Origin of the sequence: Ensifer sp. YR511 (assembly GCF_900103045.1) — a bacterium.
GTDB classification, from domain to species: Bacteria; Pseudomonadota; Alphaproteobacteria; order Rhizobiales; family Rhizobiaceae; genus Ensifer; species Ensifer adhaerens.
In genome coordinates this window covers 111,524-166,525 of the sequence record NZ_FNGR01000015.1, presented here as the reverse complement: position 1 = coordinate 166,525, position 55,002 = coordinate 111,524, and the positions used below count along the sequence as shown (strand labels likewise).

Annotated in this window: 57 protein-coding genes; 33 read left to right on the top strand and 24 right to left on the bottom strand. The window is 63.2% G+C overall.

Annotated features, from left to right (window positions below; all coding sequences use genetic code 11):
* The 3 genes from BLU15_RS23815 to recQ all read right to left on the bottom strand — a co-directional run.
* Window positions 1–542 (bottom strand): alcohol dehydrogenase catalytic domain-containing protein (locus tag BLU15_RS23815; protein ID WP_176960332.1); only part of this gene is annotated, 542 nt, incomplete at its 3' end.
* Between the two features lie 11 nt (window positions 543–553).
* Entirely contained in the window at window positions 554–1,741 is a 1,188-nt protein-coding gene (locus BLU15_RS23810; protein WP_090298525.1) for a glycine C-acetyltransferase, read from the bottom strand.
* Between the two features lie 201 nt (window positions 1,742–1,942).
* Window positions 1,943–3,820: a DNA helicase RecQ gene (gene recQ, locus BLU15_RS23805; RefSeq protein ID WP_090298522.1), complete on the bottom strand. Its 1,878-nt coding sequence runs from the start codon at window positions 3,818–3,820 to the stop codon at window positions 1,943–1,945.
* A gap of 194 nt (window positions 3,821–4,014) precedes the next feature.
* Here recQ and BLU15_RS23800 point away from each other — a divergent pair, with 194 nt between their 5' ends.
* Window positions 4,015–4,854, top strand: coding sequence for a glycosyl transferase (locus BLU15_RS23800; RefSeq protein ID WP_210336605.1), 840 nt, complete (start codon window positions 4,015–4,017; stop codon window positions 4,852–4,854).
* A 52-nt stretch (window positions 4,855–4,906) separates the two neighbouring features.
* On the opposite strand, the gene dnaG is transcribed toward BLU15_RS23800, so the two are convergent.
* Window positions 4,907–6,919 (bottom strand): DNA primase, encoded by a 2,013-nt coding sequence (dnaG, locus tag BLU15_RS23795; protein WP_090298520.1) that lies wholly within the window; start codon window positions 6,917–6,919, stop codon window positions 4,907–4,909.
* A 215-nt stretch (window positions 6,920–7,134) separates the two neighbouring features.
* On the opposite strand from dnaG, the gene BLU15_RS23790 reads away from it, so the two are divergent.
* Entirely contained in the window at window positions 7,135–8,040 is a 906-nt protein-coding gene (locus BLU15_RS23790; RefSeq protein ID WP_244546801.1) for a hypothetical protein, read from the top strand.
* A gap of 6 nt (window positions 8,041–8,046) precedes the next feature.
* Here the strand turns inward: BLU15_RS23790 and BLU15_RS23785 are convergent, their stop codons facing one another.
* Window positions 8,047–8,496, bottom strand: a complete 450-nt coding sequence (locus BLU15_RS23785) for a GatB/YqeY domain-containing protein (RefSeq protein ID WP_090298517.1) — start codon at window positions 8,494–8,496, stop codon at window positions 8,047–8,049.
* Between the two features lie 326 nt (window positions 8,497–8,822).
* Here BLU15_RS23785 and carA point away from each other — a divergent pair, with 326 nt between their 5' ends.
* Entirely contained in the window at window positions 8,823–10,028 is a 1,206-nt protein-coding gene (gene carA, locus BLU15_RS23780) for a glutamine-hydrolyzing carbamoyl-phosphate synthase small subunit (RefSeq protein WP_034788670.1), read from the top strand.
* An 82-nt stretch (window positions 10,029–10,110) separates the two neighbouring features.
* Here carA and BLU15_RS23775 read toward each other — a convergent pair whose 3' ends face one another.
* Window positions 10,111–11,001, bottom strand: a complete 891-nt coding sequence (locus BLU15_RS23775) for a LysR substrate-binding domain-containing protein (RefSeq protein ID WP_060606786.1) — start codon at window positions 10,999–11,001, stop codon at window positions 10,111–10,113.
* Window positions 11,002–11,117: 116 nt separating this feature from the next.
* Here BLU15_RS23775 and BLU15_RS23770 point away from each other — a divergent pair, with 116 nt between their 5' ends.
* The 3 genes from BLU15_RS23770 to BLU15_RS23760 all read left to right on the top strand — a co-directional run bounded on the left by BLU15_RS23770 (window position 11,118) and on the right by BLU15_RS23760 (window position 13,255).
* Window positions 11,118–11,879, top strand: a complete 762-nt coding sequence (locus tag BLU15_RS23770; protein ID WP_089044985.1) for an SDR family oxidoreductase — start codon at window positions 11,118–11,120, stop codon at window positions 11,877–11,879.
* 38 nt (window positions 11,880–11,917) lie between these two features.
* Window positions 11,918–12,784: an NAD(P)-dependent oxidoreductase gene (locus BLU15_RS23765; protein WP_090298514.1), complete on the top strand. Its 867-nt coding sequence runs from the start codon at window positions 11,918–11,920 to the stop codon at window positions 12,782–12,784.
* Window positions 12,785–12,949: 165 nt separating this feature from the next.
* A complete protein-coding gene (locus tag BLU15_RS23760) occupies window positions 12,950–13,255 on the top strand; it encodes a hypothetical protein (RefSeq protein ID WP_060518687.1) in 306 nt (101 codons plus the stop codon).
* Window positions 13,256–13,384: 129 nt separating this feature from the next.
* Here BLU15_RS23760 and BLU15_RS23755 read toward each other — a convergent pair whose 3' ends face one another.
* A complete protein-coding gene (locus BLU15_RS23755) occupies window positions 13,385–14,587 on the bottom strand; it encodes a pyridoxal phosphate-dependent aminotransferase (protein WP_034788681.1) in 1,203 nt (400 codons plus the stop codon).
* A 458-nt stretch (window positions 14,588–15,045) separates the two neighbouring features.
* On the opposite strand from BLU15_RS23755, the gene BLU15_RS23750 reads away from it, so the two are divergent.
* From BLU15_RS23750 to BLU15_RS23740, 3 genes are all read left to right on the top strand, one after another.
* Window positions 15,046–17,400, top strand: a complete 2,355-nt coding sequence (locus BLU15_RS23750; RefSeq protein ID WP_090298511.1) for a marine proteobacterial sortase target protein — start codon at window positions 15,046–15,048, stop codon at window positions 17,398–17,400.
* Window positions 17,390–18,058, top strand: a complete 669-nt coding sequence (locus BLU15_RS23745) for a class GN sortase (RefSeq protein WP_371590007.1) — start codon at window positions 17,390–17,392, stop codon at window positions 18,056–18,058. Before BLU15_RS23750 ends, BLU15_RS23745 begins: the two co-directional genes overlap by 11 nt.
* 84 nt (window positions 18,059–18,142) lie before the next feature.
* Window positions 18,143–19,330, top strand: coding sequence for a PQQ-dependent sugar dehydrogenase (locus BLU15_RS23740; protein ID WP_090298505.1), 1,188 nt, complete (start codon window positions 18,143–18,145; stop codon window positions 19,328–19,330).
* A gap of 18 nt (window positions 19,331–19,348) precedes the next feature.
* Here the strand turns inward: BLU15_RS23740 and BLU15_RS23735 are convergent, their stop codons facing one another.
* Window positions 19,349–19,780 carry a hypothetical protein gene (locus BLU15_RS23735; protein WP_090298502.1) on the bottom strand — a complete coding sequence of 144 codons (432 nt, stop codon included), beginning with the start codon at window positions 19,778–19,780 and terminating at the stop codon, window positions 19,349–19,351.
* A 172-nt stretch (window positions 19,781–19,952) separates the two neighbouring features.
* Between BLU15_RS23735 and BLU15_RS23730 the strand changes: the two genes are divergently transcribed.
* Window positions 19,953–20,849, top strand: coding sequence for a DMT family transporter (locus BLU15_RS23730; RefSeq protein ID WP_090298499.1), 897 nt, complete (start codon window positions 19,953–19,955; stop codon window positions 20,847–20,849).
* A gap of 198 nt (window positions 20,850–21,047) precedes the next feature.
* Here BLU15_RS23730 and BLU15_RS39050 read toward each other — a convergent pair whose 3' ends face one another.
* Window positions 21,048–21,320, bottom strand: coding sequence for a hypothetical protein (locus tag BLU15_RS39050; RefSeq protein ID WP_143034246.1), 273 nt, complete (start codon window positions 21,318–21,320; stop codon window positions 21,048–21,050).
* A 207-nt stretch (window positions 21,321–21,527) separates the two neighbouring features.
* Between BLU15_RS39050 and BLU15_RS23725 the strand changes: the two genes are divergently transcribed.
* Window positions 21,528–21,743 carry a cold-shock protein gene (locus BLU15_RS23725; RefSeq protein ID WP_034788690.1) on the top strand — a complete coding sequence of 72 codons (216 nt, stop codon included), beginning with the start codon at window positions 21,528–21,530 and terminating at the stop codon, window positions 21,741–21,743.
* A gap of 144 nt (window positions 21,744–21,887) precedes the next feature.
* Window positions 21,888–22,334, top strand: a complete 447-nt coding sequence (locus tag BLU15_RS23720) for a BA14K family protein (RefSeq protein ID WP_034788692.1) — start codon at window positions 21,888–21,890, stop codon at window positions 22,332–22,334.
* Between the two features lie 76 nt (window positions 22,335–22,410).
* Here the strand turns inward: BLU15_RS23720 and BLU15_RS23715 are convergent, their stop codons facing one another.
* On the bottom strand, window positions 22,411–23,052 hold the full coding sequence (locus tag BLU15_RS23715) for an MBL fold metallo-hydrolase (protein ID WP_060581775.1): 642 nt from the start codon (window positions 23,050–23,052) through the stop codon (window positions 22,411–22,413).
* A 172-nt stretch (window positions 23,053–23,224) separates the two neighbouring features.
* Window positions 23,225–23,392 (bottom strand): hypothetical protein, encoded by a 168-nt coding sequence (locus BLU15_RS39575; protein ID WP_176960331.1) that lies wholly within the window; start codon window positions 23,390–23,392, stop codon window positions 23,225–23,227.
* A 149-nt stretch (window positions 23,393–23,541) separates the two neighbouring features.
* On the opposite strand from BLU15_RS39575, the gene BLU15_RS23710 reads away from it, so the two are divergent.
* Together BLU15_RS23710 and BLU15_RS23705 are read left to right on the top strand one after the other, a co-directional pair.
* Entirely contained in the window at window positions 23,542–24,165 is a 624-nt protein-coding gene (locus BLU15_RS23710; protein WP_090298497.1) for a DUF1236 domain-containing protein, read from the top strand.
* Between the two features lie 321 nt (window positions 24,166–24,486).
* The gene (locus BLU15_RS23705) at window positions 24,487–24,753 is read left to right on the top strand and encodes a hypothetical protein (RefSeq protein ID WP_034788698.1); all 267 of its coding nucleotides are present in this window, start codon (window positions 24,487–24,489) and stop codon (window positions 24,751–24,753) included.
* Between the two features lie 79 nt (window positions 24,754–24,832).
* Here the strand turns inward: BLU15_RS23705 and BLU15_RS23700 are convergent, their stop codons facing one another.
* Entirely contained in the window at window positions 24,833–25,723 is an 891-nt protein-coding gene (locus tag BLU15_RS23700; RefSeq protein WP_034788707.1) for a branched-chain amino acid aminotransferase, read from the bottom strand.
* A 268-nt stretch (window positions 25,724–25,991) separates the two neighbouring features.
* On the opposite strand from BLU15_RS23700, the gene BLU15_RS23695 reads away from it, so the two are divergent.
* The 4 genes from BLU15_RS23695 to BLU15_RS23680 are packed head-to-tail and all read left to right on the top strand — an operon-like array spanning window position 25,992 to window position 29,192.
* Window positions 25,992–26,471, top strand: coding sequence for a MarR family winged helix-turn-helix transcriptional regulator (locus BLU15_RS23695; RefSeq protein WP_034788710.1), 480 nt, complete (start codon window positions 25,992–25,994; stop codon window positions 26,469–26,471).
* Window positions 26,472–26,516: 45 nt separating this feature from the next.
* Complete coding sequence (locus BLU15_RS23690) at window positions 26,517–27,218, top strand: response regulator (RefSeq protein WP_043618070.1); 702 nt, start codon at window positions 26,517–26,519, stop codon at window positions 27,216–27,218.
* Window positions 27,219–27,250: 32 nt separating this feature from the next.
* The gene (locus BLU15_RS23685) at window positions 27,251–28,633 is read left to right on the top strand and encodes an ATP-binding protein (protein ID WP_034788716.1); all 1,383 of its coding nucleotides are present in this window, start codon (window positions 27,251–27,253) and stop codon (window positions 28,631–28,633) included.
* A 55-nt stretch (window positions 28,634–28,688) separates the two neighbouring features.
* Complete coding sequence (locus BLU15_RS23680; protein ID WP_090298494.1) at window positions 28,689–29,192, top strand: tetratricopeptide repeat protein; 504 nt, start codon at window positions 28,689–28,691, stop codon at window positions 29,190–29,192.
* A 5-nt stretch (window positions 29,193–29,197) separates the two neighbouring features.
* Here BLU15_RS23680 and BLU15_RS23675 read toward each other — a convergent pair whose 3' ends face one another.
* The 6 genes from BLU15_RS23675 to BLU15_RS23645 all read right to left on the bottom strand — a co-directional run bounded on the left by BLU15_RS23675 (window position 29,198) and on the right by BLU15_RS23645 (window position 33,487).
* Entirely contained in the window at window positions 29,198–29,761 is a 564-nt protein-coding gene (locus BLU15_RS23675) for a protein-tyrosine phosphatase family protein (RefSeq protein ID WP_090298491.1), read from the bottom strand.
* Window positions 29,762–29,766: 5 nt separating this feature from the next.
* Window positions 29,767–30,108 (bottom strand): tRNA-binding protein, encoded by a 342-nt coding sequence (locus BLU15_RS23670; RefSeq protein ID WP_034789031.1) that lies wholly within the window; start codon window positions 30,106–30,108, stop codon window positions 29,767–29,769.
* A 38-nt stretch (window positions 30,109–30,146) separates the two neighbouring features.
* Window positions 30,147–31,106, bottom strand: coding sequence for a LysR family transcriptional regulator (locus tag BLU15_RS23665; protein ID WP_090298488.1), 960 nt, complete (start codon window positions 31,104–31,106; stop codon window positions 30,147–30,149).
* Between the two features lie 351 nt (window positions 31,107–31,457).
* A complete protein-coding gene (gene proC / locus BLU15_RS23655) occupies window positions 31,458–32,276 on the bottom strand; it encodes a pyrroline-5-carboxylate reductase (protein ID WP_090298482.1) in 819 nt (272 codons plus the stop codon).
* A 2-nt stretch (window positions 32,277–32,278) separates the two neighbouring features.
* Window positions 32,279–32,779 (bottom strand): type III secretion system chaperone family protein, encoded by a 501-nt coding sequence (locus BLU15_RS23650; protein WP_034788736.1) that lies wholly within the window; start codon window positions 32,777–32,779, stop codon window positions 32,279–32,281.
* 447 nt (window positions 32,780–33,226) lie between these two features.
* Window positions 33,227–33,487, bottom strand: coding sequence for an accessory factor UbiK family protein (locus tag BLU15_RS23645; protein ID WP_034789034.1), 261 nt, complete (start codon window positions 33,485–33,487; stop codon window positions 33,227–33,229).
* A gap of 216 nt (window positions 33,488–33,703) precedes the next feature.
* Here BLU15_RS23645 and lgt point away from each other — a divergent pair, with 216 nt between their 5' ends.
* From lgt to BLU15_RS23615, 6 genes are all read left to right on the top strand, one after another.
* Window positions 33,704–34,540, top strand: a complete 837-nt coding sequence (lgt, locus tag BLU15_RS23640) for a prolipoprotein diacylglyceryl transferase (RefSeq protein WP_034788738.1) — start codon at window positions 33,704–33,706, stop codon at window positions 34,538–34,540.
* A 61-nt stretch (window positions 34,541–34,601) separates the two neighbouring features.
* The gene (locus tag BLU15_RS23635; RefSeq protein WP_090298479.1) at window positions 34,602–35,705 is read left to right on the top strand and encodes a class I SAM-dependent methyltransferase; all 1,104 of its coding nucleotides are present in this window, start codon (window positions 34,602–34,604) and stop codon (window positions 35,703–35,705) included.
* Between the two features lie 151 nt (window positions 35,706–35,856).
* Window positions 35,857–36,651 carry a peptidoglycan editing factor PgeF gene (gene pgeF, locus BLU15_RS23630; protein ID WP_034788741.1) on the top strand — a complete coding sequence of 265 codons (795 nt, stop codon included), beginning with the start codon at window positions 35,857–35,859 and terminating at the stop codon, window positions 36,649–36,651.
* Window position 36,652: 1 nt separating this feature from the next.
* The gene (locus BLU15_RS23625) at window positions 36,653–37,804 is read left to right on the top strand and encodes a M24 family metallopeptidase (protein WP_034788744.1); all 1,152 of its coding nucleotides are present in this window, start codon (window positions 36,653–36,655) and stop codon (window positions 37,802–37,804) included.
* An 89-nt stretch (window positions 37,805–37,893) separates the two neighbouring features.
* Window positions 37,894–38,733 carry a hypothetical protein gene (locus BLU15_RS23620; protein WP_060518713.1) on the top strand — a complete coding sequence of 280 codons (840 nt, stop codon included), beginning with the start codon at window positions 37,894–37,896 and terminating at the stop codon, window positions 38,731–38,733.
* Window positions 38,734–38,940: 207 nt separating this feature from the next.
* Window positions 38,941–39,873: a ribose-phosphate pyrophosphokinase gene (locus tag BLU15_RS23615; RefSeq protein WP_034788749.1), complete on the top strand. Its 933-nt coding sequence runs from the start codon at window positions 38,941–38,943 to the stop codon at window positions 39,871–39,873.
* Window positions 39,874–39,945: 72 nt separating this feature from the next.
* Here the strand turns inward: BLU15_RS23615 and BLU15_RS23610 are convergent, their stop codons facing one another.
* Window positions 39,946–40,974, bottom strand: coding sequence for an aldo/keto reductase (locus BLU15_RS23610; protein ID WP_090298554.1), 1,029 nt, complete (start codon window positions 40,972–40,974; stop codon window positions 39,946–39,948).
* 117 nt (window positions 40,975–41,091) lie between these two features.
* On the opposite strand from BLU15_RS23610, the gene BLU15_RS23605 reads away from it, so the two are divergent.
* A complete protein-coding gene (locus BLU15_RS23605) occupies window positions 41,092–41,997 on the top strand; it encodes a LysR family transcriptional regulator (protein ID WP_090298476.1) in 906 nt (301 codons plus the stop codon).
* A 9-nt stretch (window positions 41,998–42,006) separates the two neighbouring features.
* Here the strand turns inward: BLU15_RS23605 and BLU15_RS23600 are convergent, their stop codons facing one another.
* The 3 genes from BLU15_RS23600 to BLU15_RS23590 form a co-directional block, all read right to left on the bottom strand.
* Entirely contained in the window at window positions 42,007–42,405 is a 399-nt protein-coding gene (locus tag BLU15_RS23600) for a DUF779 domain-containing protein (protein ID WP_060581759.1), read from the bottom strand.
* Between the two features lie 157 nt (window positions 42,406–42,562).
* A complete protein-coding gene (adh, locus tag BLU15_RS23595; protein WP_090298472.1) occupies window positions 42,563–44,071 on the bottom strand; it encodes an aldehyde dehydrogenase in 1,509 nt (502 codons plus the stop codon).
* A 353-nt stretch (window positions 44,072–44,424) separates the two neighbouring features.
* Entirely contained in the window at window positions 44,425–45,381 is a 957-nt protein-coding gene (locus tag BLU15_RS23590) for a helix-turn-helix domain-containing protein (RefSeq protein ID WP_060606738.1), read from the bottom strand.
* 249 nt (window positions 45,382–45,630) lie between these two features.
* Between BLU15_RS23590 and BLU15_RS23585 the strand changes: the two genes are divergently transcribed.
* The 6 genes from BLU15_RS23585 to BLU15_RS23560 all read left to right on the top strand — a co-directional run bounded on the left by BLU15_RS23585 (window position 45,631) and on the right by BLU15_RS23560 (window position 52,908).
* A complete protein-coding gene (locus BLU15_RS23585) occupies window positions 45,631–46,812 on the top strand; it encodes a benzoate/H(+) symporter BenE family transporter (protein ID WP_060606735.1) in 1,182 nt (393 codons plus the stop codon).
* A 154-nt stretch (window positions 46,813–46,966) separates the two neighbouring features.
* On the top strand, window positions 46,967–47,575 hold the full coding sequence (locus BLU15_RS23580) for a 50S ribosomal protein L25/general stress protein Ctc (RefSeq protein ID WP_034788765.1): 609 nt from the start codon (window positions 46,967–46,969) through the stop codon (window positions 47,573–47,575).
* A 259-nt stretch (window positions 47,576–47,834) separates the two neighbouring features.
* Window positions 47,835–50,219: a putative bifunctional diguanylate cyclase/phosphodiesterase gene (locus tag BLU15_RS23575; RefSeq protein WP_090298469.1), complete on the top strand. Its 2,385-nt coding sequence runs from the start codon at window positions 47,835–47,837 to the stop codon at window positions 50,217–50,219.
* Window positions 50,220–50,335: 116 nt separating this feature from the next.
* A complete protein-coding gene (locus tag BLU15_RS23570) occupies window positions 50,336–51,070 on the top strand; it encodes a substrate-binding periplasmic protein (RefSeq protein ID WP_090298466.1) in 735 nt (244 codons plus the stop codon).
* A gap of 67 nt (window positions 51,071–51,137) precedes the next feature.
* On the top strand, window positions 51,138–51,857 hold the full coding sequence (gene pth, locus BLU15_RS23565) for an aminoacyl-tRNA hydrolase (RefSeq protein WP_034789041.1): 720 nt from the start codon (window positions 51,138–51,140) through the stop codon (window positions 51,855–51,857).
* 58 nt (window positions 51,858–51,915) lie between these two features.
* Window positions 51,916–52,908: a squalene cyclase gene (locus tag BLU15_RS23560; protein ID WP_090298463.1), complete on the top strand. Its 993-nt coding sequence runs from the start codon at window positions 51,916–51,918 to the stop codon at window positions 52,906–52,908.
* Window positions 52,909–52,943: 35 nt separating this feature from the next.
* Here BLU15_RS23560 and BLU15_RS23555 read toward each other — a convergent pair whose 3' ends face one another.
* On the bottom strand, window positions 52,944–53,573 hold the full coding sequence (locus tag BLU15_RS23555) for a TetR/AcrR family transcriptional regulator (RefSeq protein ID WP_244546799.1): 630 nt from the start codon (window positions 53,571–53,573) through the stop codon (window positions 52,944–52,946).
* Window positions 53,574–53,692: 119 nt separating this feature from the next.
* On the opposite strand from BLU15_RS23555, the gene BLU15_RS23550 reads away from it, so the two are divergent.
* Together BLU15_RS23550 and BLU15_RS23545 are read left to right on the top strand one after the other, a co-directional pair.
* Complete coding sequence (locus tag BLU15_RS23550; RefSeq protein ID WP_244546798.1) at window positions 53,693–54,253, top strand: GFA family protein; 561 nt, start codon at window positions 53,693–53,695, stop codon at window positions 54,251–54,253.
* Complete coding sequence (locus BLU15_RS23545) at window positions 54,237–54,539, top strand: DUF6958 family protein (protein ID WP_034788781.1); 303 nt, start codon at window positions 54,237–54,239, stop codon at window positions 54,537–54,539. The genes BLU15_RS23550 and BLU15_RS23545 overlap by 17 nt, the downstream gene beginning before the upstream one ends.
* 58 nt (window positions 54,540–54,597) lie before the next feature.
* Here the strand turns inward: BLU15_RS23545 and clpS are convergent, their stop codons facing one another.
* On the bottom strand, window positions 54,598–54,909 hold the full coding sequence (clpS, locus tag BLU15_RS23540; RefSeq protein WP_034788786.1) for an ATP-dependent Clp protease adapter ClpS: 312 nt from the start codon (window positions 54,907–54,909) through the stop codon (window positions 54,598–54,600).
* Window positions 54,910–55,002 lie beyond the last annotated feature (93 nt).

The window sequence follows — 55,002 nt, the reverse complement described above, 5'->3', positions numbered from 1 at the left end:
ATGCCGATCGGACCGGCGCCGGTGACGAGAACGTCCTCGCCGACGAGATCGAAGGAGAGTGCTGTGTGCACGGCATTGCCGAACGGATCGAAGATCGCCGCGATCTCGTCGGGCACATCCTCCGGGATCGGCACGACGTTATACTCCGGCAGGCAGACGAACTCGCCGAACGAGCCCGGCCGGTTGACGCCGACGCCGAGCGTGTTGCGGCACAGATGCCCGCGGCCGGCCCGGCAGTTGCGGCACTTGCCGCAGACGATATGGCCCTCGCCCGAGACGCGCTCGCCGACATGGTACTTGGTGACGGCCGATCCGACCTCGGCGATCTCGCCCATGAACTCGTGACCGACGACCATCGGCACCGGAATGGTCTTTTGCGCCCACTGGTCCCAGTTCCAGATGTGCACGTCGGTGCCGCAGATCGCCGATTTCTTCACCTTGATCAGCACGTCGTTCGGGCCGATCTCCGGCACCGGCACGCGCTCCATCCAGAGGCCCTCTTCCGGCTTCGACTTCACCAGCGCCTTCATCATGTTCGTCATCAGTCCCTCCCTCAGATCACGCCGAGGTCGCGGCCGACCTCTTCGAAGGCGGCGATTGCCCGCCGGACGTCCTGTTCGCTGTGTGCTGCCGACATCTGCGTGCGGATGCGCGCCTGGCCCTTCGGCACCACCGGGAAGGAGAAGCCGATGACATAGACGCCCTTCTTCAGCATGCGCGCCGCCATCTCCTGGGCGAGTGCGGCATCACCGAGCATCACCGGGATGATCGGGTGGCCCTCACCGGCCAGCGTGAAGCCGAGCTTGGTCATCTCGGTGCGGAACAGCGCCGCATTGGCATAGAGCCGTTCGCGCAAGGGATCGCCGTTGTCGATCAGGTCGAACACCTTCAGCGAGGCGGCGGCAATGACCGGCGCCAGGGTGTTGGAAAACAGATAAGGGCGCGAGCGCTGCCTGAGCCAGTCGACGACTTCGGCCTTGGCCGAGGTGTAGCCGCCCGAAGCGCCGCCGAGCGCCTTGCCGAGCGTGCCGGTGATGATGTCGATCCGGCCCTCGACGCCACAATGTTCGGCCGAGCCGCGGCCGTTCTTCCCGACGAAGCCGACCGCATGGCTGTCGTCGACCATGACCATGGCGCCATATTTGTCGGCGAGATCGCAGACGCCCTTAAGATTGGCGATGATGCCATCCATCGAGAAGACGCCATCGGTGGCGATCAGCTTGAAGCGGCTGCCCTCGGCCTTCTTCAGCTCCTCCTCCAGCGCCGCCATGTCGTTGTTGGCGTAGCGGAAGCGCCTGGCCTTCGACAGCCGCACGCCGTCGATGATCGAGGCGTGGTTGAGCGCATCGGAGATGATCGCATCCTCTTCGCCGAGCAGCGTTTCGAACAGGCCGCCATTGGCATCGAAACAGGAGGAATAGAGGATCGTGTCTTCCAGCCCGAGGAAGGACGAAATGCGTGCCTCCAGCTGTTTATGCTCCTCCTGCGTGCCGCAGATGAAACGCACCGAGGCCATGCCGTAACCGTAACGGTCGAGCGCCTGTTTGCCGGCCTCGGCCAGTTCCGCGTTGTCGGCAAGGCCGAGATAGTTGTTGGCGCAGAAGTTGAGCACCCGCTCGCCCGAGGCGACTTCGATCTCACCCGCCTGCTTCGAGGTGATCACACGCTCCGACTTGTACAACCCGGCCGTCTTCAGGCCTTCGAGTTCTGAACGGAGATGGGTGAGAAAGGCTGAAGTCATGGCGCTCTCGCTTCAAGAAAACATCGCGTGCCTGACGAGTATCATGACGGCTTTTGACTTGCAGCAAAATCCGGCGCTCGGCCGCATCCAGCGTAAAAACGACAGGCCATTTCAAGGCGCGATGGCGGGCCGGACATATTATGTCGCGAAGCGCTTCGCCACAGACATTTTCCGACGACGGAGACGCGGGGCCTACCGCCATCACCCGTCGAGATACCCGTCGATGACCGCCAGAAATGCCTCGCCGTAGCGTTCGCGTTTGCTTTCGCCGATACCGGGAATGTCGAGCAGTTCATCGAGGTCGCGCGGGCGTTCCTTGGCAAGCGCAATCAAGGTCGCATCGGGGAAGACGACATAGGGCGGGACGTTCAGATCCTTGGCGATCGAGAAGCGCTCGGCGCGCAGCAGTTCGAAAAGTTCGAGATCGGACCCGGCCAGATCGGCCCGTTCGCGCTGCGATCCCGACTTGGCGCCGCGCGCCGCCTTGCCCGAGGTCGGGCGGTCCTTGCGGAAAAACACCTGGCGCTCGCGCTTGAACACCGCACGCGCCTCCGCCTCGAGCTTCATCGCGCCGAAGGCCGCGTGGTCGACGCTGATCAGGCCCGCCGCCAGCAATTGCCGGAAGACCGATTGCCAGGTGCGAGCCGGCAGGTCCTTGCCGGCGCCGAAGACGGGCATGTCGACATGGCCGAAGCGCTCGGTCTTCTCGTTGACCGTGCCCATGAGCACATCGACGACATGGCCGGTGCCGAAGCGCTCGCCGGTGCGATAGACCGCGGCCAGCGCCTTGATCGCCGCTTCCGTCCCGTCCCAGGTCTCGACCGGCTTCAGGCAGGTGTCGCAATGGCCGCAACGACCGGGATGGGCCTCGCCGAAATGCGCAAGGATCGCCTGGCGGCGGCAGCCCGCCGTCTCGCAGATCGCCAAGAGCGCGTTGAGCTTGCCGCGCTCGATGCGCTTGATGTCATCCGCCGCTCCACCCTCGTCGATCATCCGGCGGCGCTGCAGCACATCGGCCATGCCATAGGCCATCCAGACCTCAGAGGGCTGCCCGTCACGACCGGCGCGGCCGGTCTCCTGGTAATAGGCCTCCACCGATCCCGGCAGGTCGAGATGGGCGACATAACGCACGTCGGGCTTGTCGATGCCCATGCCGAAAGCGACGGTCGCAACGAGGCAAAGGCTCTCTTCTTTCAGGAAGGCGTCCTGATGCCTGTCGCGGAGCATGCGGTCCATGCCGGCATGATAGGGTAGCGCCCGGATGCCTTGCGCGTTCAGCCATTCGGCCGTGTCCTCGACCTTTGCGCGCGACAGGCAATAGACGATGCCGGAGGCCCCTTTGAAGCGGGAGAGAAAGCGCAGCAATTGCTGGCGCGGCTGGTCGCGCTCGACGATTTCATAGGCGATGTTCGGCCGGTCGAAGCTGGTGGTAAACACCTCGGCATTGCTGAGCGCCAGCCGCTCGACGATGTCGTCGCGGGTGTGCGGATCGGCGGTGGCAGTGAGCGCGATGCGCGGCACGCCGGGATAGCGCTCGGCTAGCAATCCGAGCGCGCGGTACTCGGGGCGGAAATCATGGCCCCATTGCGAAACGCAGTGCGCCTCGTCGATGGCAAAAAGCGCGATTCGGGCATTGCCTATGAGATCGGCGAAGCCGTCGGTGACGGTCCGCTCCGGCGTCACATAGAGAAGGTCGAGCGTGCCGTCGTGGATCTGGCGCCTGACCGCAATCGCCTCCTCGCGCGTCAGCGACGAATTCAGCGCAGCCGCATTGACGCCAAGCTGTTTCAGCGCCTCCACCTGATCGCGCATCAGCGCGATCAGCGGCGAGACGACGACACCCAAACCGGGCCGGCAGAGCGCCGGGATCTGGAAGCAGAGCGACTTGCCGGCGCCGGTCGGAAAGAGAACGACGGCATCGCCGCCAGCGGTCACATGCTCGACCACTGCCTGCTGCTTGCCGCGAAAGGCGGAATAGCCATAGACGCGTTTCAGCACGTCGAGCGGTGCCTGGCCGGCTTCGTCGAAGGGCTTGCTGGCAGCGCTTCTTGAGGGCGTCGCCCTTTCGACGAACTCCATCACATCTCCTTCGGGAATCAGCTTAGGCCATCATGGCCAGATGCGCAGGCAATGCCATAGCCCTTGCCGCAACTGAAGAGACAAGGGCTGTTTTTCCCCGCAGGCCCTGCTGCGCTTCACCGGGGATTGCCCCGACAGCTTGACCTTGATAACGCATCGGTACTTTAGTGGCGCGCAGAAATCGGGACGTGATTATGGCAAATATTCTAGCGGCGAGCGGCGGCGTCAAGCAGATCATCTGCATCAACTGGGGTACGAAGTACGGCGCACCGTTCATCAACCGGCTCTACGCCATGGTGGCGCGCAACATCACCCCGCCCTTCACCTTCACCTGCTTTACCGACAATCGCGACGGCCTGCGTCCGGAAATCCTGTGCGAGGATTTGCCGCCGCTGGACATCGGCGAAATGCCCAAGAACACGCCCGGCATCTGGCAGAAGTCGCGGCTGTGGGGGCCGAAGCTCGGCAATCTCAAAGGCCCCGTCCTGTTCCTGGACCTCGACCTGGTCATCGTCGGATCGCTCGATGGTTTCTTCGAGAAGGGAGAACCGGACGACGTCATCCTCGCCCGTAACCAGACGACGCCGTTCGAGCGCCTCGGCCAGACCTCGCTGTTTCGCTATCCAGTCGGCAAGCTGGTGCCGTTGCAGGAGAAATTCCGCGCCGACCCGCAAGGCATTGCCGACGAATACCGTTTCGAGCAGCGCTTCGTCACGCGCAATGCGCCGGGCGGGACCAAACTTTTCCCCCGCCGCTGGGTCCTGCATTTCCGGCAGGACTGCCGCCGGCCGTTCCCGCTCAACTTTTTCCTGGCACCCCGACTGCCCAAGGACGCGCGCGTCGTGCTGTTCCCGCGCAACCTCCTGCCGCAGCATGCGATCGAAGGCCGCTTCGGCAAGAAGGACAAGGTCTCCACCCCGCTTGGCCATATCCTCGGGCTGTTTGCATCCGACCGTTACGAGAAGAATGCGTTTCGCTATCTCCGGCACTACCTTCGCCCATCGCCATGGGTGGCCGATCATTGGCGCGAATAGTCGAGACTTCGCCGAGAACAGGCCTGCTTTCGCTGCGGGGAAAACCCAGCAGCTAGCGCGCCGCCGGCCCCTTCACGCGGCCTGAAAGCACGCCGAAGCCCTCGATGATCGCTTCCTGGTTTTCAAGCCGCGTCACTTCGTGCTGCACTTCCTGAAGCGTGCGCAAAAGCTGTGGCACGGCTTCGAGGTCGCCCTCCTCGGTCGCATAGGCCAGTTCGCGTTCGAGCTCGCGCACCTGCCAGTGCAATGCCTTCGAGCGCTGGTGCAGTGCCAGCGCCTGCAGATAGCCTTCGCGGGCGTCCTCGGGCGCGGCCGCCGTTGTCGCGGTCCAGAGCCGCGCATAGCGGATCTGCTGGTCGATCGCGGTAATCAGCGCACCAAAACCCTCCGCCTGCAATTGTTCGAGCAGATCCTCGCGGTTCAACCGCGGCCCCTGCGCAGCCGCAGCGTTCAGCACCGCCGCCCAGCAGCGCTGCAGCTCGCGGTGGTCGAACTCGATCGTCGAGATCTCGTCATATTCGTCGAACAGCAATTGCGGGTGGTTGACGATGGTGAGTGCCAGAACGCTCTCTCTCAGAAGCGGCGCCACCTGCTGTCCGCTGACCAGTGTCGAGCGCGCCAGCCGGTCGGAGATTGCCGTCGGCCCGCTCGCATTCGGCCCCCGGGGCTGACCGGCACCGCGTGCTCCGCCGCCACCGCCTTGGCGAACGCCGCGTTCAAACGGGCGCCGCTCGCCCCGCCCTGCCCCTGAGGATTGCAGGAAGGCGTGAAGCCGGTCGCGCATGTCCTGGCCATAGTGCCGGCGCACGCTTTCGTCGGCGATCACGGATGTCACCTGCTTCAGCCGTGCTTCGAGCTCGGCGCGCTTTTCCGGCGTGTCGAAAGCGCCGCCCTGGACCTCGCGCTGCCAGACCATCTCGGCGAGCGAACGGGCGTTGGCGAGCACCTTGTCGAAAGGCCCACGGCCCTCCTGACGCACGAGGTCGTCGGGATCCTTGCCGTCCGGAAGCATGGCGAAGCGGACCGAACGACCGGGCTTCAGATGCGGCAGCGCCAGGTCGACGCCGCGGTTTGCGGCACGAATGCCTGCCCCATCGCCGTCGAAGCAGAGCACCGGCTGCGACGTCATCTTCCACAAGAGATCGAGCTGGTTTTCGGTGAGCGCCGTGCCGAGCGGCGCAACGGCGTTTTCGACGCCTGCCTGATGCAGCGCGATCACGTCCATGTAGCCTTCGACGGCGATGATCGTTCCGGCCGCATCGTCCTGCCCGACGTCACGTGCGGCTCCTTGCGAAGCACGGCGCGCGCGGGCGAAATTGTAGAGCACGTTGCCCTTGTGGAAGAGCTCGGTCTCGTTCGAGTTCAGATACTTGGCCGGTGCGTCCGGCGACATGGCGCGGCCGCCAAACGCGATGACCTTCTCGCGCGACGACAGGATCGGGAACATGATGCGGTCGCGGAACCGGTCGTAGGAAACCGGCACGTCCGGCCCGTGCACCACGAGGCCGCAGGCCTCGATCTGTTCCTTGCCGACACCCTTGCCGGCGAGATGTTCCTTGAGCGCGTTGCGGCTGTCGGGCGCGTAGCCCAAACGAAAGGTCTCGATCGTGCGCCCCGTCAGCCCGCGCTCGCGCAGATAGGCGCGCGCCTTGGCGCCGTTGGCCGTCTGGAGTTGGTCCTCGAAGTACGCGGTCGCCAGCTCCATCACGTCGAGCAGGCTTGTACGTTCCTTCTCCCGGCGCTCTGCCTGCGGATCCGGTTGCGGCATGGCAACGCCCGCCATGTCGGCGATCTGCTGTACGGCTTCGGGAAAGCTCAGGCCTTCGAGATCGGTGAGAAAGCGGAAGTGGTCACCCGAGACACCGCAGCCGAAGCAATGGTAGCGGCCCTTGCCGTCCTCGCAGTGAAAGCTCGGCGACTTCTCGCCGTGAAAGGGGCAGCAGGCCCAATAGTCGCCGCGCGAGACGTTGGTCTTGCGCCGGTCCCAGCTAACGCGCTTGGCAATCACGTCCGAAATCGGAACGCGATCGCGTATCTCGTCAAGAAAGGACTGTGAAAAGCGCATGGATACCTCTGGTCGATCCTCCATATAGGCGGCATGGCCGGCGGGCGCTACAACAGTGATCCTGCTTGCACGCTATTCACAGGAGCGAAACGGGAATCGCACGCCGGACGCCCAATCAAAAGTTGTGTATGAATATTTTCTGAAGACCCAAAGTAGCACTTGACACCCCTTTGACGAAAAGGATCAATTCGCCGTCTCGAATTGGATCACTTGCCATGGCCATTTCCGTCAAAGTGCTCGCCTCCAGTCCGGCTTTCTTCGGCGCGGTGCTGAGCTATGCGCGCAGCATGGTGGAGATGTATGCGGCAAACCCGCGGCTCGCCTCTATCTTTGCCTCGCAGCAGCGCTGGCTGATGGCCCAATCCGGGCTTGCACTTTATCACGACCGCGATCCGGATGATCCCTCGAGCGGTCTCTACAGCGGCCGTTTCATCAACTATGCCGTCATGCACGGGATCGCCAGCCGCAACACCGCGGCATCCTTCGTGCAGGAAATGGTTGCCTACCGCTTCGCCCGCTACATCACGGTGCAGCCCGACAAGCGCAGCCGGCCGCTGGAGCCTACCGAGGCAGCACTCGACTATGTCTGGAAATGGATGCAGTCCCATCTGGCCATCCTCGACGCCTTCGATGGCCAGTCGCGGCTGGCACGCCTAGGCGAAGAGCAGGACCAGTTCGGCCGGCTGCAGGCCGCCGTCGCCCACGCGCTTGTCGGCAACGACACGGTCCGTCGTCCAGGCCCGACCTTCGACCTCTTCACCTGGGTCAATTCCGGGGGCGTGGTGATGGACGATCTCTTTTCCCGCATCGGCGCCTTCGACCCCGAGGCGGAGCGCTTCGCCATCGGGCCGGTTTCGCCGAGCGATCTCAGCGAACGCTTCATCATCTCCAAGACCCACCTCAAGCGGATCTTCGACAAGGCAGCCCTTTTGGGCAATATGGGGTGGGAGCGGTCGCCCGGACGCGGCGCGGTCTGGCTGTCCAAAGCCTTCATCCGTGAATACTGGGATTATCAGGCGGAGAAGTTCGCGCTCATCGATCGCGCATTCGAAGCGACGTTTCCGGCGAAAGCCGAGGTGGCGACGCCCGTCTTATCGCAACGGGCGGCGGCACTGACTTGAGCGGAGCTACTTGAGCAGTTCCTTCACCAGGCCGGAGGCCTTGGCGAAGTCCATCTGGCCGGGGTAGCGCTCCTTGAGCACGTTCATGCACTTGCCCATATCACGCAGGCCATGTGCGCCGGTTTCGGCGATGACCGAGGCGCAGAGTTCCTTCACCTTTGCCTCCGGAAGCTGGGCCGGCAGGAACTGGTTGATGATGACGATTTCCTCACGCTCCTGCGCGGCAAGCTCCGGCCGGCCGGCGTCGTCGTAGATACGAGCCGATTCTTCGCGCTGCTTGATCATCTTGGCGAGGATCTGCAGGATTTCGTCATCGCTGACCGGGTCCTTGCCGAGGCCCCGATTGGCAATGTCCCGATCCTTGATCGCCGCCTGGATCAGCCGCACGGTCGAGGTACGCCGTGCGTCCTTGGCTTTGAGGGCTTCCTTCAGTGCGTTAGCGAACAGGTCGCGCATGTCCATACTCCATGTCAAAACCGGCCCGCGGTGCTCTGCCCGGAACCGGTTCGAAACCATCGTTGTTGTCGTCGTCTTAAACCAGTGTGACAGGCGCAATCAAACGGAATACGCAACCGCTTGAATTATAAGGAATTTTATTTCCCGACAATTCACAGCGGCCGGTTGACCCGGCTAAGCGCTTTGGGTATTTTCCCGCACCTGCACAACATCGGCATGAGAGCACTTTTCCGCGGGGTTTCCGCGCGTCCATGCCTGAGCAAAGAAATGGCGATCGACTGCCGGGCTTTCAAGCCCCCGCTTCGCGCCGCAACGGGATAGGAACGATGACCGCGACACCCGCATGGACCACTGAAAAACCAACCGCACTGCTCGTTCTGGCCGACGGCACCGTGATCGAGGGCAAGGGCATCGGCGCGACCGGCAAAGTGCAGGCGGAGGTCTGCTTCAACACGGCGCTGACGGGCTACCAGGAAATTCTGACGGACCCCTCCTATCTCGGCCAGATCGTCACCTTCACCTTCCCGCACATCGGCAACATCGGCGCCAATGACGAAGACATCGAAGACCTGACGCCGGCAGCACGCCACGGCGCGGTCGGCGTCATCTTCAAGGCCGACATCACCGAGCCGTCCAACTACCGCGCCGCCAAGCACCTCGACGCCTGGCTGAAGGCCCGCGGCATCATCGGCCTTTGCGGCATCGACACCCGCGCCCTCACCGCCTGGATCCGCGAAAACGGCATGCCGAACGCCGTCATCGCCCACGACCCCTCGGGCGTCTTCGACATCGAGACGCTGAAGAAAGAAGCCAAGGCCTGGAGCGGCCTCGAAGGCCTCGACCTTGCCAAGGTCGCGACCTCCGGCCAGTCGTCGCGCTGGGACGAGCAGCCCTGGGTCTGGAACGAAGGTTATTCGACGCTCGGCGAAACCGATGCCGCCTACCATATCGTCGCGCTCGACTACGGCGTGAAGCGCAACATCCTGCGCCTCTTTGCCGGCCTCAACGCCCGCGTCACGGTCATGCCGGCCACGACCAGCGCCGACGAAGTGCTGGCGCAGAAGCCGGACGGCATCTTCCTGTCGAACGGCCCCGGCGACCCGGCAGCAACCGGAAAATACGCCGTGCCGGTCATCCAGGACCTGCTCAAGACCGACATCCCGGTCTTCGGCATCTGCCTCGGCCACCAGATGCTGGCGCTGGCACTCGGCGGCAAGACCGAAAAGATGCACCAGGGCCACCACGGCGCCAACCATCCGGTCAAGGACCACACCACCGGCAAGGTCGAGATCGTCTCGATGAACCACGGCTTCGCGGTGGATTCGAAGTCGCTGCCGCAGGGTGTTGATGAGACTCACATTTCGCTCTTCGACGGCACCAATTGCGGCCTGCGCGTCGCCGGCAAGCCGGTGTTCTCGGTCCAGCACCACCCGGAAGCCTCCCCCGGCCCGCAGGACAGCCACTATCTCTTCCGCCGCTTCATGAACCTCGTGCGCGAGAAGAAGGGCGAACCGGCGCTCGCAGAGCGCTAAGCGACCGATCGAGACAAGCTTCGAAGGCCCGCTCCTAGCGGGCCTTTTCTTTTCGAGCATGCGCCTTCGCTGCCGCCCAGCCTCACTCTCCTGGCAGATGCGTGACGATGAAGTCGACGACGGCGCGAACCGACGGCAGTTGCCCGCGCCGATGCGGCATCAACAGCGTCGTCGTCACGCTGCCTGCCTCCCAATCGGCAAGCACACGCACAAGACTTCCAGCCTCGATTGCCGCCCGACAGATCTTTCTCGGTAGCGCGGTGATGCCAAGACCGGAGACGGCGGCCTCGAGCAACACGTTGGATTCGTCTGCGAGGAACCGCGGCATGGGGCGCACCCTGACGACCACGCCCGCGTCGTTGCGCATCGTCCATCCCTCCGAGGTCAGGGAGGCCAGCAGCCCGTCGTGGCGCGAAAGGTCGCTCGGTTCGCGCGGGTGCCCGCGATTTTCCAGGTAGGCGGGCGCTGCCACGAGCAGGATGGCATCGTTTGCCACCCGCCGCTGCACCATGCCGGAATCGGGCAACGGTGCGAAGTGATCGCGCACTGCGATGTCGAAGCCCTCCTGCACCACATCGACGAAACGGTCCGTCGCGTGCAGCATCACCCGCATCTTGGGATAGGCCTGCGCCAGCGGCGGCAGCAGCCCCGCCAGCATCATCTGAGCCGTCGGCACAGAGGCGGTGATCCTCACCGTTCCGCTCGGTTCGGCAAGGCGCCCCTTGACGATGGCTTCGGCCGCTTCCGCCTCTATCAACATCGCCGAGGCATGCCGGTAGAAATCCTCGCCTATCTCCGTCACGGTGAAGCGACGCGAAGTTCGGTTGATCAGCCGGACACCAAGCGTCTTTTCCAACTCGGCCACGCGCTTGCTCAGCGTCGATTTCGGCACGTTCAGCGCCCGCGCCGCCGGCGCGAACCCCTTGTGATCGACCACATGGGCAAAGACGATGAAGTCGTTGAGATTGCGCATCGCGGGCCTCCAATGTCTACAAGCGTGGACGATACATCCACGTTTGCCCGTCTTACGCAATATCGTCCACGAAATTATCTCTTCCTCATCGAAGCCTGATATCGAAGGAAAAGACAATGGGTATCTATCAAAACAAGAAAGCCGTCGTCATCGGCGGCACGCATGGCATGGGTCTGGCGACGGTCGAGCGGCTCGTCGACGGCGGCGCCGAGGTGCTTCTGACCGGAAACAACGAAGAGAACCTCGCCCGGATCCAGCAGCGCTTCGGCGACCGCGTTCATGCGGTAAAGTCAGATATCGCCGATCTCGGCGAGATCGCTGTGCTCGGGGCGACGGTCGGGCAGAAACTGGGTTCGATCGATCTCCTGCACGTCAACGCCGGCACATCGCTGCTCGAGCCATTCGACCAGGTGACGGAGGCCTCCTACGATCGCCAGTTCACCATCAACACCAAGGGTGCCTTTTTCACCGTCCAGCGGCTGGCGCCTCTGATCCGCGACGGCGGCTCGATCGTCTTTACCTCGTCGGTTGCTGATGTCGGCGGCCATCCGGGAATGGCGGTCTATAGCGGCAGCAAGGCGGCGCTGATCTCGTTTGCCTCCGTCTTTGCCGCCGAGCTTCTGCCGCGCGGCATAAGGGTCAACTCGGTCAGCCCCGGCTTCATCGATACGCCGACCAAGGGCGTGGCGGGCGTCACCGACGCCGAACGTGCCGAGTTCAAGGCGCTCGGCGATGCGATCACCCCGATGGGCCGCAACGGCACGGCGGACGAAGTCGCCCGCGCCGTGCTGTTCCTCGCCTTCGATGCCACCTTCACCACCGGCGCACGCCTCACCGTCGACGGTGGCCTCGGCCAGCAATTGTCGCCGGCGGCCTGAAGCGGGCCAGAGCGGGGAACCAGGAGCGGAGAATCACGATGTCCAAATCCATCGCCATCATCGGCCTCGGCGCCATGGGCACGGCACTTGCCAAAACCCTCATCGACGCGGGCAACACCGCCACCGTCTGGAACCGTACGTCCGCGCGGGCCGACGCGCTGGTTGCCCGCGGCGCTCGCCGGGCAGCAACGGTCACCGAAGCCATTGCGGCCAGCGATATCCTCATCCTATGCCTCACCGACTACGCCGCCGTCGAAACGACGCTGGCAGATGTCGGCCCCATGCTCGCAGGCAAGACCGTCATCAACCTCACCAACGGTCGCCCGGATGAAGTCCGGGCGGTCGCGGCCCGCCTTGAAGCGTACGGCGCACGCTATCTCGACGGAGGAATCATGGCGACGCCGCCGATGATCGGCACACCGGATGCCTTCATTCTCTGTAGTGGCAGCGCCGATGCTTTCGAAAAAACCAGGGAGCAATTGGCCGCCTTCGGCCAGAGCCACTATCTCGGCGAGGATCCTGTTCTCGCCGCGGTCAGCGACCTCGCCTTGCTGTCGGCGATGTACGGTCTCTTCGGCGGCTATCTGCACGCAACGGCGCTCGCCGGCAGCGTCGGCTTCACCGCGAAGCAGTTCCTGCCGCTGGTCGAGCCCTGGCTTGCCGCGATGATGACGGCGCTGCCTGATTATGCCGAACGGATCGACAGCGGCGACCACGCCCGCGACGTGATGTCGAACCTCTCAATGCAGTCGGTGGCGATCACCAACATCGTTGCCGCAAGCCGCAGCCTGGGCATCGATCCGGCCTTCATGGAGCCGATCGAAAGGCTGGCAAAGAAGCGCCTCGCCGCCGGCTTTGGCGGCGACGAGGCCTCCGGCCTCATCGAGGCGATACGGGGCAAATAGAGGGCGGCCCCAGCGGTCCGGATGCAAGCGCACGCCGATGATGCTCGCCAGCGCGCCGCAAGCAAACAACAAGCAGATGGCCCGCGGTCGAAACGCCGCGGGCCATCTGCTTGTTGTTGACCCTCGGCCACCCTTCGCGCATCCTCACCGCAACTGGAGGTGACGATGATTACAGGTCCACAGTGCCGCGCCGCCAGGGCGCTGATCGAAATTTCGCGCGAAATGCTTTCAAGCTTTTCCGGCGTCGACGAGGAGACGATCCTCAAGTTCGAGCGCAAGCTAGAGAAACCCGGCGACGCCGTGATCCTCTCGTTGAAGCATGCGCTCGAAAATGCCGGCGCGGTGTTTCTGCCGGAGGGCGAACGCGGCATCGGCGTACGGCTGAAGTTCACCCGCTCAGAGGCCCGCCGCCTCTCGATCCTCGAAAGCGAGGGTGGCATCGTTGGCGACGACGAGGTTCCCGGCGCCTGAGAATGAAACCTGATTTCAAGGCCTTAGCCGGCTGACTTGAATCAGTATGGCCAACGGTTGAATCGGTTTACGAACGAAAAAACCCGCCGTTGCCGGCGGGTTCTTTTTTTGAAAGACGGTCGCCCCCGCTTACTTGCAGGCGGCGCAGAAACGCTGGATTCGGCGGCAGGCTTCCTCGAGCTGGGCTTCCGAGGTCGCATAGGAGATGCGGAAGTTCGGGCCGAGGCCGAAGGCCGAACCGTGGACGACGGCGACGCCTTCGGATTCCAGCAGTTCCGACACGAAGTCTTCGTCCGTCTCGATGACCTTGCCCGACGGCGCGGTCTTGCCGATCAGGCCGGCGCAGGACGGATAGACGTAGAAGGCGCCTTCGGGCGTCGGGCACGAAATGCCCTTGGCCTGGTTCAGCATCGACACGACGAGATCGCGGCGGCCTTCGAAGATCTTCTTGTTTTCGGGAATGAAGTCCTGCGTGCCGTTCAACGCCTCGACGGCCGCCCACTGGGCGATCGAGGTGGCGCCCGAGGTCTGCTGGCCCTGGATCATGTCCATGGCCTTGATCAGCTGCAGCGGGCCGGCGGCGTAGCCGATGCGCCAGCCGGTCATGGCATAGGCCTTGGAGACGCCGTTCATCGTCAGCGTGCGGTCATAGAGACCGGGCTCGACTTCGACCGGGGTCGCGAACTTGAAGTCGCCATAGGTCAGGTGCTCGTACATGTCGTCGGTGAGGATCCAGACATGCGGGTGCTTCATCAGCACGTCGGTCAGCGCCTTCAGCTCGGCATGGCTGTAGGCGGCACCCGACGGGTTGGACGGCGAGTTGAAGATGAACCACTTGGTCTTCGGCGTGATCGCCTTGTCCAGATCTTCGGCCTTGAGCTTGAAGTTGTTTTCCTGCTTGGTCGAAACCGTCACCGGCGTACCACCGCACAGCGCCACCATTTCCGGGTAGGAAACCCAGTAGGGTGCAGGGATCACGACTTCATCGCCGGCGTTCAGGGTCGCCATGAAGGCGTTGAAAAGAATCTGCTTTCCGCCGGTGCCGACGATCGTCTGGGCGGCGGTGTAGTCGAGGTTGTTCTCGCGCTTGAACTTCTTGGCGATCGCTTCGCGCAGTTCCGGAATGCCGGAGACCGGCGTGTACTTCGTCTCGCCGCGGTTGATCGCGTCGATGGCGGCCTTCTTGATATTGTCGGGCGTGTCGAAGTCCGGCTCACCGGCGCCAAGGCCGATGACATCGCGGCCTTTCGCTTTCAGCTCACGGGCTTTCTGCGAAACGGCGATGGTGGCGGAAGGCTTTACACGGGAAAGGGCATCGGCAAGGAAGGCCATGGGTGAAGGTCCTGATCGTTTCGAGACGAGGTGATCGCTACGGAACGAAAAGGCAGGCTCCATAGCGGTTAGGTCTATGTCGAAAGACGCCCGGTCTTGCAAGCGCCGGATAGGCAAAAACGCCGGAAACGCGGGCAAAAAGCGTCACCATGACAAAGTTTCATGAATGCGATCAGCATCGTCGATCGGAGGTCGCGATACCGAGCGATGCATCACCGTCCGTCGAGCGCCGACAAAACGGATTGTGGCACCCGTTCGAACGGCCACGAAACGTAACGGCCAGAAACGGTTGGTGATCGCGATTTATTCAAAAAAATCAGCGCAATCCCGCAATTTTTCAAATGCCATAATTTAGCCACCACAACTGTCGCGGAACGCCGCAATTCCGTCCAGCAACAGCCGGTTTCCGGGCATTTCCTTCGATGATCCGAACACATTCGCATTACGGGGGTTATGCAATGTTTCTCGACGACGAAATCGCTTCCATGAAGACACGGCAGAACGAAGCACGCTGGGGCATGTACCTGGCGCTCGCGGCCCTTGCCGCCTGCATCCTGATGTTCATCGGCCTGATGACCCAGGCGACCGCGCAAACTGCTGATGCCAAGCCGCGGCAGCTGGCGGGCTACGTTCGCCCCAACGACATCGGCACCGGCGCCCTGCTCTTTCCGTCGAAGGAGCCGGGCTATTTCGTCGAGGCGCCGCGCCTTGCGACCGACGTTCAGATCGACGTCAACGGCCCGATCATGCGCACCCGCGTCACCCAGCGCTTCGAGAACCCGAGCAAGGGCTGGGTTGAGGGCACCTATGTCTTTCCCCTGCCCGAGGATTCGGCCGTCGACACGCTGAAGATGCAGATCGGCGACCGCTTCATCGAGGGTGAGATCAAGGCGCGTGAGGCGGCCAGGGAGATTTACGAGCAGGCAAAGGCCGAGGGCAAGAAGGCAGCGCTTCTCGAACAGCAGCGCCCGAACATCTTCACCAACCAGGTCGCCAATATCGGTCCCGGCGAAACGGTCGTCGTGCAGATCGAGTACCAGAGTGCGGTCCGCCAATCGAACGGCCTCTATTCGCTGCGTTTCCCCATGGTCGTGGCGCCGCGCTACAACCCGCAGCCGATCGTTCAGACCGTCGATCTCGACAGCCGCACCGGTTATGCCGTCAGCGACCCGGTCCCCGACCGCGAGAAGATCGAAGCGCCAGTCCTCGACCCCAAAGAGAACGCCAGGATCAACCCCGTCACACTGACGGTGAACCTCAAGGCCGGCTTCCCGCTCGGCGAAGTGAAATCAGGCTACCACGACGTCGATATCGCCAATCTTGACGATCTCAGCCGCCGCGTGACGCTGAAGGGCGACAGCGTGCCTGCCGATCGCGACTTCGAGCTCACCTGGAAGGCGATCGAGGGCAAGAGCCCCTATGCCGGCCTGTTCCGCGAAACGGTCGGCGGCAAGACCTATCTGCTCTCGTTTGTCACCCCGCCGGCAGCAGCAAACGAGGCTGACGCCAAGCCGGTCAAGCGCGAGATCGTCTTCGTCATCGACAATTCCGGCTCCATGGCCGGCCCGTCGATGGAGCAAGCCAAGGAGAGCCTGGCGCTCGCGATCTCCAGACTGAAGCCCGAGGACCGTTTCAACGTCATCCGCTTCGACGACACCATGTCGGTGCACTTTCCCGAGCTGGTCGAAGCGACACCGGACAAGCGGGAGGACGCAATCGCCTATGTGCGCGGCCTGACAGCCGATGGCGGCACCGAGATGCTGCCAGCGCTGGAAGCGGCCCTCCGCACGCAAGGATCGGTACAGCCCGGCGCGCTTCGCCAGGTGGTCTTCCTGACCGACGGCGCGATCGGCAACGAGACGCAGCTTTTCGAGGAGATCCAGAAGAACCGCGGCGAGGCTCGCGTCTTCACCGTCGGCATCGGCTCTGCTCCGAACAGCCACTTCATGACCAAGGCGGCCGAATATGGCCGCGGCACCTTCACGCTGATCGGCTCGGAGAGCGAGGTCGCCGCGCGCATGGGCGAGCTTTTCACCAAGCTCGAGAGCCCCGCAATGACCGATATCGCCGCGAGCTTCGAGGGCGCCTCGGCGAGCGACATCACCCCCAACCCGATGCCCGATCTTTATCGCGGCGAGCCTGTGGTGCTGACGGCCGAACTCGACGGCACCGCACCCGAAGGCAAGCTGCAGATCCTCGGCAAGGCCGGCGACCAACCCTGGCGGGTGGAGATGGACATCGCCAAGGCCTCGACCGGCAAAGGCATCGCCAAGCTCTGGGCGCGCCGCAAGATCGACGACCTCGAGGCGAGCGCGTCGACGATCGCCGACCCCGCGACCCTCGACAAGCGGATCGAGACGGTGGCACTTGCCCACCATCTGGTCTCCCGCGTGACCAGCCTCGTTGCCGTCGACGCGACGCCGTCGCGGCCCGCCAGCGAGAACCTGAGCGAAACGAAGCTGCCGCTCAATCTCCCCGCCGGCTGGGACTTCGGAAAGGTCTTCGGCGAAGCCCCTGTCGAGACTGTCCCCGGCAAAGTCGACGAACGTGACGCCGCGCTCGAAAGCCGAACCAAGCTTGCGATGGTCACGGCCGACCGCATGCTGGCCGCACCGACGGCGCGGGCGGCAGGTCTGCTCGCGGAAGCCAACAACCAGGTCGCCCTGCCGCAGACGGCAACGGAGGCCGACAAGCAGATCCTGATCGGCCTGATGCTGCTCGTCTTCGCTCTGCTTGCCGGCACGACCTTTGTCTACTGGCGGGCGCCGATCGCCGCCGTCGTGCTTGCCGGAGTGCGCCGCCGTGGCCGCTGACAAGAATCAGTCCGAGCCACGGCCGGGCTTTCTCGCCCGCCTCTCGGCGGTCGAAACGATCGTGCTCGCGATCATCTCGCTCATTGCCCTTGCCGGTCTGCTTCTGATCGGCAAGGGCTTCTACATGAAGGCCAAGGCCGAGGTCTCGCAGGTGCTTCTGAAGCGTACCTTCGAGGCGCAACTGCACGGCAATCCCGACGGCAAGCCCTGGCCCTGGGCCGATTTTCAGACAGCCGCGGAAATCTCGGCGCCACGGATCAACCGCTCGGCGATCGTGCTCCAAGGCGCAAGCGGCGAAGCGCTGGCCTTCGGGCCCGCCTGGCTGACGACGACGCCGCTCCCCGGCGACGAAGGTACCTCGGTCATCGCCGCCCATCGCGACACGCATTTTCGCTGGCTGAAGGAGGTCAACCCCGGCGACCTTCTGGTGCTGACCCGCAAGGACGGCCGCCGCTTCCTGTTTAGGGCCGGCGAAAGCCGGGTTGCCCGCTGGGACGAAAGCGGCATCAACGCGTCCGCCAGCGGCCACCATCTGGCGCTCGCCACCTGCTGGCCCTTCGACGCGATCGAGCAGGGACCGATGCGCTACATCGTCGATGCAGAACTCATCGGCGAACAGCGTCCGGTACCGCTGACGACGGGCTCGATCTCGAAATAAACCGCTTTTGATCGGATGTGACTTGAACCGCTCCGTCGATCGCCCCAGCTTGCCTGCTGAACGAGTCGGTGTGGGAGAAACGGAATGGGGCATACGGGCGCTGGAACATCGGGACGGGCGGGCAAACGGTCGCGTGCGGTCGGAATCCTGGCCGTGTCCGTTGCGCTGGCAACGTTTGCTCCTCCGAGCGCCGGGGCACAGGATGCCCGCGAGTTTCCGAGCGAGCACGGTAGCGTGCGTGTCGAGACACTCGCGACCGGGCTTGAACACCCCTGGTCCGTCGAGGCACTCCCCGATGGCGGCCTGATCGTCAGCGAGCGGCCGGGTCGGCTGCGGATCCTGCGCGACGGCAAGCTCTCGAAACCGCTGACGGGCGTGCCCGAGGTCGCCGAGCGTGGCCAGGGCGGCCTGCTCGACATCGCGCTCGATCCCCGTTTTGCAGAAACCCGGACGCTCTACTTGACGATGGCCGCCAACGGCAAGGGCGGCTACGGCACCGTCGTCGTACGGGCAAAGCTCGCCGCCGACGGAACCGGGCTTATCGACGTCAAGGAGCTCTTCCGGATGAGCAAGTTTACCGGCAAGGGCCAGCATTTCGGCTCGCGCATCGCAATCGCTCCCGATGGCAGCCTTTTCTTCGGCATCGGCGATCGCGGCGAAGGCGACCGGGCGCAGGACCCGCGCGATCATGCCGGCGCCATCCTGCATATCAATGCCGACGGCAGCGTTCCCGGATCGAACCCTTATCGCGGCGGCACCGGCGGCCTGCCGGAGATCTGGTCGAAGGGCCACCGCAATCCTCAAGGGATCGCCTTCGATCCGAAGGACGGCACGCTTCTGACGGTCGAGCACGGCGCGCGCGGCGGCGACGAGATCAACAATCCGAAGCCCGGCCACAATTACGGCTGGCCCGTCATTACCTACGGCAAGGACTATTCCGGCGCCGAGATCGGCGAAGGCACGGCGAAAGAAGGCCTCGATCAGCCGCTCTTCTATTGGGATCCCTCGATCGCGCCTGGCGCGCTTGCCGTCTATCGCGGCGAGATGTTTCCCGAATGGGATGGCGATCTTCTGGTGGCGGCGCTGAAGTACCAGTTGCTCGCCCGGCTCGAACGCGACGACAGCGGCGCGATCGGCTCCGAGGAGCGGCTGTTCGACGGCGAATTCGGCCGCATCCGGGACGTCGTCGTGGCACCCGACGGCGCCTTGCTTATGGTGACGGACGAGGAAGACGGCGCCGTGCTCAGGGTCTCCAAGGCGGCGACGCAATAGCCGGCGCGCGCCGCACGTTCACGATAGCCGATCGCGAACCTCGCGCCGGAACATGAATTTCAGCCCGGACCAGACGGCATCGACCGCGCAAACCTTCACGTCGACAAGGCCGAGCGGCAGGAAGATTTCGCGCAAAACGTCCTCGGTCAGTGTCGTCGGCCGCTTCGACGCCTTCTTTGGCCAAGAGACCCACAGCATGCCGTCCGGCTTCAATCTCGCAGCCAGCTTCGGCGCGAGCTCTTCCAAAACCGATCGCTCCGTTTCGAACACATGCGCATAGTCAATGTCGCGCGCGGCCACGGTGCCGATCTCGGTCTCGCTGGCCCGAAAGCCGGAAAAACCGCTGATCGCATCGAGCCCGGCTGGAACCCCGAGAAGCAGGGCCCGCTGCCCGTCTTTCAGCCCCAGCTTGCGCCCGAGCGGCGTGCCTGAATAGCCGGCATCGCTCATGGTCGCCGATCTCCGATGGGTGATAGGAGCTGAGCCCCCTCCTCGGCGCCCTCTCCCGGCACCGTGTCTCCGGCCGTTTCCATCGACAACAACTCCGCCCAACCGTGGCGACGATGAGCCTTGCCCGGCGAAAACGCAACTGCTAGACGCGCCTGTCCGAGGAGAGAACGACATGTCGCGCATTCAGGCCAATCTGCTGCTTTTGATTTCAGGCGCCATCTGGGGCGCCGGCTTCGTTGCACAGTCGACGGCGATGGATGCGATCAGCCCGCTGTGGTTCATCGCGCTTCGTTTTGCGATCGCGACACTGGTCGCCATGCCCTTGGCCATCATCGAAACGAAACGCGCGGCCGAACCGATCAAGCTGACGACCGTGCGCAATTTCATCTTCATCGGCCTGGCGCTCTTTGCCGGCGCCGTGACGCAGCAATTCGGCCTGCTCGACACCAGCGTCACCAATTCCGGCTTCCTCACCGGTCTCTACGTCGTCTTCGTCCCGGTCTTGACGGTGATCTTCTTGCGCCGCAAGCCGCATTGGGTGATCTGGCCGGGGGCGTCGATGGCACTGTTCGGCATTTTCCTCTTGAGCGGCGGCACGCTGTCGACGCTGACGGGTGGCGACTACCTGACCGTGGTCTGCGCCCTGTTCTGGGCGGTGCAACTGCTGCTCATCGGCCTGTTTGCCCCAAGCAGCGGCCGGCCGATGCTGCTGTCGATGACGCAATTCGCCGTCTGCGCCGTGCTCGGCTTCGCCCTCGCCGTCACGACCGAGCCGCTGAGCTTCGCTGCCATAGAGGGCGCGCTCTTCGAGATCCTCTATGCCGGCATCTTTTCGAGCGGCCTTGCCTTCATTCTTCAGGTCGTCGGGCAGCGCTACACCACGGCGCCGCAGGCTGCGATCTTCCTGTCGAGCGAAGCACTCTTTGCCGCCCTCTTCGGCGTTCTCCTGCTTGGCGAAGTCATCACCCCGATCGGTTATGCCGGCTGCGCCATCATCTTTGCCGCCATGCTGACGGTAGAGATCGTGCCGGAACTGACGAAGGGCCGCCGCGCCGCAGCACCTGCCTGAGGGCTCCTCAAGAAACTATAGGCACCCCACCGCCAAGACGCTGGACTGAGGCTTTACTTGCTGTTGTTCAGGCAATAGGCCCGTTGCTTCGCAACGAAGGCGTAGCTTTGCCCTGCGTTTTCGACCCGGCCCGAGAGCTCTGGATTTTCTGCAAGAAATCTACGTAAGAAACCGCCGACGTGAGAAGCCTCAAACATATCAGGGAGTTGCCGACGGCACGCATCCCAGGCGATTGGCCTGCTTTACGCGCCGCGCACGAGGAATCGGCGAAAACCACTCAATTTTGCAGCAATTGTTTTCAAAAAGCTGTGATTTCAACAGCTTGCGATATATTTTGCGCAACGCCCCACAAAGCCGCAAATGACCGATTTTTGAGCAATGACAAGACGCAATACCAATCCCGAAAAGTTTTGCTTGCCAATTCAAAATAAACCCATCAATCTTACTTTCGTTCGGGCAATCTGCGAACATGGGAAGATCTTGAAATAAAAGCGGGCCGGAGACGCAAAAACTCCGGGCGGCCAGACCGATGGGAAGCAGAGATGCGGCCCTTCCAATGGCTGGCTGCGGTAACCAGGACCCTTTCCTCAAACGTCGAGAACTGCCTGCCAACGCCCATCCGGGCACATTGCAATGCTACCCGTCCGTCAAACGGGTGGAGAGAAAAGGACCTGACGCATGGCCGAAACTGGCACTGTAAAATTCTTCAACACCGACAAGGGCTTTGGTTTCATCAAGCCTGACAACGGTGGTGCAGATATCTTCGTACACATTTCCGCGGTCCAGGCTTCCGGCCTGACCGGTCTGACGGAAAACCAGAAGGTAAGCTTCGACACCGAACCGGATCGCCGCGGCAAAGGCCCGAAGGCGGTCAACCTGCAGATCGCCGGCTAACGCCGTTATCTGCTGACAGATTCCAGTTGAAGCCCGGCATTCTTGCCGGGTTTTTTTGTTCAGGCTCGGTTCAGTTTGGCCGCGTTAACCTTCCTCCATCATGAAGGCCGGGTTGATCCGGTCCATGCGAAGGATTGAAGCCAAATGAACAAGTTCATCAAAGCCGCCGTTCTCTCGATCGCCGCAGCCGCTATGGTCATCCCGACCTTTGGCGCCGCCGAGGCAGGCGGCAGGCATCACCACAATAATGACGATGCATGGGCAGCTGGTGCAGCAGGTCTCGTTGCCGGCGCTCTGATCGGCGGCGCGATCGCTTCGCAGCCGCGTTACAACGGCGGCTACAACGAGCGCGTCTACATCGATCCGGAACCGGAATACGACTATTACGAGCCGCGTCCGGCCTACCGCCCTCGCCCGGTCTACCAGGCACGCCCTGTCGTCGTCGACAGCTATGGTGGCGGTTACCGCTCGCTCGAGCCCTGGACCCCGTCCTGGTACCGTTACTGCGCGCAGCGTTACCGCTCGTTCAACCCGGATAGCGGCACCTTCCGCGGCTACGACGGCCGCAGCTACTTCTGCACCGCCGGCTAATCAGGTTCGGCGTAAGAATCGAAAAGCCCATGTCTTGATAGAGACATGGGCTTTTTTCGTGAGCGTGTGTGGTGGCTCAGAGCCCGCGCAGATAAGGATTGGTGCGGCGCTCCTCGCCGATCTGACCACCCGGGCCATGTCCGCAGATGAAGCCGACGCTATCGCCGAGCGGCAGGATCTTGTCGCGGATCGAATCGAGCAATTGCTGGTGATTGCCGCCGGGCAGGTCCGTGCGGCCGATCGAGCCGTGGAAGAGCACGTCGCCGACATGGGCGAAGTTCTGCGCCCGGTTGAAATAGACGACGTGTCCCGGCGCATGGCCCGGGCAATGCAGGACTTCGAAGACATGGTCGCCGAAGGAGACCGTGTCGCCTTCTTCGAGCCAGCGATCGGGAATGACGTTCTGAACCTTCATCGCCAGACCGAAGCGCTCCGCCTGGCTTTCGAGCCTTTCGAGCAGCGGCAGGTCGTCCTTGTGCGGACCGATGATTTCGAGCCCGAGGGCGTCCTTCAGTTCCTTGGCGCCGCCGGCATGGTCGATATGGCCGTGGGTGATCCAGATCGCCTTCAGCGTGATGCCGTTTTCGCGGATGGTCTGCAGGATGAGATCGACGTCGCCGCCGGGATCGACGATCACGCCTTCCTTGGTCTCGCTGTCGAACAGCACGGTGCAGTTCTGCTCGAAATGGGTAACCGGGATGATGCCCGCCTGTAACATGCGCGTGTGCCTCTCTAGAGCATGTCGCGCAAAAATTTGGGAGCGGTATTGCGATAACGACATGCGACAAATCCAGAACCTAAAGCGTAGGAAGCGAATCTGGAAGATCGCAACGCGCTCTAGGATCTCGTCATCTTCCTATAGCGGCAATTGGCGGCGGTGACAGCGCCAATCAGCGAAGCGAGGCTATTTGCGGTGCAGACAGCTGCTGGGGTGCCGGCCACTGCACGGTGGTCATCAGCAGCGCCGAAATCGCGATCTCCGCGGCGACGACGATCCGAACGACCGGCTTCAGGCTGCGCGCGGCGGCGTTGTTCTGATTCGGCTGAGCATTCTGCATTTTGTCCCTCTCCCGTTGCCTGTTCTCCTGGCGTGTCCTGCCCTCGGCAACGGCTGGAGAATGTCACAGCGTCACATTTCGTGACGTTCCCGGGGGAACATCCGCGCGCTTGCTGGCGTTTGGCCCTCGTCAATATAAGGAGAAACACGATGGTGAAGCTTACCCGCCCCCTGTTGCGAGCCGCTGCGGCCGCGGGTTTGGTGTTGGCGATCGGTACGCCGTCCGCCTTTGCAGCCATGACCGCGACCACGGTGACGGACCTTAACATCCGCACAGGTCCGGGCCCTCAATATCCGACAGTCGGCCTTGCGACCCGCGGTAGCACCGCGGTTATCGACGGCTGCATCGAAGGCAGCAAGTGGTGCCGCATTGACGTCGGCGGCGTGCGCGGCTGGGTCTATTCCCAGTATCTGACGACGGATCTTGGCGGTTCTGCCGTCGTGGTCCAGGAGCGCCGGTCCGACCTGGCCATTCCGGCCGTCACCTACGAAGTGCAGCCCAATGACCCCGTGATCGTCAGCAGCGGCGACGAATTGATCGGCCCGGTCGAACAGATCGACCCGATCGTGCCGCCGGAAAATGTGCGGACCTACGTCACGTCCAACCCCGGCGAGACCGTCTATCTCGATGGTGAAGTCGTCGTCGGTGCCGAACTGCCACAGACCGTGGCCGTTCAACGCGTTCCCGACTACAGCTACGACTATGTCAGCATCAACGGCCAGCCCGTTCTGGTCGAGCCGGCAACGCGACGCATCGTCTACGTCTATCGCTAACAATCGAGACCCCCGGCAATCGTTCGGTTGCCGGGGGTTCCCGACGTGCCTGCATTACCCTCCCTCGCTCTCCCGACGGCACGAATCATGCGCGGCAAGGTCATTCCCTCCAGCCGCCCCCGCCGCCGGCTTCGTTTTCCCGCTTTGCCTGTAAGAGGTTGCCTCTGCCTAAAATCGAGCCATTTCAATTGGCTACGAAGCGGGCGCCGCAACGTCATTTCACTCAAATTGACAATAATCCGGAATAGGCTTCAACCTATTGATGCCGGCTCATCGGCTTTTAGTGGCGCGTCCACGACGAGCCACGACACGGAGGGATCAATGGAAGCATTAATGCCTATCATTACCCAATTGATCGCGGGGGCCGCCGGCGGGAACGCGGCCAGCGCAGTGTTGAAGCAGCAGGCATTCGGTGTCGTCGCACGGACCATCGTCGGCGCCATTGGAGGCCTTGGCGGCGGGTTCCTCATTCAGATGCTCGGCGGAGAAGCAGCCGCGACCGGTCTCGCCATGCAAGCCATCGGCGGCCTTGTCGGCGGCGGCGTACTGAGCGGAATCGTCGGGCAATTCTTGGGGAAGACCGCCTAATTCTGCGATCATATCCGTAGCAAGACAAAAGGCGGCCCGGGGGCCGCCTTTTCTGCTTTCGAGAGCATTCCGGATGCCGTTACTCGGCTGCCGCGGCAACCGGATAGACTTCCTTCATGTAGTCGTTCATCAGCGTTTCGCAGATCGTCGCCGGCGTGAAGCGGTAAGGACCGATTTCGGAAACCGGCGTCACTTCGGCGGCCGAGCCGGTGAGGAAGCATTCGCTGAAACCGGACAGTTCCTCCGGCATGATCGCCCGCTCGACCACTTCATAGCCGCGGCGCTTGGCAAGCTCGATCACCGTGCGACGGGTGATGCCGTCGAGGAAGCAATCCGGCACCGGCGTGTGGATGACGCCGTCCTTGACGAAGAAGATGTTGGCACCGGTCGCTTCGGCCACGCGGCCGCGGTAATCCAGCATCATCGCGTCCGCATAGCCCTTGGCCTCGGCCGCATGCTTGGAGATGGTGCAGATCATGTAGAGGCCGGCGGCTTTCGACTTCGAAGGTGCCGTCTGCGGATCCGGGCGGCGATATTCTGCGATATCGAGCCGGATGCCCTTGAGCTTTTCGGCCGGGTTGAAATAGCTGCCCCACTGCCAGATGGCGATGGCGACGTTGATGCGGTTGTTCTGCGCCGAAACGCCCATGCTCTCGCTGCCGCGCCAGGCGATCGGCCGCACATAGGCCTCGGAGAAGCCCTGACGCTTCAGAAGCTCGACGCTGGCTGCGTCCAGTTCTTCCACCGAATAAGGGATCTTGAAGCCGAGGATTTCGGCGGACTGATGCAGGCGCTGGTTGTGCTCGGTCAGCTTGAAGATGCGCCCGCCATAGGCGCGCTCGCCCTCAAAGACCGCGCTGGCATAGTGCAGGCCGTGGGTCAGCACGTGAATCTTGGCATCCTTCCACGCGACGAACTCGCCGTTGAACCAGATCTGTCCGTCCAACTGATCAAAAGGAACCGCTGCCATGGTGTCATCCTCCGGCGCATGCGCGCCATTCTTAGTTGATTATCGCCCTGCTTTCAGTCTATCGGCAAACTGATTGAGGGAAAATTCAATTTCGTGATTTTGGATTTGCGATCGGAACGGCACGGCATATCCTTTCAGATGTTGCCAACGCCAAATGTCTCGCTTACCGAGCATGGACGCTAATGCTATGGTAAAAATATGTCAACAAAGCTGACATATTTTTTCGAATGTTTCGCAAGTTGCAATCAGGCTGAAAGGAAATGACCGCGTGGCCGGCCAATCCAAAGAGAACACCCGGTATCTGAACGATGCCGCCGCCGATGACGATACGATCGATTTCGAGATCATCGAGCTGCTCTTCTTCGCCTATCGCGACTTCACCTCCGACCCGGATGCGATCCTGGAAAAGAGCGGCTTCGGACGGGCGCACCACCGCGTCGTGCACTTTGTCGACCGCGAGCCGGGCATGACAGTCGCCGACCTCCTGGACACGCTGAAGATTACCAAGCAGAGCCTTGCCCGGGTGCTGAAGCAACTGATCGACTCCGGGTATATTCGCCAGGAAACCGGCCCTGAAGACCGGCGCCAGCGGATGCTCTACACGACGGAAGAAGGCCAGGCACTGGCGCGTGCGCTTGCCGAGCCACAGTCCCGCCGCATAGCCGATGCATTGGCAAGAACCGGTCCGGGCGCGCGCGAAACGGTCAAGCGCTTTCTCGCCGGGATGAAGAACAACGCCGCAGACTGACGCCCGCCGTAGCGCGGGTCTGACCTGCAACTTGGGAAGCGTGGAATGACGACAAAAGCGACTGTCTCGGACGATGCGGCTCACCTTCTGGTCGTTGACGACGACCGGCGCATCCGCGATCTGCTCAACCGCTACCTGGTCGAACAGGGTTTTCGCGTGACGACCGCGTCCGATGCGGACGAAGCCCGACGCAAGCTCGTCGGCCTCGACTTCGACCTTCTGATCGTCGACGTGATGATGCCCGGCGAAAGCGGCATTTCGCTCACCCAGAGCCTCAGGCAAATCAAGACCGTGCCGATCCTGATGTTGACGGCGCTGGCGGAATCCAACTCCCGCATCGAGGGTCTCGAGGCCGGCGCCGACGATTATCTGTCGAAGCCCTTCGACCCGCGCGAACTGGTGCTGCGCATCAACAACATCCTGCGCCGCAACCAGCCGGCCCAGGCCCCCAAGGTCGACCAGGTGATCTTCGGTCCCTACACCTTCTCGGTGGTGCGCAAGGAGCTGCGTCGTGGCGCCGATCACATCCGCCTGACGGACCGCGAGCAGGAGATCATGACACTCTTTTCGCAACGTGCCGGCGAAACCATCCCGCGCCACGAGTTGATCGGCGACGATGCCGAAGTCGGCGAGCGCACGATCGACGTGCAGATCAACCGCCTGCGCCGCAAGATCGAGGACGACCCGTCCAACCCCGTCTGGCTGCAGACGGTGCGCGGCATCGGCTACCGGCTGAGCGTGGACTGAAATGGCAGCCTTTCCGATGAGCGCGGCAAACCATGGCAAGCTTTGACGGCATAGAGCACGGCGCATCCGGGGCGAACGACAATGCCTGGAGGCGGTTCACCCGCTGGCTGCGCCGTCGCCTGCCCATGGGGCTTTACGCCCGCTCGCTGCTGATCGTCATCATTCCCATGGTGCTTCTGCAGTCGGTGGTCGCCTTCATCTTCATGGAGCGCCACTGGCAGCTGGTGACGCAGCGCCTGTCGGCCGCCGTCACCGGGGACATTGCCGCGATCGTCGATCTTATCGACACCTTCCCTGCCGACCGCGACATCTCCGAGATCATCCGCATCGCCCGCGATCAGCTCGATCTCAGCATCTCCGTGGACCCGCCCGGCGAACTGCCGCCGCCGCGCCCCAGCCCCTTCTTCGAAATCCTCGACCAGATCCTCGGCGAAGAGATTTCCAACCAGGTCCGCCGCCCCTTCTGGATCGATACGGTCGGCAACTCCAAGCTCGTCGAGATCCGCATCAAGCTCGATGACGGCCGCATCCTGCGCGTCTATGCCCGGCGCAACCAGGCCTACGCTTCCAACACCCACATCTTCCTCGTCTGGATGGTGGCGGCCTCGCTGGTGCTGCTGACGATCGCGGTGCTCTTCCTGCGCGGCCAGATCCGCCCGATCCTGGCCTTGACCAAGGCGGCCGAAAGCTTCGGCAAGGGCCAGAAGATCGACGACTTCGCGCCGCGCGGCGCCGATGAAATCCGCCGCGCCGGCCTCGCCTTCATCCAGATGCGCGAGCGCATCGAACGCCAGATCGAGCAGCGCACCGCGATGCTGACTGGCGTCAGCCACGATCTTCGAACCATCCTCACCCGCTTCAAGCTGCAGCTGGCGCTTGCCGGCAACAACCCCGATCTCGAAGGCCTGAACCAGGACGTCGATGACATGCAGAACATGCTGGAAGGCTATCTGGCCTTCGCCCGCAGCGAAGCGGAGGAGGACGTCGGCCAGCTGAAACTCAGCGACCTGATGACCCGGCTCGCCGCTGAAGCCGAACTGCTCGGCAAGACCCTGACCACATCCATCGAGGGGGAAGACGATATCCGCGTGCGGCCAAACGCCTTCACCCGTCTCGTCGCCAACATCGCCTCGAACGCCTACCGCTACGCCAACACTGTCAAGATCGATGCGCGCCACAGTGCCAAGTGGCTCACCATCACCGTCGACGATGACGGCCCAGGTATTCCCGAACGTTCGCGCGAGGATGTGTTCAAGCCGTTCTTCCGCCTCGACGAAGCCCGCAATCTCGACAGTTCCGGCACCGGCCTCGGGCTGGCGATCGCCCGCGATATCGCCCGCAGCCACGGGGGCAACGTCACGCTTGGCGACAGCCCGCTCGGCGGCCTCAGGGCAACGGTGCGCGTCCCGGCTTGACGTTCCCGCGCGGGCGGGCCACTTCTGGCCACGAATGGGCTAAGGGGAACGGGCCATGGTAGACGCCATCGATTGGGCTGACTGGGAGCGACGGCTGGCCGAACTCTGGGCAACCTTCGACCCGACAGATAGCGACGCCTTTATCGCCCGCATCGATGCCCTTGCCGCCGAACTGCCGGCAGGACATGCCATCGGATTGTTCGAAAGAGCCTCGGCGCAGGATTCGACCGGCCATGAGATGAAGGCGGAGCCGCTCTACCGGCAGGCGCTGGAAAACGGTCTTCAGGGAATTCGCCGCCGACGGGCCACCATCCAGCTCGCCAGCACCCTGCGCAATCTCGGCCGCGCCAAAGAAGGTGTCGCCCTGCTCACCGCCGAGCGGGACAAGCCATCGGACGAACTCGACGATGCGGTCGTCGCCTTCCTGGCGCTCTGCCTCGTCGATACTGGCCAGGCGCAACAGGCGGCCGCGCTCGCGCTCGCCAGCCTGTCACGGCACCTCCCCCGCTACAACCGCTCACTCAAGCGCTACGCCGAGATGCTGTTGCCGGAGAGTTGAGCCCGTCAGCGCTGGTAGATCGACGTCAGGCCGCGTCGTTCGTTGAAACGGTGCCAGGCGTCGATACGGCGCGGATGACGGGCGCGCATGACATCGAGCGGCGCGAGCAGTCGGCCGCCGCGGCCAAGGGCGGCATCGAGGATCTCGATGATGCGGCGATTCGGCCAGGGCTTGCGGGTGATCGTCAAGAGCGCCCGGAAGGCTTCGTCCTCTCGTCCCGCGCCAAGCTGATGCGCAATCAGACCATAGGCAAAGGCCGTCGAGCGGCTGACGCCGGCATGGCAATGCACGAGAATGCGGCTCTCAGCATGCTCGGCCGCCGGGCGCATCGCCTCGAAAACTTCGAGCACCAGATCCGGGAAATGCTGGGTGGCGGTCGGGTTTTCCTGGTCGCGCATGCGCACGACCCGGTGGCTGGCGTCCGCAATCACGGGCACGTTGGCATCCGGCAATTCGGGATCGAGCAGCGACAGCACATGACTTGCGCGCCAGTCGCGCGCGGCATCGGCGGCGCGCCAAAGGCAGGACACCTTGACGCGCTCGGGGATCACTTCGAAAGCAATGTTCATGGGGATCACATCAATTTCTTGCCGTTGGGGACCGGCCGTTCGGTGGCAGCCAGCACGATCGCACCGGCCTCGTCTGCAAAGCCCAGCGTCAGCACTTCAGAGCGCACAGGTCCGATCTGGCGCGGCGGAAAATTGACAACGCCCAGCACCTGCCGCCCGACGAGATCCTCCGGACGATAGTGCACCGTGATTTGCGCTGATGACTTTTTTATGCCGATTTCCGGGCCGAAATCGATTTTCAGCTTGATGGCCGGCTTACGCGCTTCCGGAAACGGTTCGGCCTCGACGATGGTGCCCACGCGAATGTCCACGCGCTCGAAATCAGCAAATTCAATAGTTTCAGCCATCGTCATTCCCTATGTGAAATCTCATCCGAGGAGCTGGATTAAAGCATCGGGCGAGATTTCGGAAGCACGGCGGCCTCGGCGGGCTCCCCGCGAAATCTGGCCTCCTCCCATGGGCGACGCGCGAACTGCTCGGCAAGGAAATCGACGAAAACACGCACGCGTGGCGGCAAGAATCGCCGGTGCGGATAGACGACCGTGATCGGCTCTGCCTCGGCATAGTTGCTGCCGGTCAGAAGCGGCACCAGCAATCCCGCCTTGATATCTCCGCCCACGAGCAGTTCGGAAAGGCGCACGATGCCGATGCCTGCGAGCGCAAGCCGTCGGAGCGCTTCGGTGCTGTTGGCTTCGACGGAGCCACGAACACGGATCGCACGCCGGCAGTTGCCATCCTGAAATTCCCAAACGTTGAGACGGCCGCGGGCGGTGATGGCAAGGCAGACATGCCGCTGCAGGTCGTCAGGCGTTTGCGGCGCGCCGTGCCGCTCGAGATAGGCGGGTGCAGCGCAGATGACGCGACGGTTTGGTGCGAGCCGCCGCGTCACCAGCGTGCTGTCGCTTTGTTCCGCCACCCGCAGCGCAACATCCGCCTCACCGTTCATGAGGTCGACGACCGCGTCGCTGAAATCGAGTTCCAGGTCGATCTCCGGAAACCGTTCGATGAAATCAGGCAGCATGGGCACGATCAGACGATGACCGAAGGCGCTGGGCAGGCTCACCCGCAGCCGCCCGCGCGGCACCGCCCCCGGTTGGATCGCAACCTCCGCATCTTCCATGTCGCCGAGGATGCGGCGGCTCGATTCCGCATAGGCGCTGCCTTCGCTCGTCAGGCTGATGCTGCGCGTCGATCGCTGCAGCAGGCGCACGCCAAGGCGCGCCTCCAGCCGGCCAACGATCTTGCTGACCGCCGATGGCGTCATGCGCAACCGCCGCGCCGCCGCCGAGAAATCTCCCTCCTCGACGACAGCGAGAAACACCGCCATGGCTTCCTGTCGATCCATCTATCTATTCCATTTCGTCACAGATAAACGGAATTTAACATGGATTATCGCCGCGAGCGACAGGCTGTAGCTTGGACCGGAACTCAGACAGCGAAGCTTGAGGAGTAACGGAAATGGGCAAGCAGCCGAGCAGCAGTCTGCCGATGAGTTATGAGCTGCATTCCTGGGCTCGGCGTCAACGCAGCATTGCGATCGGCGACCTCTGCCGCCGCGTGATCGGCACAATCTGGAGAAGTCTCGTCAATCGCCAGCCAAGCCGCGATCATGGGGCCTGCGCCGGCGCTTCCCCGGCGCGAAACCCTTAGGCCAGGCGCCATGCCGGCCCAACATGGGGCCAGCCGCATTCAATATTCAGCCTGCGAGTTCTTCCGCGCGCTTGCGCGCCGCAGCGATCGCCTTGTCAAACAGCGGCTGCATGCCGTCGTCGGCCATCAGCACGGACAGTGCCGCAGCCGTCGTGCCGCCGGGCGAGGTCACGTTCTGGCGCAGCCGCGCGGCTTCGTCAGGCGACTGGTGCAAAAGTTCGCCAGCCCCAGCGACGGTTTCCCGCGCGAGCCGCATGGCGAGGTCCGCCTCAAGGCCGGCCTTGCGGCCCGCCTCGGCCATGCATTCGACGAGGTAGAAGACATAGGCCGGACCGCTGCCCGAAACGGCGGTGACGGCATCGATCTCGGCTTCGGTGCGGACCCATTCGACCGGACCGCTGACCTTCAGGAGATCATGAACCCGAGCGCGCTGCTGATCGCTGACGCGGGCATTGGCAAAGGCGCCGGTGACACCGCGGCCGATCATGGCCGGGGTATTCGGCATGGCGCGCACGGTCGCCGCGGCACCAAGATGGGCTTCGATGAAGGAAAGCGTCTTGCCGGCAGCAACCGAAACGATGACGGTATCCGGGCCGACGAGAGATTTCAGCGGCGGCAAGACGGCGTCCATCACCTGCGGCTTGACCGCAAGGAAGATCACACCCGCCTGGACACCCAACGGTACCGAGGTCGCATGCGTCACGCCGTTGTCCGAGATCAGCTGCGCCATGGCCGGCGGCGGGCCGGGATCGACGACGAGAACGTCCGCGCCTTTAACGCCGCTCTTCAGCCAGCCCGAAAGCATGGCGCCGCCCATATTGCCGGCGCCGACGAGCACGATGGGACCGGAAGCGGCGTTCGTCATGATCAGGCTTCTCCAACCGTTTCGAACAGGACGGCATCGACGGCGCGCTGCGCGTCCATGCCGGACCAGACGACGAATTGAAACGCCTGATAATAGGATTCGCAAGCGTCGAGTGCGCTCGAAAGCAGAACTTCGACCTGCTGGTTGGTGGGCTCGGCGCCGCCGGCAAGCAGCAGCGACTGGCGGAAGATCACCACTTCCTCCTGGCGCCACAGATCGAAGTGGCCCATCAAAACCTGCCCATTGATATGGGAGAGCAGACGGATGACTTCGTTGACCCGGCTTTCCGACACCTTGATGTCGAAGGCACAGGCCAGGTGCAGCGCCTCGAATTCCTCCATCCAGGAGAAGGAAACGTGGTAGTCCGCCCACTTGCCTTCGACCGTCATGGCGATTTCGTCTTCGCCGGATCGTTCGAACGACCAGTCGTTATTGGCGGCCACGAACTCGATCATATCGACCGGGTTGGATTGGCGCTCGACTTCCATTTCCAAAAGGCTCATGCATCACCCTGCATAGGTGTGGCACGGGCATGCGTCATCACGCTCACAAGACGCAACGCCGCAAACCCAACACCGATTACAAACACGTATGATTGCTGAACTCACATCCATCCTGGCTGACTTACCCTGCCCGGAGCTTACGTGGTTCGTTTCGAATCATCATTTAAAATCAGTGTATAATGGCGGAGTCAGGCTGCCAGCCCCTCGGCCCAAAAATAGCCGTGAACAATCGCGTCCACGTTGTCATGTGAATGAAGCGGTTGAGCTTAACTGACTCTGCCATAAGGGTTTTTTGGCAGTGTCCACAGGTGGAAAACTTTTCAGGTTTTATTAACCACCCATCATGCCGTTTCAGACCTATGCGGCTGAACCACAGCAAAACGCCCGCAGATGAGGTCCGCGGGCGAAGTAAAAACGCTGAAATGCCGTTATTTCAAGGGAATCGCGTTACTTGCCCGTATCGACGAGACGCGCTTCGAGAGCCTCAATACGGGCCAGAAGCGCATCGTTTTCCTCGCGCGCCTTGATGGCCATTTCCTTGACCATTTCGAACTCTTCGCGCTTGACGACGTCGAGCGAATTCAGCGCCCGCTCCGCCTGCGCCCGGAAGGCCGTTTCAACCTCGCGGCGCACGCCTTGAGCGGCGCCGGCAGCATCGGTCATCAGCTTGGCAAAGTCATCCAGGATGCGGTTGGTGCCTGTGCTCATCGTCGCGATCTCCATATCAGCCATCGCCTCTAAAGGCGCGATGCGGTCCATGGGTTTCAGGTAGGGTCACCGGCCGCGCGATGCAAGAAAAATCACGCGCGCCATCACGGCTCCCTTCACGACCCTGTGTCCGGGGCGCGCATTGCCGCCCTTGACCGAGGTGAAATCGCTCGCCATGGTCCGCCGAAACAACCGGCCCGGCACGAGAACAATAAATTGGAAACATTAGCGACCCGCCTCGCCATCCTCCCCTTCCCCGAAATCGACCCCGTTATCGTCCAGATCGGCCCGCTGGCCATCCACTGGTACGGGCTCGCCTATGTGGCGGGCATTCTGCTCGGCTGGTTCTACGCCCGGCGCCTGGCGATGAACGCCTCGCTCTGGCGGGACGACAAGCCGGCCATCACGCTGCAGCAGCTCGACGACTTCCTGCTGTGGGCCGCCGGCGGCATCGTGCTCGGCGGCCGCATCGGCTACATTCTCTTCTACGATCTCGGCTCAGTGCTCGCCAATCCGATCCGCGCGCTGGAAATCTGGAACGGCGGCATGTCGTTCCACGGCGGCTTCCTCGGCACGACACTCGCCATGATCCTGTTTGCGCGCAAGAACAAGATCGCCATCTGGAGCCTGTTCGACATTGTCGCCGCCGTCGTCCCGATCGGCCTGTTCTTCGGTCGTATCGCCAACTTCATCAACGGCGAACTCTGGGGCCGCCTCTCGTCGATGCCCTGGGCGATCGTATTCCCGACCGGCGGTCCGTTCGCCCGCCACCCGAGCCAGCTCTACGAGGCCGCCCTTGAAGGTATCGTCCTGCTCTCCGTCCTCGCCTGGTTCATCTATCGTCGTCACGCGTTGAAATCCCCGGGGCTCGTCACCGGCATCTTCGTGCTCGGCTATGCCCTGAGCCGCATTTTCGTCGAATTCTTCCGCGAACCGGACGCGCAGATCGGCTATCTTGTCGGTGGCTGGCTGACCATGGGCATGCTTTTGTCGCTGCCAATGGCGCTCGCCGGCATCTGGGCCATTGCCCGGGCGCGGCGCGCAGCCACCTGAGAGCGGATGGGGCAAGGGCGCGCGGCTATTCCGGCCGCCGCCCCGCGAATTGGACGAAGGCATGACGACACCACTTGCGGACAAGATCAAGGCGCTGATCAAGACCCACGGGCCGATCAGCGTCACCGATTATTTCTCGCTTTGCCTGGCGGATCCGGAGCACGGCTACTACCGTGTGCACGAGCCCTTCGGCAAGGAAGGCGACTTCACCACGGCGCCGGAGATCAGCCAGCTCTTCGGCGAGATGATCGGCATCTTCCTCGTCCATGCCTGGCAGCAGCACGGCAAGCCTGAGGGCGCCGTGATTGCTGAAATCGGCCCCGGCCGCGGCACGATGATGGCCGACATGCTGCGCGTCGTGCGCCGCCTGGCACCTGATCTCTATGCTTCCGCCGGCGTGCATCTCGTCGAAACCAGCGAACGGCTGCGTAAGGTGCAGTCGGAAACGCTCGCCGCCCATGGTCACAAGGTCGAATGGCACACGAGCTTCGAGACCCTGCCGGAAGGCTTCCTGCTGCTTGCCGCCAACGAGCTTTTCGACGCCATTCCGATCCGGCAGTTCGTGCGCACGGCGCAAGGCTTCCGCGAGCGCATGGTCGGGCTTGATGCCACGGACGAACTGACCTTTGCCGCCGGCGTTGCCGGCATCGATCCCGAGCTTCTTCCGACGCCGGCGCAGGGTGTTGCCGAAGGCACGATCTTCGAGATTGCTCCCGCCCGCGACGCTGTCATGTCGGCCCTCTGCGAACGGTTGAAGATCAGCGGCGGCACCGCCGTGATCATCGACTATGGCCATATGGCTACCGGCTATGGCGATACGCTGCAGGCCGTGCGCGATCACGAATACGATCCGCCGCTCGCCAGCTCCGGCCGCGCCGATCTCACCAGCCACGTCGATTTCGAGCAACTCGCCCGCCGCGCCAAGACGGACGATGTGCAGATCAACGGTCTTGCCCACCAGGGCGATTTTTTGGTCGGCCTCGGTCTTCTGGAACGCGCCGCGGCCCTTGGCCGCGACAAGGATGCGCTGACGCAGGAAACCATCCGCCAGGACGTCGAGAGGCTTGCCGGCGCAGGCGCCGGAAAGATGGGCGAACTGTTCAAGGTCCTGGCCGTCAGCAGCCCGCCGGTGCCGCTCTCGCCGTTCCGCAAACCGAAGGCTTGAACCTCCACCCGACGGCACCCCTGCCGTTCGGGAATTGACAGCCCTGTCGTCGCGGGTCAACATCGCGCCGGCAAATCAAGAGCCAGTCGCCGGGCCGGAGCGCGCGCCCAAACCCATTGATTTTCCTGATAAAGCAAAGGCGAATATACCAATGCAGCATGACGCCGCGCTCTCTCCTGTGCAAAGCTCGCTTTTCAGCGAGAAGGCCGGACCGGCAATCGCCCATGGCTATTTCACCCGAACAGGCGGCGTTTCCGAAGGGATCTATCGCGGCCTCAATGTCGGGCTTGGCTCCAAGGACGAGCGTACCCATGTCAACGAGAACCGCGCCCGCGTCGCCCGCTGGTTCGGCGCCTCGCCAGAGCGCCTGGCGACCGTGCACCAGGTCCATTCCCCAGACGCCGTGGTGGTCGACGAAAGCTACGACGGCGCCCGCCCCGAGGCCGATGCGCTGGTGACGGCAACGCCGGGCATCGTGCTCGGCGTGCTCTCGGCCGATTGCGGCCCCATCCTCTTTGCCGATGCCGAAGCCAACGTCATCGGTGCCGCGCATGCCGGCTGGAAGGGCGCGCTCGGTGGCGTGCTCGAAAGCACCATCGACACGATGGTTTCGCTCGGCGCGCAGCGCGAGCGCATCGTCGCCTGCCTCGGCCCGTCGATCAGCCGTCGGAACTATGAGGTCGGCTCCGAGTTCGTAGAACGCTTCGTCGCGGCGAACGAAAGCTACGCCACTTTCTTCCGGCCTTCGGAGCGCGACGGCCATGCCATGTTCGACCTGCCAGGGCTGACGATCAAACGGCTGGTCGAAGCGGGCGTTGCCGCCGAGAATCTCGACATCTGCACCTATGCCGACGAGGAGCGTTTCTTCTCCTATCGGCGCACGACCCACAGGCAGGAACCGGACTACGGCCGACAGATTTCCGCCATTTGCATACGAGGGACCTGACATGGCGCTTCACTTTGCCCAGGAAGAATATGCAAGCCGTCTCGAGCGGCTGACGGAGAAGATGCGCGAGGAGAAGCTGGACGCGGTGCTGCTTTTCGCCCAGGAGAGCATGTACTGGCTGACCGGCTACGACACCTTCGGCTACTGCTTCTTCCAGACGCTGGTCGTCAAGAAGGACGGCTCGATGGTGCTTTTGACGCGCTCGGCCGACCTGCGCCAGGCCCGTCATACATCGAACATCGAGCGTATCGAGATCTGGGTCGACCGGGCCAATGCCGACCCGACCATGGATCTCAAGAACCTCTTGAGCGAACTCGACCTGCTCGGCTGCCGCATCGGCATCGAATACGACACCCACGGCATGACCGGCCGCGCCGCGCGGCTGATCGACCGGCAGCTACAGACCTTTGGCGAGCTGATCGACGCCTCGCATCTGGTCGGCCGCCTGCGCCTGATCAAGAGCGAGGCGGAAATCGCCCATGTCGAAAAGGCCGCAAGCCTTGCCGACGACGCGCTCGATGCCGCCCTGCCCCTCATTCGTCCTGGCGGCAACGAGGCCGACATTCTGGCCGCGATGCAGGGAACGATCCTTGCCGGCGGCGGCGACTATCCGGCCAACGAGTTCATCATCGGCTCCGGCGCCGATGCGCTGCTCTGCCGCTACAAGTCCGGACGGCGCCTGCTGGACAGCCAGGACCAGCTTACGCTGGAATGGGCCGGCGTCAGTGCTCACTATCATGCGGCGATGATGCGCACCGTCGTCATCGGCGAGCCGACCAATCGCCATCGCGAACTCTACAGCGCCTGCCGCGAAACCATCCAGGCGATCGAGATGGTGCTTCGCCCCGGCAACACCTTCGGCACCGTCTTCGACGTGCACGCCAGGATCATGGACGAACGCGGCCTTGCCCGCCACCGGCTGAACGCCTGCGGCTATTCGCTCGGCGCCCGCTTCTCCCCCTCCTGGATGGAGCAGCAGATGTTCCACCTCGGCAATCCCCAGGAGATCGAGCCGAACATGTCGCTGTTCGTGCACATGATCATTATGGATTCCGACAGCGGCACCGCCATGACGCTTGGCCAGACCTACCTCACCACGACAGACACGCCGCGCGCGCTGTCGCGTTACGGCCTGGACTTCATTTCTGCTTAGGGAAATCCGCCTAGACTTGCGTTCGTAATGGCAGACGACAGGAGACGTTTCAGGAAACTGCCGCGAAGAAACGGACGGACGGTTTGAACATGCGAAAGCTCACCACGCCCATCGTAGCTCTTGGCCTCGCCATTGCGCTCGCCGCCTGCAACAGCACCGAGATGCTGACGCCACAGGTTGACGTCGGCGGGGGAACCTTCCGCTCGCCGCCAGTGACGCAATCCGACCTCGACGCCATGTCGACGCAGACGGCGATGGCGCCGGTGCAGCGCGAACCCGTCAGCCAGACCACCGCCTATTCGCCTCAGCCGGCTCCGTCGAACACACCGACGGCCTATGCCACCGGCGACGCGACCTATACCGATCCGGCCGGCACCTTCGAGGGACAGGCAAGCCGGCTTGCCGCCGGTTCCGAGCCCGTCCAGAACACGATCGAGAGCCGCCAGGCACCGGTGGAACAGGCGCCAATACAGCACACGCCCGTTCAGCAGGCGGCGGCCGCGGCCGAAGAAATCCAGAGCCAGCCGACCGTCGCCGCCCTGCCGAAGGCAAGTGCTGCCGCGAGCGGCACGATCCGCTTCCTGCCGATCATCGGCGCACCGGTCCAGGCGGTGACACCGCTTTCCAAACAGCTCGGTGCCGACGCTCGCGCCCGCGGCCTGACGATCAAGGGCTCGGCGGACGCCAGCAGCGAGCATATCCTCAAAGGCTATTTCTCGGCGCTGAAGGACGGCGACAAGACGACGGTCGTTTATGTTTGGGACGTGCTCGACGGCAGCGGCAACCGCCTGCACCGCATCCAAGGACAGGATCAGGTTCCCGGCGGCGGCACGGATTTGTGGAGTGGCGTTCCGGACACAACCATGCAGGGAATTGCGACGAAAACCATCGACGCCTATCTCGAATGGCGGCAATCTCAAGCCGGTTGACACAAAGTTTTTAGGATATTGGCCTTCGCGGCGCAGCATTCCCCTTGCATTCAAGTTCAGTCTCGCTAAAAAGCGGCCGATCAGCTCTGAACGGCGGCCATCCGCAAAGAATGACCGCGATTGGAATGGCTCTCGGAATCTGCGCGGAAAACACCGCTGCCGGAAAAGTACCGGACGGTGACCGCGCCAGCTCAAGGCGGTCCGTCAATGAAGGTTTTCGCAGGTAATTCGAACCGGCTCCTGGCCGAAGCGATCTGCAACTATCTCAACCTGCCTCTCGGCAAAGCGACGGTACGCCGTTTCGCCGATCAGGAAATCTTCGTCGAGATCGGCGAAAACGTACGCGGCGAGGATGTCTTCATCATCCAGTCGACCTCGTTTCCCACCAACGATCACCTGATGGAACTGCTCATCATGATCGACGCGGTGCGCCGCTCCTCCGCTCGCCGCATCACTGCCGTGCTTCCCTATTTCGGCTATGCCCGCCAGGACCGCAAACCCGGTCCGCGCACGCCGATCTCAGCCAAGCTGGTCTCCAACCTGATCACCGAAGCCGGCGCCGACCGCGTGCTGACCCTCGATCTTCATGCCGGCCAGATCCAGGGCTTCTTCGACATCCCGACCGACAACCTCTATGCGATCCCGATCCTGGCGCGCGACGTCAAGGAAAACTACGACCTGAAGAACGTCATGGTCGTTTCGCCGGACGTCGGCGGCGTGGTACGCGCCCGTGCGCTTGCCAAGCGTCTCGACTGTCTGCTGGCGATCGTCGACAAGCGCCGCGACCGTCCGGGTGAATCCGAAGTCATGAACGTCATCGGCGACGTGAAGGGCAAGGACTGCCTGCTGATCGACGACATCGTCGATTCCGGCGGCACGCTCTGCAACGCGGCCGAGGCGCTTTTAAAGAACGGCGCGACCAGCGTCACCGCCTACATCACCCACGGCGTTCTCTCCGGCGGCGCGGTTGCCCGCGTTACCTCGTCGATGCTGAAGGAACTGGTCATCACCGACTCGATCCAGCCGACGACCGCCGTCCAGTCAGCCCACAACATCCGCGTCATCTCGACCGCGGGCCTGCTCGGCGAAGCCATCAGCCGCACGAGCCAGGAAGAGTCGGTATCGAGCCTCTTCGACTGAGGTCGTCCGGAACGCCCGAATTTCCAAATCGCCGGCGCCATACGCGCCGGCGTTTTTCGTTGCGGGACGCGGTTACTCCCCGAACGCCTGGGCCAGCGGCTGGTCGACGAGATTGTCGATGAACCAGTTGGGATAGACAGGCGCCGGCACGGTCTCGGCATCGAGCGCCGAGATCTCCGGCGCCGTCAGAGCGAGATCGGCGGCGCCAAGATTGTCCTTCAACTGGTGGGGCTTGGAAGCGCCGAGCAGCACACTGGTCACCGCCCTCTTCGAAAGCAGCCAGGCGATCGCCACCTGGGCGACACTCGCCCGATGTTCGCCGGCGATGCCGCGCATGCGCTCCACCAGCTTGAAGCCCTGCTCCTTGTCGAAGGGCAGGATGTCGAAGCCGGAATAGCGGTTGTCCGGATCGCCGAGATTGTCGCGGGTGTACTTGCCCGAAAGGAAACCCGAGGCGAGTGGGCTCCACACCGTCAGCCCCAGCCCATAGCGCTGCATCATCGGAATGACGTCACGCTCGACGTCGCGGCCGAGCAGCGAATAGTGCATCTGGCCATGGGTGAAAGGTGCCAGTCCGTTGGCCTTCTGGATTTCGAGGGCCGCTGCCACCTTCCAGGCCGACCAGTTGGAAAAGCCGATATAGCGTACCTTGCCGGAGCGCACGACCGCGTCGAGCGCTGCGAGCGTTTCCTCAAGCGGCGTATGCGGGTCTTCCTTGTGGACGATATAGGCGTCGATCCAGTCGGTTGCGAGCCGCTTCAGGCTCTGGTCGACCGACCAGAGAATGTGACGGCGCGACAGACCGGCCTGGTTGAGCGACGTGCCGGTGCGGAAACCGACTTTGGTGGCGATCACCACCTCGTCGCGACGTGATTTGAGCGCCGCACCCAGGATCCGCTCCGACTGGCCGGAGGCATAGGCGTCGGCGGTGTCGAAGAAATTGATGCCGGCATCGAGCGCCTGCCCGACAAGGGCGTCGGCAGCCTCGGCATCGGTCTTGTAGACCGCGCCGAGGCTGCGGTCGCCGGCAGTAAACGTCATCGCCCCGAAGGCGAGGCGCGAAACCACCAGACCGGTATTTCCAAGCGTCGTATATTGCATGTCGATCTCCATCCTCTGAAAGACAGGTTGCCGTTGGACAGATCATGCCGAAGTGGATTGCGGTGAAAAACCACCGCCTTCTTGATGGGCTTGGAAGAGTTGCTTCATAATCGCCGGATGGCGAACGACCCTTTCAACGGACTGAGAGAGTTTCTGGCGGTGGCAGAAGCAAAGAGCTTCACCGCAGCAGCGGCGGCGCTCGGCGTCACGCCCAATGCCGTCAGCCAGACGATCAGGGCGCTCGAAGCCCGCCTCGGCCTCCAGCTTTTCGTGCGCACCACCCGGCGCGTTGCTCTGACCGAGGCGGGCCTCGCCTTCCTGAAGCGCGTACGTCCCGCCGCCACCGAGATCGCCGACGCCTATGAGTTGCTCGGCGATTTTCGCGACCGGCCGATGGGCAATCTCCGGCTGACCGTGCCGCGCATGGCCATCCCACTTGTGCTGACGCCCCTCCTGCCGCGGTTTCGCCAGGCCTATCCAGACGTTTCCGTCGAAGTCTCCATCGACGATGCGGCCGTCGACATCACCGAACATGGCTTCGATGCCGGTATGCGCATCGGCGAAGCGGTCGAGCGCGACATGATTGCCGTCCGGCTGACGCCTGACATCACGTGGGCCGTGGTCGGTTCGCCCTCCTATTTTGTCAAGCACGGGCGGCCGTCGACACCCGAGGACGTGACGCGCCACGAAGCCGTCCGCTATCGTTATCCGGGATCCGGCACGATCTACCGCTGGGAGTTCGAGCGCGAGGGGCGCGACGTCTCGGTCGATGCTCCGGGCGCCCTCACCGTCAATGATTTTCAGATGCTCATGGAGATGGCGGAGGCCGGCACCGGGCTTGCCTATCTGCCGGATCTTTCGGTGCGCGACGCCGTTGCGAGCGGCCGCCTCGAACGGGTGCTCGAAGCCTATCTGCCGACGTCGCCAGGTCTGTTCATCTATTTCCCCGCCAAGGCCCAGACACAGCCAAAACTGCGGGCCTTTCTGGACCTGGCGGCAAAAGTCATGCGGGAGCGGACATAGTTCCGCAGCTCACCGTCCACGGAAAACCACGGCACAGGCCTCGCCGCCGCCAAAGAGCCGGGAGCGCGTCAGGAAACGTCTCTCCCGTCCGTTGTCGAGCGAAAACATGCCGCCCCTGCCCGGCACCACGTCGATGATCAGTTGCGTGTGTTTCCACACTTCGAACTGGCTGGCGCTGATATAGACAGGCACGCCGCCGATCTCGCCGAGCTTCACGTCATTGTCGCCGACGATGTAGTCATCGGCCGGATAACACATGGGCGACGAGCCGTCGCAGCAGCCACCGGACTGGTGAAACAGGATATCGGGGTGATCCCGCCGGATTTCGGCGATGAAGCCGAGCGCCGCATCGGTTGCAAGCACGCGGGGTTCGCCGATTCCGCTGGATCCTATGAGTTCAGTGGACATTCGCGAGCCTCACTGTTCGAGAGCATTCTGCAAAAAGCCGGCTGAGGCGCGGGTGGAGAGCACGCCTCAGCCGTTGATCGAGCGAGAGGTAAAGGAGGAGAACACCCTCCCTCCCGCTCCTGTCGCCTTCCCCAGGCGGCGGGGAAGGCAGATCCAATCAGAAGAAGCCGAGCGCCTTGGGGCTGTAGCTCACCAGCATGTTCTTGGTCTGCTGGTAGTGATCGAGCATCATCTTGTGCGTCTCGCGGCCGATGCCGGACTGCTTGTAGCCGCCGAAGGCCGCATGCGCCGGATAGGCGTGATAGCAATTGGTCCACACACGCCCGGCCTGGATCTCGCGGCCGAAGCGGTAGCAGCGGTTGGCATCGCGGCTCCACACACCGGCTCCGAGGCCATAGAGCGTGTCGTTGGCGATCTCCAGCGCTTCGGCCTCGGTCTTGAAGGTGGTGACCGAAACGACAGGCCCGAAGATCTCCTCCTGGAACACGCGCATCTTGTTGTGCCCGCGGAAAACGGTCGGCTTGACGTAGAAGCCTTCCGACAGCTCGCCTTCGAGCACATTGCGGCCGCCGCCGGTCAGCACCTCGGCGCCTTCCTGTTTGCCGATATCGATGTAGGAGAGGATCTTTTCGAGCTGTTCGCTCGACGCCTGCGCGCCGATCATCGTGGCGCTGTCGAGCGGATTGCCCTGGCGGATCGCCTCGACGCGTTTTACCGCCCGTTCGATGAAGCGGTCATAGATGCTCTCCTGCACCAGTGCGCGGCTCGGGCAGGTGCAAACCTCACCCTGGTTCAGCGCGAACATGGCAAAGCCTTCGAGCGCCTTGTCGAAGTAGTCGTCGTCTTCGGCGAGCACATCGGCGAAGAAGATGTTCGGCGACTTGCCGCCGAGCTCCAGCGTCACCGGAATAAGGTTCTGGCTGGCATATTGCATGATCAGCCGCCCGGTCGTCGTCTCGCCGGTAAAGGCGATCTTGGCGATGCGCGGGCTGGTGGCGAGCGGCTTGCCGGCTTCGAGACCGAAACCATTGACGATGTTGAGCACGCCGGCCGGAAGGAGATCGCCGATCAGCTCCGCCCAGACGAGGATCGACGCCGGTGTCTGCTCCGCCGGTTTCAGCACGACGCAGTTGCCGGCCGCAAGTGCCGGCGCCAGCTTCCAGGCGGCCATCAGGATCGGGAAGTTCCAGGGGATGATCTGACCGACGACGCCGAGCGGCTCGTGGAAGTGATAGGCGACCGTGTCATGGTCAATCTCGCCGATCGAACCTTCCTGGGCACGGATGCAGGCGGCGAAATAGCGGAAATGGTCGATGGCCAGCGGAATGTCGGCGGCCATGGTCTCGCGGATCGGCTTGCCGTTGTCGAAGGTCTCGGCCCGTGCCAGCAGTTCGAGATTGTCCTCCATCCGGCCGGCGATCTTCATCAGGATGTTGGAACGCTCGGCGGCCGAGGTGCGGCCCCATTTCTCGCGGACGGCATGGGCAGCATCGAGCGCCAACTCGATATCGGCGGCATCCGAGCGCGCCACCTGGCAAAGCACACCGCCGGTCACCGGCGTCGTATTGTCGAAGTAGCGGCCGGCCACCGGCTCGCGCCATTCCCCGCCGATGAAGTTGCCGTATTTCTGTTTGAACGGGCTTTCGACGATCTTCTGATGCAGCATGCTCATTCCTCCCTGAGACCCAGCAATGGAGCTGTGAGGAGGAGCGTGGAGCGGTTCGGTTGTCTTCGATAGTGAGGCGTGATCGCCCGCGACGCGATCTGTTTCAGAATTGAGACAGCCAGGCGCCAGCTACTGTGCTGCAACGCAGCAAACGGGAACGGACACGATCGGAAGCTGCACCTCATCCCCCTGCCGGGACCTTCTCCCCGCGAGCGGGGAGAAGGGGCAAGCGGCAGCCCCCACGTCCCAATCAACGTAGTCACCCAAGCACGAAGACCGCCGTAAGGCACGTCCCCTCTCCCCGTATGCGGGGAGAGGGCTATGGTGAGGAGCAGATCGAGAATGTTGTGCGGTCAGTTGACCTGAAGCCGCTTCATCTTGCGGTAAAGCGTGGCGCGGCTGATGCCGAGCAGATCGGCCGCCATGGAGACATTGCCGTTGGCGCGCGAGAGCACCCGTCGAAGCGCAGCACGCTCCGCATCGGGAAGCTCGCCGGCATCACCCGACGTATCTTCCCGCAGAAGGTCAGAGGCCGGAACTCCGGCGGCAATGCGTTTGTCGTCGAGATCGAGCCATTGCCGGGCTGCACGCGTTGCGCCTAGCACGAGGTCGTCGCGGTCGACGGCGAGAAGCGCCGGCCCGGCGCGATCGACCGGGACCAGCACGATGCGCGCGCTGGCAAAGGCGCGACGGAAAAGGCCTGCCTCGATGCGCGCAGCCGCGTCGCGCACCGCCTGCGACAAGAGCGACATGGTCATTTCGGAGGCGTCCGAGCGGCAGGTGGAGATATCGATGGCCGCGGCCAACCGGCCGAGATGGTCGCGGATCGGCGCCGTGGTGCAACTGAGGCCGATATTGCTGCTGAGGAAATGCTGGTCGCGCTGGATGACGACGGCGCGCTCGTCGGCGATCGCGGTGCCGATGCCGTTGGTGCCGACGCTTGCCTCGCTCCAGACCGTACCCGACCAGAGCCCGACATCGCGAAAATCGGCATCGTCGCCGACGGCGCCGCGGCGTTCCAGCGCCACGCCCTTGTCGTCAGTCAAAAGCAGGCAGCAGCCGGCCCGGCCGACGGTGGCGAACAGCCGGTCGAGTTCACCGCCCGCTTCCAGGATCAGCTCGGCCGACCTCTGCCGGGCAAGCTCGAACTCCGCGCCGGACAGTCTGAGCGGCTGACGCCCCTCCTCGGGTGCCAGCCCATGCAGCGTCATGCACCGGCGCCACGACGCGGCGATCGGCGAACTGGCAGCCGCCGACGGCTGGTGCGCAACCTTGTAGACATAGTCTGAATGTTCCCTGACGGCAGCCATCGGCTTCCTCCCTGAAAGCGTCGTCCGGCGAAATGTCGACACGGCCGATCTCCCAAGCAGGCCGCATCCACGGGGGCCACTATAGCCGTCGTTTTCCGCGAAGGTCCAGCCAGACGAAGGTTCGAGAGCCGGCGCCTGTCAACGAGTTTGATCGGTGGATCACGCCGCCGATATCGACAGAGCGCCCGAATGTGCTACGCGAAAGGATCAAATTGCCGCGACTCAACCTCACAACAGCCGGTTGCCGCCATGCTTCGTGACTTTTCGCTCCAGAGCCTGTTCATGGGCCTGCTGATCGCCTTCGTCGGCTTCGCCAGTTCCTTTGCCGTCGTGCTGCACGGGCTCATCGGCGTCGGCGCCAGCGAAGCGCAGGCAGCCTCCGGGCTGATGGCGCTGTCGATCTCCATGGGCCTTTGCGCCATCGTCATCAGCGCCGTGACGCGGCTGCCGGTCAGCATTGCCTGGTCGACGCCGGGCGCCGCCTTGCTTGCGAGCGCGGGCATCGTCGAAGGTGGCTTTAATGCCGCTGTCGGCGCCTTTCTCGTCTGCGGCCTGCTCGTCGTCGTCGCCGGCCTCTGGAAACCGCTCGGCCGCCTGGTCTCCTCCATCCCGGCGCCGCTCGCCAATGCGATGCTGGCCGGCGTGCTGCTCAGCCTCTGCTTTGCCCCTGTCAAGGCGATCGCCTTCAATCCGCTTTTCGGCCTGCCGATTCTCATCGCCTGGGCACTCGTCGGCAGCATCAACAAGCTCTATGCAGTGCCCGCCGCGCTGATCGCCTTCGTGCTGGTCATCACCTTCGGCGTCGAAATCCCGGCCGGCGCCTTTTCCGCCCTCTCCTCGGCGCTGGTACCGACCGTGGAATTCGTGATGCCGCAGTTCAACGTCGCGGCCATGATCAGCATCGCCCTGCCGCTCTTCATCGTCACCATGGCCTCGCAGAACATTCCCGGCATCGCCGTGCTGAAGGTCAACGACTATCACCCGGAGCCGGGACCGCTGTTTGCGACGACCGGCGTCTTTTCGATGTTGAGCGCCCCCTTCGGCGGCCATGCGGTCAATCTGGCTGCAATCACGGCCGCCATGTGCGCCGGCGGCGATTCCCATCCGGATCGCAACCGGCGCTACTGGTCGGCGATCAATGCCGGTGCCTTCTACATCCTCTTCGGCCTGCTTGCCGGCGTCGTCACCACCTTCGTCAGCCTTGCGCCGTCGATCCTGATCGAGGCTGTGGCGGGCCTTGCCCTCGTCGGTGCCTTCGCCGGCTCCGCCATGGCCGCCTTTACGGACCCGAAGACCCGTGAGGCGGCCGCAATCACCTTCCTCGTGACCGCGTCCGGCGTCAGCTTCGGCGGTGTTTCTGGCGCCTTCTGGGGGCTGATTGCCGGCGGTGCCATGCTGGCGCTCGCACGTTTCACCGGTAAAAAGAGCTGAAACCGCGGCAAAGCTTGCATTTGCGGGGGATCTCGTCTATGGAGCGCCCGTCCGCGTAGACACCCTTGGAGGCAACGCGGATGAAGTCCTTGCGGCTTCAGTTCTTCCGCATGGCGGTCGAACTCTCCAGCATTAGACACAGAAAGGTCTATCCATGAGCCACGCATCCTACGAGCTCAAGGCCGAGACGCGCGAACGGGTTGGTAAGGGGTCCTCCCGTGAACTTCGTCGCAACGGTCTTATCCCGGCTGTCATCTACGGTGACAAGCAGGCCCCCCTTTCCATCGCGCTCTCCACCAAGGAAGTGACGATGAAGATCCACGCCGGCGGTTTCATGACCACCGTTGCAACCATCGACGTCAACGGCGAAAAGATCCGCGTCCTGCCGAAGGACTACCAGCTGGATCCGGTCCGTGACTTCACGATGCATGTCGACTTCCTGCGCGTCTCCAAGGACAGCCAGGTTACCGTTGCAGTTCCGGTTCACTTCGAAAACGAAGAGAAGTCCCCGGGCCTCAAGGCTGGCGGCGTTCTCAACATCGTTCGTCACGACGTCGAACTCAACGTTTCGGCTAACGACATTCCGGAATTCCTGACCGTTGACCTCTCCGGTCTCAAGGTCGGCGACGCCATTCACATCTCCAACATCAAGCTGCCGAAGGGCGCGACCCCGGTTATCACCGACCGCGACTTCACCATTGCAACGATCGTTGCTCCGGCCGGTGGCGTGAAGGAAGAAGCCGAAGGCGAAGCAGAAGCCTGATTGGCCTCTGGGCGACCGGCGAAAGCCGGTCCCGCCACACTTCATCGAAAGCCCGTCCCATTCGTTTGGGGCGGGCTTTTTGCATTGGCGGCTGCCCGCCGTCACTCGGCCGCATCGATGCCGCGCCCCACGAATTATCATGAAGCGATTTCAGCAACATTTAAGATTTTGATGATGTTCTTCTGACGGGGAAAATGGGCTTGTCTGAAGAGAATCCTGATATGAGATGGGTGGCAGCTGCTTCTGAGGCGTGCATGCGATGATGCACTCCGTGGAGAACCGGTTTATTGCGATTGTCTGCGGCGCGATGCTCGTCTTCATTGCCCCGCTGCTTGCACTCTTTCTCAGCATCTCCAGCGATCGCATTGCACGCGAGCGCCTGCACAACATCGAACTGTTGATGGCCGCGAGCGCCGAGGCGCTCGGCAAGCCCATCTGGGACTTTGACAGTGACGCCATCAAGCACATCGCCCGTTCGCTGATAAACGGCACCGACATCCTCTCCGTCACCATCCGCGACCAATCCGGATCGATCCTCGCGCAGATGCCGCTGGGCGGCGTGTTGCCGAGCACCAAGGACCGGGTCCTCATCCTGCCCATTTCCTACCAGTCGGTCGATGGCATGAAAGAGGTCGGACGCATCGAAGTCAGGGTCCCGACGCCGGGTCTGCTGTCGCAATTCAGTAAGGACGAACTGGCGATTCTCGCCATCCTGCTTTTTGCGGTCGCGATCGTCTTTGCCGCTGCGCTCGTCGGCAATCGCTTTACGGTGATGCGCCCGCTGATGCGCCTGACCGCCGCGATCGAGGCTACGCGCCGGCTCGGGTCTCGCCACCGCGTCGACTGGACCTCCGACGATGAAATGGGCGCACTCGCCGCCAACTTCAACGAGATGCAGGACCGCCTCGAGCGCGAAGAGACCGAGCTGAAGAACGCCCATGAGCGCGTCACCGACATCTACAACCTGACGCCGGCGATGCTGTTTTCGCTGGATGTCGACGGGCGCCTGCTCGCCGTCAGCGACTATTGGCTGCTGGCGACCGGCTACAGCCGCGACGACGTCGTCGGGCGCGACTTCATCGATTTCGTCGATCCGCACTGGCACGAAACCTATCGCAGCCACGCCAAGACGATCGCCGTTGCCGATCACGCCATCCGCGAAGTGACCGTTCCCTTCCGCAAGGCGGATGGCGAAGCGATGACCGTGCTGATCCAGGAGACGAAGGCGACCGGCGAGAGCAGCCTGTCGCTCTCGGTCATGACCGACGTGACCGCGCTGAAGCAGGCGGAAAGCCGCAACCACACCCAGGCGATCACCGATCACCTGACCGGCCTGTTGAACCGCCAGGGTTTCGAAGCCGCGCTCGACGAGGCGATCACCGAGGCCGATCAATGCGGCATGCAGCTCGGCTGCCTGTTCATCGACCTCGACCGCTTCAAGTGGATCAACGACAATTTCGGCCATGCCGCCGGCGACGAAGTGCTGCGCCAGACGGTCGAACTCATACAGGCCGCCCTGCCGCCCGGCGACATCATGGCCCGGCTCGGTGGCGACGAATTCGCCATCCTGCTTTCCGATCCGAACGCCGGGAACCTTGCGGCCGAGATCGGCGAGCGCATCGTCACGGCGCTGCACGAACCGATGGCGATCGCCGGCAACGAGCTTTTCGTCAGCGCCAGCGTCGGCATCGCCGTCTACCCGACTCATGCCGAAAACGCCTCCGACCTGCTGCTGAAGGCGGACATGGCGATGTATGCGCGCAAGCACGACGGCAAGAATGGCCTGCAGGTGTTCGACGCCGGCATGCTCGACGCCTCGCGCGAGCGCCACGAGATCGAGCAGTGCATCGAAGCCGGCCTGAAGGACGATCACTTCGAAGCCTGGCTGCAACCGATCGTCAGCCTCGCCGATGGGCAGATCGCCGGCTTCGAGGCGCTGATGCGCCTCAACCACCCGGAAAAGGGCCTGATGGCGCCCGGCAAGATTATCGGCATCGCCGAAGAAACCGGCATGATCGCCCGCATCGGCGACCAGATCCTTGAAAAGGCAATCCGCCATCTGGCAGCGATCTCCGAGCTCGACGGCACCCAGAACACCTATCTCGCTGTCAACTTCTCACCGCTGCAGTTCGAACTGACGCTGCCGCACAAGCTCGCGGCCCTGCTTCTGAAGCATCATATCTCGCCGAGCCGGATCGTCGTCGAGATCACCGAAGCGGTGCTGATGCTCGACAATCCGGAAGTTCACTCGGTGCTGAAGCAGCTCAACGAATTCGGCTGCCGCATCGCGCTCGACGATTTCGGCACCGGCTATTCGTCGCTGAGCTATCTCAACCGTTTCCCGGTCGATATCGTCAAGGTCGATCAGTCCTTCACCCGGTCGCTGAGCTCCGGCACCGCCGATATCCGCCGCAAGAGCCGCATGCTGATCAAGGGCATCCGCACGATCTCGCACCAGATGGGCTGCACCGTCGTTGCCGAAGGCATCGAGACGAACGAACAGTGGCAGCTGCTGCGCAAGCTCGGCGTCGATTGCGGCCAGGGCTATCTCTTCAGCCGTCCGATGCCGGTCGACCGGATGCTGGCCATGCTCGAAAGCGACTCCGAGGCAAAAGCGGCTTCCGCACCCAGCATGCGGGCATGAGTTCACCCACCTGGTTCCCTGGGGCGCGGGAGAGCTTTGGGGCCTAAGGTCGAGCACAGGCCGGGGATAGAAAGAAAGATCCGTCGCAAGGCGGACGCAGAAGAGGAGGAAAAGATGTGAAGGCGCTGATCGCAGCATTATTCCTTGGTCTTGCAACGACGGCCGAGGCTCAGACGATCAAGTTCGTCACCGAGGAGTATCCGCCTTACAACTTTTCGACCGGGGCCGGCCCGAGCGGTGCGGCCGTCGACCAGGTCAAGCTCATCATGGAGCGCCTGAAGCTGCCCTATACGATCGAGGTTCTACCCTGGGCGCGGGCTTTCATGCTGGCCGAGACCGATCCCGCCTATTGTGTTTTCACCACCGGCCACGACGCCGAGCGCGACCGAAACTTCCAGTGGGTCGAGCCGCTGCTGATCGACCACATGGTCATGGTCCGGCAGGCCGGATCCGCCATCGCGCCGGCATCGCTGGAGGACGCGCACCAATATACCGTGGGCACGCAGCGCGAGGATTTTTCGGCGTCCTATCTCAAGGAGCACCGCTTCCCCAAGATCGACTATGCGGCCAATCTCGACTCCAGCCTGAAAAAGCTGCTCGCCGGCCGGGTCGATCTTTTGATGACGTCCGAGAAGACCTTCGAAAGCATGCGCAGCGAAGGCAAACCGATAGAGGCGGCGCTCGTGCTGGAAGGCAAGCTTTACGGCATCGCCTGCCATCGCGACTTTCCCCGCGATATCGTCGCCGCCATGCAATACGAACTCGACCGGCTGATCGGCAACGGCACCCAGGATGTGATCTTCAAGCAATATGGGCTCAAGCCCAATGCCAGCCTGCAGGCGGAGAAATAGGCGTTGACTTCCGGGGGGCGCGGTGTTTTTGGATGGCATCACCCCGAAATCATGAATGCGCAGCACCATGTTGATCATCGTAGGGCTTGGCAATCCAGGTTCGAAATACGCCGCCAACCGGCACAATATCGGCTTTATGGCGGTTGACGTCATTCACCGCCGGCACAGCTTTTCCTCCTGGTCGAAGAAGTTCAAGGCCGAGATCGCCGAGGGCGACATCGGCGGCGAGCGCGTTCTGTTGATGAAACCGCAGACCTACATGAACCTGTCCGGCGAAGCGGTCGGCGAGGCCATGCGCTTCTACAAGCTGCAGCCGAAGGACATCACCGTCATCTATGATGAACTCGACCTGCCGTCCGCCAAGGCGCGCATCAAGGTTGGCGGCGGCCATGGCGGGCATAACGGCATCAAGTCGATCGACGCCCATTGCGGCAAGGACTATCGCCGCATGCGGCTTGGCATCGGCCATCCCGGCGTCAAGGATCTGGTGCATGCCCATGTGCTCGGCGATTTCGCCAAGGCCGACCAGGCCTGGCTGGTGCCCCTGCTCGACGCCATCGCCGACAATGCCGACATGCTGGTGCGCGGCGAGGATTCCCAGCTTCTGAACAAGATCGCGCTTGCCACCGGCGGCAAGCCGGAGGCGGAAAAGGCTGAAGGCCCGAAGAAGCAGGGCGCGCAATCACATATCCGCCAGGCGCGCAATTCCGCCCAGCCGAAGAAGCTGCCGGCAACCGGCCCAATGGCCGACATGCTGAAGAAGATGTTCGGCTCGAAGAACGACTAGCTTCCCCAATCCGGAACGCGCCCTAGCTTGTCCAGTCGAAACGGGTCAGATCGACCCGATGGCACAAGCCTGGAGCACGCCCGTGACCGACCCGGTGATTGACTGGCTTCTCGCATCGGATCCCGCAATTCGCTGGCAGGTGATGCGCGACCTGCTGGACGCCCCAGATTCCCTATGGAATGCCGAACGGGCCAAGGTGGAGACCGAAGGCTGGGGCGCCAGGCTTCTCTCGCATCAGGATGACGATGGGCAATGGGCGGCAGGCGCCTTCATTCCCGCCGGTTTCGACGCGCACGAGTGGACCGAGCACGGCCAGCCCTGGACGGCAACGTGCTTTTCGCTGTCGCAGCTGCGGGAGTTCGGTCTCGACCCTTCGTCCGATCGGGCCCGACGAACCGTCGACCTGATCGGCGCCAATTCGCGCTGGGACGAAGGCGGCCAGCCCTATTGGCAAGGCGAAGTCGAGGAGTGCATCAACGGCCGCACCGTTGCCGACGGCGCCTATTTCGGCGTCGACGTTTCGCGGATCGTCGACAGGCTCGTCGGCGAGGCCCAGGCCGATGGCGGCTGGAACTGCGAACGGGCAAACGGTTCGCTCCGGTCCTCCTTTGCCACCACCATCAACGTGCTCGAAGGCTTGCTTGCGTTCGAAAGGGCGACCGGTGGCACGCCACAGTCCAAGGCGGCGCGCCGGGCCGGCGAGGACTATCTGCTCAAGCGCCATCTCTTCCGCCGCCTGAGCACGGGCAAAGCCGCCGACGAACGCTTCCTGTGCCTCTGCCACCCGAGCCGCTGGCGATACGACATCCTGCGGGCGCTCGATTACTTTCGCGCCGCGACGCTCCTTTGCGGTGCGGCACCTGATCCACGGCTCAGCGAAGCGATCGGCCATCTGCGTTCGAGGCGGCTCGAAAACGGCGCATGGCCGCTCGACTGGCGCCCCGCCGGAGGCGTGTGGTTCGACGTCGATGACGGGGTCGACGCCCCTTCGCGGTGGGTGACGCTCAAGGCGATGCGCGTGCTCAAATGGTGGGACGCCCACTTGCCGTGAAGGCGGCGCGCCTGAGCACAGTCCGTATCCATCCATCACCCGGGCCTATGGGCCGCCAGAAAGATCCGCACCGCCTCCGACGCATGGGCTCGGAGCACCTCCGGCGTCGGAATGGCGCTGTCTCCGAGCAGCATGGCGTCATTTACCGGCCCGCCCATGACCAGCCAGTTGAAGAACCCGCCGGCGACCTCGGCGTCCTTCACCCGAATGTCGCCCTTCTCGCCATAGCGCCTGAAGGCGACCGCCAGCCGCCGGATCGAGCGCATCGGCCCGCGCTCGTGCAGCGCTTCGCCAAGCTGCGGAAACCGCTCCACCTCGGCGATGACGAGACGGCGAACCTGCATCAGCCGCGGCGTCATCACGATCGTCAGCAACTGCGTGGCATAGTCGAGCAGGAAGTCCTCGATCCGCGCGTCGCCATCGGGATCGGCCACCTGCTCCTGGAATTCGTCGCCTGCTCCCCCCGTCATGCTGCGCACGACTTCGAGAAACAGCGCCTCCTTGTTCTGGAAATGGGAATAAACCGTCTGCTTCGACACCTCCGCCGTCGCGGCGATCTCGTCCATGTTGGTGCCGAGAAAGCCGTGCTTGAGAAAGAGATCACTGGCTGCAGCCACGATCAGTTTGCGGGTGCGCTCCATGCGCGTCTTTGCGCCATTGCTCAAACCTGCCCTCCCCCTGCCGTATCTCACCAAATCACTTGGCTTACAGAATAGGCCAGTCGGATTGACAAATCAAACTGGACGGTCCAGTCTAGTTAGCGAAGTCGGATCAGGAGATGGCCATGGCCAAACCACAGGAAAGACATCGCATTGCCGCCTGCCGCTGCGGGTTAGTTGCCTTTGAAGCCGCCGGCGAGCCGATCGTCGGCGCCGCCTGCTACTGCACCAGTTGCCGCACCGCCGGCGAGCGTTTCGAGGCCTTGCCGGAGGCGTCGCCGGTCATGGAAGCCGACGGCTCGACGCGGTTTGCGCTCTACCGCAAGGACCGGATCCGCTGCGTCAGGGGCAGCGACCTTCTGCGCGAACACCGGCTGACGCCGGAAGCGCCGACGCGCCGGGTCATCGCCAGCTGCTGCAACTCGGCCATGTTCCTGGAATTCAAGGGCGGTCACTGGCTGAGCGTCTACAACCAGCGTTTTGCCCGGGACGAACAGCCGCCGCTCGAAATGCGCACGATGACGAAGGATCGCAAGGCCGGCGTCGAGTTTGCCGACACGCTGCCGAGCTACAAGACACATTCGGGCCGCTTCATGTGGCGGCTTTTGACCGCCTGGGCGGCGATGGGATTCAAGGCGCCGAAGATCGACTATGTGAAAGGCGAGGCCAATGGCATCCCAGGCTGAGAAGATCGAGATCGAAAACATCGTCTCGCCCGGCCACAAGTACCGCGTCGACCGGATGAAATACGAGGCGATGCGTGAAGCCCTGCTCGCGGTGCTGCCGCCCTCAGCACCGGGCCTGACCGTGGCGGACGCGAAGGAGCAGCTTCTGCCCTTGCTGCCGCAGGACCTTTTCCCCGGCGGAGCGAAGGCGGGCTGGTGGCTAAAGGCTGTACAGCTCGATCTCGAAGCCAAGGGCACGATCGAGCGCGAAGCGAGCAAGCCGCTTCGCCTGCACAGGAAGCCATGAGGCAGGCCGATGGCCGCCGGGCATTTCCCCGGCCGCCGCCAACTATTCATGAGGCCTGCTAGTCCTCCGGCTCGGTGGTGAAAAGCAGCGGGAAACCCGCTTCCTTGGCGAGATCGGTTGCTTCCTTGGCCTTGGTTTCGGCGATGTCGCGGGCGCAGACGACCACCACGCAGCTCCCCATCTTGTGGGCCGTCATCATCACCCGGTAGCCCGCCTCCTCGCTCATATGGAACACGGCCTTGAGCACGCCGACGACGAACTCGCGCGGCGTGTAATCGTCATTGAGCAGCATGACCCTGTAAAGCTTCGGCCGATCGAGCTTCGGCTTCACCCTCACTTTGACTTTTCTGGCAACCTCGTTGTCACTCATCGGAACCACCCCGTTGATGACAGATTGGCCGGCACCACCGCGGGGCAGAACCGCCTCGGCGCACCGTCAGACGCACTGGCGCCGAAGGCGCAC

What these genes read in the sequence shown, in the direction of transcription:
- BLU15_RS23810 (WP_090298525.1), bottom strand. Translation starts at nt 1,741, where the DNA reads ATGACTTCAGCCTTTCTCACCCATCTCCGTTCAGAACTCGAAGGCCTG.
- recQ (WP_090298522.1), bottom strand. Translation starts at nt 3,820, where the DNA reads ATGGAGTTCGTCGAAAGGGCGACGCCCTCAAGAAGCGCTGCCAGCAAG.
- BLU15_RS23800 (WP_210336605.1), top strand. Translation starts at nt 4,015, where the DNA reads ATGGCAAATATTCTAGCGGCGAGCGGCGGCGTCAAGCAGATCATCTGC.
- dnaG (WP_090298520.1), bottom strand. Translation starts at nt 6,919, where the DNA reads ATGCGCTTTTCACAGTCCTTTCTTGACGAGATACGCGATCGCGTTCCG.
- BLU15_RS23790 (WP_244546801.1), top strand. Translation starts at nt 7,135, where the DNA reads ATGGCCATTTCCGTCAAAGTGCTCGCCTCCAGTCCGGCTTTCTTCGGC.
- BLU15_RS23785 (WP_090298517.1), bottom strand. Translation starts at nt 8,496, where the DNA reads ATGCGCGACCTGTTCGCTAACGCACTGAAGGAAGCCCTCAAAGCCAAG.
- carA (WP_034788670.1), top strand. Translation starts at nt 8,823, where the DNA reads ATGACCGCGACACCCGCATGGACCACTGAAAAACCAACCGCACTGCTC.
- BLU15_RS23775 (WP_060606786.1), bottom strand. Translation starts at nt 11,001, where the DNA reads ATGCGCAATCTCAACGACTTCATCGTCTTTGCCCATGTGGTCGATCAC.
- BLU15_RS23770 (WP_089044985.1), top strand. Translation starts at nt 11,118, where the DNA reads ATGGGTATCTATCAAAACAAGAAAGCCGTCGTCATCGGCGGCACGCAT.
- BLU15_RS23765 (WP_090298514.1), top strand. Translation starts at nt 11,918, where the DNA reads ATGTCCAAATCCATCGCCATCATCGGCCTCGGCGCCATGGGCACGGCA.
- BLU15_RS23760 (WP_060518687.1), top strand. Translation starts at nt 12,950, where the DNA reads ATGATTACAGGTCCACAGTGCCGCGCCGCCAGGGCGCTGATCGAAATT.
- BLU15_RS23755 (WP_034788681.1), bottom strand. Translation starts at nt 14,587, where the DNA reads ATGGCCTTCCTTGCCGATGCCCTTTCCCGTGTAAAGCCTTCCGCCACC.
- BLU15_RS23750 (WP_090298511.1), top strand. Translation starts at nt 15,046, where the DNA reads ATGTTTCTCGACGACGAAATCGCTTCCATGAAGACACGGCAGAACGAA.
- BLU15_RS23740 (WP_090298505.1), top strand. Translation starts at nt 18,143, where the DNA reads ATGGGGCATACGGGCGCTGGAACATCGGGACGGGCGGGCAAACGGTCG.
- BLU15_RS23735 (WP_090298502.1), bottom strand. Translation starts at nt 19,780, where the DNA reads ATGAGCGATGCCGGCTATTCAGGCACGCCGCTCGGGCGCAAGCTGGGG.
- BLU15_RS23730 (WP_090298499.1), top strand. Translation starts at nt 19,953, where the DNA reads ATGTCGCGCATTCAGGCCAATCTGCTGCTTTTGATTTCAGGCGCCATC.
- BLU15_RS39050 (WP_143034246.1), bottom strand. Translation starts at nt 21,320, where the DNA reads ATGTTCGCAGATTGCCCGAACGAAAGTAAGATTGATGGGTTTATTTTG.
- BLU15_RS23725 (WP_034788690.1), top strand. Translation starts at nt 21,528, where the DNA reads ATGGCCGAAACTGGCACTGTAAAATTCTTCAACACCGACAAGGGCTTT.
- BLU15_RS23720 (WP_034788692.1), top strand. Translation starts at nt 21,888, where the DNA reads ATGAACAAGTTCATCAAAGCCGCCGTTCTCTCGATCGCCGCAGCCGCT.
- BLU15_RS23715 (WP_060581775.1), bottom strand. Translation starts at nt 23,052, where the DNA reads ATGTTACAGGCGGGCATCATCCCGGTTACCCATTTCGAGCAGAACTGC.
- BLU15_RS39575 (WP_176960331.1), bottom strand. Translation starts at nt 23,392, where the DNA reads ATGCAGAATGCTCAGCCGAATCAGAACAACGCCGCCGCGCGCAGCCTG.
- BLU15_RS23710 (WP_090298497.1), top strand. Translation starts at nt 23,542, where the DNA reads ATGGTGAAGCTTACCCGCCCCCTGTTGCGAGCCGCTGCGGCCGCGGGT.
- BLU15_RS23705 (WP_034788698.1), top strand. Translation starts at nt 24,487, where the DNA reads ATGGAAGCATTAATGCCTATCATTACCCAATTGATCGCGGGGGCCGCC.
- BLU15_RS23700 (WP_034788707.1), bottom strand. Translation starts at nt 25,723, where the DNA reads ATGGCAGCGGTTCCTTTTGATCAGTTGGACGGACAGATCTGGTTCAAC.
- BLU15_RS23690 (WP_043618070.1), top strand. Translation starts at nt 26,517, where the DNA reads ATGACGACAAAAGCGACTGTCTCGGACGATGCGGCTCACCTTCTGGTC.
- BLU15_RS23685 (WP_034788716.1), top strand. Translation starts at nt 27,251, where the DNA reads ATGGCAAGCTTTGACGGCATAGAGCACGGCGCATCCGGGGCGAACGAC.
- BLU15_RS23680 (WP_090298494.1), top strand. Translation starts at nt 28,689, where the DNA reads ATGGTAGACGCCATCGATTGGGCTGACTGGGAGCGACGGCTGGCCGAA.
- BLU15_RS23675 (WP_090298491.1), bottom strand. Translation starts at nt 29,761, where the DNA reads ATGAACATTGCTTTCGAAGTGATCCCCGAGCGCGTCAAGGTGTCCTGC.
- BLU15_RS23670 (WP_034789031.1), bottom strand. Translation starts at nt 30,108, where the DNA reads ATGGCTGAAACTATTGAATTTGCTGATTTCGAGCGCGTGGACATTCGC.
- BLU15_RS23665 (WP_090298488.1), bottom strand. Translation starts at nt 31,106, where the DNA reads ATGGATCGACAGGAAGCCATGGCGGTGTTTCTCGCTGTCGTCGAGGAG.
- proC (WP_090298482.1), bottom strand. Translation starts at nt 32,276, where the DNA reads ATGACGAACGCCGCTTCCGGTCCCATCGTGCTCGTCGGCGCCGGCAAT.
- BLU15_RS23650 (WP_034788736.1), bottom strand. Translation starts at nt 32,779, where the DNA reads ATGAGCCTTTTGGAAATGGAAGTCGAGCGCCAATCCAACCCGGTCGAT.
- BLU15_RS23645 (WP_034789034.1), bottom strand. Translation starts at nt 33,487, where the DNA reads ATGAGCACAGGCACCAACCGCATCCTGGATGACTTTGCCAAGCTGATG.
- BLU15_RS23635 (WP_090298479.1), top strand. Translation starts at nt 34,602, where the DNA reads ATGACGACACCACTTGCGGACAAGATCAAGGCGCTGATCAAGACCCAC.
- pgeF (WP_034788741.1), top strand. Translation starts at nt 35,857, where the DNA reads ATGCAGCATGACGCCGCGCTCTCTCCTGTGCAAAGCTCGCTTTTCAGC.
- BLU15_RS23625 (WP_034788744.1), top strand. Translation starts at nt 36,653, where the DNA reads ATGGCGCTTCACTTTGCCCAGGAAGAATATGCAAGCCGTCTCGAGCGG.
- BLU15_RS23620 (WP_060518713.1), top strand. Translation starts at nt 37,894, where the DNA reads ATGCGAAAGCTCACCACGCCCATCGTAGCTCTTGGCCTCGCCATTGCG.
- BLU15_RS23615 (WP_034788749.1), top strand. Translation starts at nt 38,941, where the DNA reads ATGAAGGTTTTCGCAGGTAATTCGAACCGGCTCCTGGCCGAAGCGATC.
- BLU15_RS23610 (WP_090298554.1), bottom strand. Translation starts at nt 40,974, where the DNA reads ATGCAATATACGACGCTTGGAAATACCGGTCTGGTGGTTTCGCGCCTC.
- BLU15_RS23605 (WP_090298476.1), top strand. Translation starts at nt 41,092, where the DNA reads ATGGCGAACGACCCTTTCAACGGACTGAGAGAGTTTCTGGCGGTGGCA.
- BLU15_RS23600 (WP_060581759.1), bottom strand. Translation starts at nt 42,405, where the DNA reads ATGTCCACTGAACTCATAGGATCCAGCGGAATCGGCGAACCCCGCGTG.
- adh (WP_090298472.1), bottom strand. Translation starts at nt 44,071, where the DNA reads ATGCTGCATCAGAAGATCGTCGAAAGCCCGTTCAAACAGAAATACGGC.
- BLU15_RS23590 (WP_060606738.1), bottom strand. Translation starts at nt 45,381, where the DNA reads ATGGCTGCCGTCAGGGAACATTCAGACTATGTCTACAAGGTTGCGCAC.
- BLU15_RS23585 (WP_060606735.1), top strand. Translation starts at nt 45,631, where the DNA reads ATGCTTCGTGACTTTTCGCTCCAGAGCCTGTTCATGGGCCTGCTGATC.
- BLU15_RS23580 (WP_034788765.1), top strand. Translation starts at nt 46,967, where the DNA reads ATGAGCCACGCATCCTACGAGCTCAAGGCCGAGACGCGCGAACGGGTT.
- BLU15_RS23575 (WP_090298469.1), top strand. Translation starts at nt 47,835, where the DNA reads ATGATGCACTCCGTGGAGAACCGGTTTATTGCGATTGTCTGCGGCGCG.
- pth (WP_034789041.1), top strand. Translation starts at nt 51,138, where the DNA reads ATGTTGATCATCGTAGGGCTTGGCAATCCAGGTTCGAAATACGCCGCC.
- BLU15_RS23560 (WP_090298463.1), top strand. Translation starts at nt 51,916, where the DNA reads ATGGCACAAGCCTGGAGCACGCCCGTGACCGACCCGGTGATTGACTGG.
- BLU15_RS23550 (WP_244546798.1), top strand. Translation starts at nt 53,693, where the DNA reads ATGGCCAAACCACAGGAAAGACATCGCATTGCCGCCTGCCGCTGCGGG.
- BLU15_RS23545 (WP_034788781.1), top strand. Translation starts at nt 54,237, where the DNA reads ATGGCATCCCAGGCTGAGAAGATCGAGATCGAAAACATCGTCTCGCCC.
- clpS (WP_034788786.1), bottom strand. Translation starts at nt 54,909, where the DNA reads ATGAGTGACAACGAGGTTGCCAGAAAAGTCAAAGTGAGGGTGAAGCCG.